Consider the following 56,651-nt stretch of genomic DNA (forward strand, 5'->3'; position numbering starts at 1 on the left):
ATCGACGTGTTCGATCGCGAGAAAGTGTTCATCGACCGCGTGATGACGCCGCTGCGCCGCGATTTTCCCGCGCTTAAAGTCGTGTTCGAGCACATCACGACGAAGGACGCCGCCGATTACGTGCGCGACGCGGACGGCGAGATCGGCGCGACGATCACCGCGCATCACCTGCTGTACAACCGCAACATCATGCTGGTCGGCGGCATGCGTCCGCATTACTACTGCCTGCCGGTGCTGAAGCGCGAGACGCATCGCGTGGCGCTCGTCGAAGCGGCGACGTCGGGCAATCCGCGCTTTTTCCTCGGCACGGACAGCGCGCCGCATCCGAAGGGCTTGAAGGAGCACGCGTGCGGTTGCGCGGGTTGCTACACGGCGCTGCACGCGCTCGAACTCTATGCGGAAACCTTCGACAAAGCCGGCGCGCTCGACAAGCTCGAAGGCTTCGCGAGCTTCCACGGCGCGGACTTCTACGGTCTGCCGCGCAGCAAGGAATCGGTGACGATCGAGCGCGGTACGTGGACGTTGCCCGCCGAATTCACCGCCGGCGATTCGACCGTCGTGCCGCTGCGTGGCGGCGAATCGATCGGCTGGCGTTTCGTGGACGCGCAGTAAGCACGCCGACGTGAGCGCGGGTTTCGCCGATATCGACTGGGCGCGGCCTTGGCTCGCGTCCATCGAAGCGCGCGGCAGGCGCTGGCAGACGGCGGCGCTCGCGGGTTACGACAACTATCTCGCGACATTGAACGACGACGCCACGGCCGCCGCGCAGGTCACGGGCCGCGGCAAGCCGCTTGCATTCATCGCGCAGGAAGCGCTGCCTTCGGGTGCGTCGTACGAAGGTCACATCGCGCAGACCGGCTGCGTGCCGACGCGCCACAATCTCCACGATTTCTTCAACGCCTCGATGTGGTTCGCGTATCCGCGCATCAAGGCGGCGCTCAACGCGCGGCAGGCCGAGCAGATCGATACGCTCGGCATCGGACCGACGCGCGGCGGCGTGCGCGACGCGCTCACGCTCTTCGATGAAAACGCGGTGTTCTTCGCCTGCGCCGATGCATCGCTTGGACGCGCGCTGCGCGGTTTCGGCTGGCGCACGCTCTTCGTCGGCGAGCGCGCGGCGTGGGGCACGCGCTGCGAGGCGCGCATTTTCGGGCACGCGTTGCTGGAAAAGCTCGTCGCGCCGTACAAGGCGTGTACGGGGCACGCGTGGATCGTCGATGTTCCCGCCGACTATTTTTCGCTCGACGATGCCGCGCGCCGCGCGTTCATCGACGGATGCGTGTCCGAACGGCTGAACGCCGCGCCGATCGACAGCCGCGCGTTCGCGCCGCTGCCGGTGCTGGGCGTGCCGGGCTGGTGGGACGCGAATGCATCGCCCGATTTCTACGACGACGTTTCCGTCTTTCGACCGGGCCGCCGATCGCGCGGATGCTAAAATGACGAGTTGCAAAGCGGGCCAGGCAATCGCGGCCTCCAAGGTGAAAGCCGAAGAGGGCGAGGAAAGTCCGGACTCCACAGGGCAGGGTGATGGCTAACGGCCATCCGTGGCGACACGCGGAACAGGGCAACAGAAAGCAAACCGCCGATGGCTCCGGGCGCAAGTCCGGAGATCAGGTAAGGGTGAAACGGTGCGGTAAGAGCGCACCGCGGACGTCGCGAGACGTTCCGGCACGGTAACCTCCACCCGGAGCAATTCCAAATAGGCAGGCGCGCATCTTCGCGATGCAGGACGGGGCCCCCGTTCGTCTGCGGGTAGGAAGCTTGAGCGCGTCAGTAATGACGCGTCTAGAGGAATGATTGCCACGCGCGTCGCTTTCGGGCGGCGCGTGCACAGAATCCGGCTTATCGGCCCGCTTTGTCGTCATTCAAAAGAGAAGAGCCGGCGTCTCGCGACGTCGGCTCTTTTCGTTTTTGCTTCCGATGAAACTTACGCTTCGACGATCTCGAACGAATGCGTCAGCTCCGCCGATTTCGCCAGCATGATCGACGCCGAGCAATATTTGTCGTGCGACAGGTTGATCGCGCGCTCGACGGTCGCCGGGTTCAGGTTCTTGCCCGTCACGGTGAAGTGAAAGTGGATCTTCGTGAAGACTTTCGGGTCTTCGCTCGCGCGGTCGGCCTTCAGCGTGACCGAGCAGCCCTGGATTTCCTGACGGCTCTTTTTCAGGATCATCACGACGTCGTAGGCGGTGCATCCGCCGGTGCCGAGCAGCACCATTTCCATCGGGCGCGGCGCGAGATTGCGGCCGCCGCCTTCCGGTGCGCCGTCCATGTTTACGAGATGGCCGCTTCCCGTTTCGGCGGCGAAGGCCATGCCGTCTTGTCCCATCCAGCTAACTTTGCATTCCATGCTCAGGCTCCAGCTGTTCAGCGCGTCGTTACAGAGGCTACATTGTAGCGGTTCGGAATTTTTCCACCGGTCGCTGCTTACGAGCATCTACCGGTTGACGAAGCGTAAATCGGCGCGGCGATTCTGATGCCGGCCGTGAGCGCGCCAGTCGAGGACGGGCTCTAAAGGCTCATCGCGACGGCGTCCAGGCAGCCGCGGCCCGTAAGCATCTGAAAATAAAGGGCTTTCGGGGGACATGTCCATTGTGCTCAGATTCCAGATTATGGAATCATCTTCCACGATGCAAATCTTCTTGCTTTGCAGCATGACCGTGCCTATACTCGTTTCTGTCTCCTCCACCTCCTCCTTTGGTGGATTAAGCCCGAGCCAAGCTGCTCGGGCTTTTTTTCGTCCTCGCGCCTGTCGAAGCATTCTTTTGACGCGGCGACCAAATTCCCTTTATAATTCAAAGTTCTCTTCGCCACACGCCCGCGGAGAGAGGCTTGTGAGAGCCTGCACGCGCCCGGTTTCGACCTGAGCGCACTCATATAAGCAGGGCCGAACAAGACACAGTTCAAGGGCAGATCAATTTTTTGGATCGATCATGAAGACGTTTTCCGCAAAAGCCGAAGAGGTGACGCGCGAATGGTACGTGATTGACGCGACGGATAAGGTTCTCGGCCGTGTCGCCAGCGAAGTGGCACGCCGTCTTCGCGGCAAGCACAAGCCTGAATTCACTCCGCACGTCGACACCGGTGATTTCATCATCGTCGTCAATGCCGGCAAGTTGAAGGTCACCGGCAACAAGACCACGGACAAGAAGTACTATCGTCACTCGGGCTACCCGGGCGGCATCTACGAAACGACGTTCGGCAAGATGCAAGAGCGTTTCCCGGGCCGCGCGCTCGAGAAGGCTGTCAAGGGCATGCTTCCGAAGGGTCCGCTCGGCTACGCGATGATCAAGAAGCTGAAGGTCTACGCCGAAGCAACGCATCCGCATACGGCTCAACAGCCTAAAGCGCTCGAGATCTAAGGGGAGCCCACATGATCGGTAACTGGAACTACGGTACGGGCCGCCGCAAGAGCGCCGTCGCTCGTGTCTTCATCAAGTCGGGCAAGGGCGAAATCATCGTCAATGGCAAGCCCATCGCCGACTACTTCTCGCGTGAAACGTCGCTGATGATCGTGCGCCAGCCGCTCGAACTCACGAACCACGCCACCACGTTCGACATCAAGGTCAACGTGAACGGCGGCGGTGAGACGGGTCAAGCCGGTGCGGTTCGCCACGGCATCACCCGCGCGCTGATGGACTACGACGCTACGCTCAAGTCGCAACTGTCGAACGCAGGCTTCGTCACGCGTGACGCGCGTGAAGTGGAACGTAAGAAGGTCGGTTTCCACAAGGCACGCCGCCGCAAGCAGTTCTCGAAGCGTTAAGCGCTTCTTGCCGGACGGGTTCCGGCGAAGCTGCAAAAGCCGCCCGCACGCCCTGTGCAGGCGGCTTTTTTCGTTTTGGCGCGTTTGGGCTGGACCATGTCGAATTTTCATATAGCCCATTGATTCCATGGACATTCGGCACGATATTGAGATCAGCCCTACAATAGCGGCTAGAAGCTTAATTGGAGAATTCGAATGAGCGCTGTCAGCGACACCCCCACGACCGAAATGCCGATGCCGTTCGTCTTCACCGACGCGGCCGCGGAAAAGGTCAAGTCATTGATCGATGAAGAAGGCAATCCGGATCTGAAGCTGCGCGTGTTCGTGCAAGGCGGCGGCTGCTCGGGTTTCCAGTACGGTTTCACGTTCGACGAAGAAGTGAACGAAGACGACACTGTCATGGACAAGGCTGGCGTGCAGTTGCTCGTCGATTCGATGAGCTATCAGTATCTCGTCGGCGCGGAGATCGACTATAAGGACGACATCAACGGCGCCCAGTTCGTCATCAAGAATCCGAACGCCACGACGACTTGCGGTTGCGGTTCGTCGTTCTCGGTCTAAGCGTGCATTTCTGAGGCTGAAGAAAACGGAGCCTCAGCGGCTCCGTTTTTTGTTAACGCGGATAAATCGCGCCGAGCACGCGCTCGCCCGCCGCGCCCGTCACCGCGGGCAGATTGCCCGGCTCGCGCGCGACACAGCGCATCGCGAGCCACGCGAAAGCAAGCGCTTCCACTTGTTGCGGCGGCACGCCGAGCGCCTCGGTCGTCATCACGGGAACGCCTGCGATTCTGCTGTCTTCAAGCGCCTGCTGGAGCATCTTCATCAACACAGGATTGCGTGCGCCGCCGCCGCACACGTACACGGCGCGCGTGTCCGGCGCGTGTCGCGCGATCTCGCGCGCGACGGTCGTCGCGGTGAGGGCCGTGAGCGTCGCCTGGACATCGGCGGGAGCGAGGTTCGCGAAGGCTGCGAGCTTCGCGTCCATCCACGCCGGATTGAACAGATCGCGCCCTGTGCTCTTCGGCGGCGCGAGGTCGAAAAACGGTTCGTCGAGCAGCGCGTCGAGAAGCGATTGATCGATTCGGCCTTTGGCTGCGAACTGCCCGCCGTCGTCATAGGCGCGCTGTGTGTGGCGCAAAGCCCATTCGTCGATCAGCGCGTTGGCCGGGCCGCAATCGAAGCCGCGCACGTCTCCGTTCGCCGCGAGAATCGTGATGTTGCTGATGCCGCCGAGGTTGCACACGACGCGCGTCTCGTTCTTTTCGCCGAACACGGTCGTGTGGAACGCCGGCACGAGCGGCGCGCCCTGGCCGCCCGCGGCGACATCGCGGCTGCGGAAATCGGCGACCACGTCGATGCTGGTCATCTCAGCGAGCAACGCGGGATTGTTGATCTGCCGTGTGTAGCCTTTGTCAGGCCGATGCCGCACCGTCTGGCCGTGCACGCCGATCGCGCGCACCTTCGTCGCCGAGCATCCGCTCATGCTCTGCAGTTCGTGGCAGCAGACGGCATAGCGTGTCGCGAGCGCATTCGCGGCGAGCGCTTCGCGTTCGAGTTCGTTGTCGCCGGGCGACTGCAGTTCGAACAGCGCATCGCGCAAGCCTTTGGAAAAGGAGACATGCGCCTCGCCGAGCACGACGGGCGGCTTGCCCGTCGCGAACTGGACCGCGACACCATCGACGCCGTCCATGCTGGTTCCGGACATCAAACCGAAGTACACGCCGTCCGCCTTGCCGGTTTCGATTGCTTCGGTTTTCTTTCCCACGCTGATCTCCTCGTCGATGCCGATGTTGCCAATCAGCGGCGATTATCCGCGTTACGGGGCGAATCGTTAAGACGCGATTCCACACTCCTGAGCGCCGAATGCCGCGCAAAACCGCGCGATCAGACACGAAAGGGCGCGAATGCCCGCGTCATCGCGTAAAATCGTGAGCCTGAACAAGCAATTGCGCGCGATTTCGTCATTTTCCGCGCCCCACTTCTCGACGCGGCATCTGCGCAGGCCACGCCACCGCATCGCCGGTCATCGAACCCTTTTGACTTCACAAGCCGCAAGCATGACCACTGATTCCAACGCGCCCAGCTTCCCGATCACCGAAGATGTCAAAAGCGCGCTCGCCATCGCCAAGCGCGGCTGCGACGAACTGCTGATCGAAGACGAATTCGCGCAGAAGCTCGCGCGAAGCGCCGCGACGGGCAAGCCGCTGCGTATCAAGCTCGGCCTCGATCCGACCGCGCCCGACATTCACATCGGCCATACGGTCGTGCTGAACAAGATGCGCCAGTTGCAGGATCTCGGCCACCAGGTCATTTTTCTGATCGGCGATTTCACGTCGCTGATCGGCGATCCGTCCGGCCGCAACGCGACGCGCCCGCCGCTCACGCGCGAGCAGATCGAGATGAACGCGAAGACGTACTTCGAGCAGGCGGCGCTCGTGCTGGATCGCGAAAAGACCGAAATCCGCTACAACAGCGAATGGTCGATGCCGCTCGGCGCCGACGGCATGATCAAGCTCGCATCGCGCTACACGGTCGCGCGCATTCTTGAGCGCGAGGACTTCACGAAGCGCTTCCAGGGCGGCGTGCCCATTTCGATCCACGAATTCCTCTATCCGCTGATGCAGGGCTACGATTCCGTCGCGCTCAACGCGGATCTCGAACTCGGCGGCACGGACCAGAAGTTCAATCTGCTCGTCGGCCGCGAGTTGCAGAAGCAGTACGGCCAAGAACAGCAGTGCATTCTGACGATGCCGCTGCTCGAAGGTCTCGACGGCGTCGAAAAGATGTCGAAGTCGAAGAACAACTACGTCGGCATCAGCGAGAAGCCGACCGAGATGTTCGGCAAGCTGATGAGCATTTCGGACGTGCTCATGTGGCGTTACTTCGAACTGCTGTCATTCCGCCCGATGAGCGAAATCGAAGGCTACAAGCGCGAAGCCTCAGGCGGCCGCAATCCGCGCGACTTCAAGGTGATGCTGGCGCAGGAAATCGTCGCGCGCTTTCACTCGCCGGCGGATGCCGAGCGGGCGCTCGAAGACTTCAATCATCGCGCAAAGGGCGGCGTGCCCGACGACATTCCGACTGTCACGCTCGCAGGCGCGCCGGTCGCGATCGGCCAGCTGCTCAAGCAGGCGGGACTCGTGCCGTCGACGAGCGAAGCGCTGCGCAACATCGAGCAGGGCGGCGTGAAGATCGACGGCGCGACGGTCTCCGACAAGGGGCTGAAGGTCGAAGCGGGCGAGTTCGTCGTGCAGGTGGGCAAGCGCCGCTTCGCGCGCGTCACGCTGACGGCGTAAGCCGATGATCGCGCTCATTCAGCGTGTGAAGCGCGCCGATGTGCGCGTGGGCGAGCGCGTGACCGGCGCGATCGACGCGGGCCTGCTCGCGCTGGTCTGTGCCGAGCGCGGCGACAACGAAGCCGCCGCCGACAAGCTGCTCGCGAAGATGCTCGGCTACCGCGTGTTCAGCGATGCAGCGGGCAAGATGAATCTCTCGGTGCAAGGCGTTGCCGGCGGCTTGCTGCTCGTCTCGCAGTTCACGCTTGCCGCCGACACGAACAGCGGCTTGCGCCCGAGCTTCACGCCCGCCGCGCCGCCCGACGAAGGCAAGCGGCTCTTCGATTATTTCGTGACGCAAGCGCGCGCGAAGCATCCCGTCGTCGAAACGGGCGAGTTCGGCGCGGAAATGCAGGTGTCGCTCGTGAACGACGGGCCAGTCACTTTCTGGCTTCAGGTACGACCATGACGACTCAGGTTCTCTTTATTCGACACGGCGAAACCGACTGGAACCGCATCAAGCGCATTCAAGGGCATATCGACATCCCGTTGTCCGAACATGGCTTTCTGCAGGCGGAACAGCTCGGCCGGCGTCTGGCGCACGACGGGCGCATCGACGCGGTCTATTCGAGCGATCTGCAACGCGCGCAGCAGACGGCGCGTCCTTTCGCGGATGCGCTCGGGCTCGACGTGCGGTTATCGGAGAACTTGCGCGAGCGTTTCTATGGCGCGTTCCAAGGCCACGACAGCGACGAGATCAACGACAAGTTTCCCGCCGAATATATCGAATGGCAGACGCGCGACCCCGGCTTCTCGCCACCCGGCGACGGTGAATCGCAGCGCGTGTTTTATCACCGCATCGTGCATGCGATGGAACCGATCGTCGCGGCGCACGCGGGCGGGCGCATCGCGGTCGTCGCGCATGGCGGCGTGCTCGATTGTGTGTACAGGTTCGCGATGAACCTGCCGTTGCAGGAGCCGCGCAACTGGCCGCTGCTCAATTGCAGCGTGAACGTGGTGGACTATGCCGATGGCGGCGCGAAGGTCGCGTCGTGGGGCGATATCGCGCATCTGTCGACGGACACGGACGACGACAATCTGCGCAAGCGGGCCTAGCCGTTGTTCGTATCCCAAAGATCCCGAATCGGCCCCGCATCCGGCGCAGCAAGACCGAAGTGCCGATACGTGAGCATCGTCGCGACCCGTCCGCGTGGCGTGCGCTGCAAAAAGCCCTGCTGAATCAGATACGGCTCCAGCACGTCCTCGATCGTGTCGCGCTCCTCGCCGATAGCCGCAGCGAGGTTATCCACGCCGACCGGCCCGCCATCGAACTTGTGCAGGATGGCTTCGAGCAGCTTGCGGTCCATCAGATCGAAGCCGACGGGATCGACGTCGAGCATTTTCAGCGCTTTGTCGGCGACGTCGGCGGTGATCATGCCGTTCGCCTTTACTTCGGCGTAATCGCGCACGCGGCGCAGCAGCCGGTTCGCGATACGCGGCGTGCCGCGCGAGCGCTTTGCGATTTCCAGCGCGCCTTCCGGCACGATCTCCGCCTTCAACAACGACGCGGATCGCGACACGATGCGCGCCAGTTCGCTCGCGTTATAGAACTCCAGCCGCGACACGATGCCGAAGCGGTCGCGCAGCGGGTTCGTCAGCATGCCCGCGCGCGTGGTCGCGCCGACTAGCGTGAACGGCTGCAGATCCAGTTTCACGCTGCGTGCGGCCGGCCCTTCGCCGATCATGATGTCGATCTGATAATCCTCGAGCGCCGGATACAGGATTTCCTCGACGACCGGCGAAAGCCGATGAATTTCGTCGATGAACAGCACGTCGTTCGCTTCGAGATTCGTGAGCAGCGCGGCGAGATCGCCCGCGCGCTCGAGCACCGGTCCCGACGTCTGCCGCAGATTCACGCCCATTTCCCGCGCGATGATGTGCGCGAGCGTCGTCTTGCCGAGACCCGGCGGCCCGAACAGCAGCACGTGATCGAGCGCTTCGGAACGGCGCTTCGCCGCCTCGATGAAGATTTCGAGCTGGCCGCGCGCCTTTTCCTGCCCGATGTATTCATCGAGCTTGTGCGGACGCAGTGCGCGCTCGAACGCTTCCTCGTTCGGCGAGACGGGCGAGGCCGAGATGACGCGTTCGGCGGCGAGTTTGTCGGTTTCGATCATCTTTCGATTGTACAGCGAGCTTTTGCGCGACGAAGCTGGCCGAATGGCCTAGGCTATCAGCCCTTCGAAAGCGCCTTCAACGCCAGCTTGATGCCCTCGGACACGCCCGTTCCGGCCGGCACGTTCTTGACCGCGGCGAGCGCTTCCTTCTCCGAATAGCCGAGCGCGAGCAGTGCGTTGAGAATGTCGGACGCGTGATCGGACTGCGAAACCGTGCCCGCGATCGCGCCGAGATCCGCGCCGAGCTTGCCTTTCAGTTCGAGCAGCAGGCGCTCCGCCGTCTTCTTGCCGATGCCCGGCACGCGCGTGAGGCGCGCGGCGTCCTGCGTCGTCACGGTTTGCGAGAGTTCGTGCACGCTCATGCCCGAAAGCACCGCGAGCGCCATGCGCGCGCCGATCCCGCTGATCTTCAGCAACTCGCGGAACGTCGAACGCTCCTGCGCGGTGAGAAAACCGTACAGCAGATGCGCGTCCTCGCGCACGATCAACTGCGTGAGCAGCACGACCTTCTCGCCGGCATTCGGCAGGTTGTAGAACGTGCTCATCGGCACGTCGATTTCGTAGCCGACGCCGTTGCAATCGACGAGCAAATGCGGCGGATTTTTTTCCAGCAGAACGCCGGCGATGCGACCGATCATGTTTGGTATTCGTAGAGGAAATTAGCCGATGAGACGACCGCGCCGCACGCGCAAGCCCTTCTTGGCCAGCCCCGGCGCGATGCCGCCCAGGGCCGCGAGGCCGGTGCCGCCGTGCGCGTGACAGATCGCCATGCCGAGCGCATCGGCGGCGTCGGTGCCGGGCACGCCGGAAAGCGACAGCAGACGCACGACCATCTGCTGCATCTGTTCCTTGGTCGCGCGTCCGTAGCCGACGACCGCCTGCTTCAGTTGCAGCGCCGTGTATTCGGCAACCGGCACGCCGCTCGCGACGAGCCCGCAGATGGCCGCGCCGCGCGCCTGCCCGAGGAGCAGCGTCGACTGCGGATTCACGTTGACGAAGACTTTTTCGATCGCCGCCTGATCCGGATTGTGCTGCGCGATGAGCGTCGAGATGCCGCTGAAAATGGTGTTGAGACGCGAAGGCAGATCCGCCTCGGCCGTCTTGATGACGCCGCTCGTCACGTAGTTGAGCGTGTGCCCCGTCTTCTCGATGATGCCGAAGCCCGTCACGCGCAGGCCGGGGTCGATGCCAAGGATTCTCATTCGTTCGCGTTTCGCGGCTCGTTGAAACTAAAAAGGCCTGTTTGCGCCGTTCGAAGCGCAAACAGGCCAATCTTAAATGAAGCGGCCGCGATCAATGGCGGAAATGACGCGTGCCCGTGAAAATCATCGTGATGTTGTGCTCGTCGGCGGCGGCGATCACTTCGTCATCGCGCATCGATCCGCCTGGCTGGATCACGCAGGTGGCGCCCGCGTTCACGACGACATCGAGGCCGTCGCGGAACGGGAAGAACGCATCCGATGCCACCGCCGAGCCGTTCAACGTCAGACCGGCGTTCTGCGCCTTGATGCCCGCGATGCGCGCCGAATCCACGCGGCTCATCTGGCCTGCGCCGACGCCCATCGTCATGCCGTTCGCGCAGAACACGATCGCGTTCGACTTCACGAACTTCGCGACGCGCCACGCGAACATCAGATCGTCCATTTCCTTCGGCGTCGGATGACGCTTCGTCACGACGCGCAATTCGTGCGGCTGCACGTTCTTCGCATCGAGCGATTGCACGAGCAGACCGCCGCCGACGCGCTTCAGATCGAACGCGTTGTGGCCGTCGCCGAGCGCGATCTGCAAGAGGCGCACGTTCTGCTTCGCCGCGAACACGGCGCGCGCCGCCTCGCTGAACGACGGCGCGATCAGCACTTCGACGAACTGCTTCGCGACAGCCTGCGCCGCCGCTTCGTCCACTTCACGATTGAACGCGATAATGCCGCCGAACGCCGAAGTCGGGTCCGTCTGGAACGCCTTCGAATACGCTTCGGCCGCATTCGCGCCGAGCGCCACGCCGCACGGATTCGCGTGCTTGATGATGACGCACGCCGGCGCGTCGAACGTCTTCACGCATTCCCACGCGGCGTCCGAATCGGCGATGTTGTTGTACGACAGTTCCTTGCCCTGCAACTGCTCGTAGTTCGCGAGCGCGCCGGCCGGCACGCTCAGATCGCGATAAAAGGCCGCGTTCTGATGCGGATTCTCGCCGTAACGCAAATCCTGCACTTTCTCGAACGCGAGATTGAACGTCGCCGGATACGTATTGCGGCTCGAATGCTGCAGCTCTTCGGTCAGGCTCGTCAGATAGTTCGTGATCGCGCCGTCGTACTGCGCGGTGTGCGCGAAGACTTTCGTAGCGAGACGGAAATTCGTCTTGTAGCCGACGTTGTTGCCGTTCGCGCGCATCTCGTCGAGGACGGCGAAGTAATCGGCCGGATCGACGACGACCGTCACGTCGCGATGATTCTTCGCCGCCGAGCGCAGCATCGTCGGACCGCCGATGTCGATGTTCTCGATCGCGTCTTCCAGCGAGCACTCTTCCTTCGAGACCGTCTGCACGAACGGATACAGATTCACCACCAGCAGATCGATGGTCGGAATGTCGTGCCTTTCCAGCGCGGCCATGTGCTCGGGCAGGTCGCGGCGCGCGAGAATGCCGCCGTGAACCTTCGGATGCAGCGTCTTCACGCGCCCGTCGAGCATTTCCGGAAAGCCGGTGTAATCGGCGACTTCGGTCACGGGCAGGCCCGCGTCGGCGAGCAGTTTCGCCGTGCCGCCGGTCGAGAGGAGCTTGACGCCAAGCGCCGACAGCGATTTGGCGAAATCGACGATGCCGGATTTGTCGGAAACGGAGAGGAGCGCTTGCTTGATCATGATGAACACTGAAACCGAAAAGGGAAACCAGGCCGGACCAAGGCGCGCGCCTCAGTCCGATGAATCAAATCAATCCGTGCTGCTGAAGCTTCTTGCGTAAGGTGTTGCGGTTGATGCCGAGATACTCGGCCGCGAGCGATTGGTTTCCGCCCGCCTGCTCGAGCACCACTTCGAGCATCGGTTTTTCCACGCACGAAATCACCATGTCGTACACGTCGTGCGGGTTGGAGCCGTCCAGGTCCTGAAAATAGTTGTCGAGGCTCTGGCGGACGCATTGTTCGATGTTATGTCTGCTCATGCGGCAATCAGTCGGTCTGTCGTGTTGTTGAGCCCGCCGCACGATTCTTCCCCGTCCGCGTCCTCGGCGTCACCGGCCTCGTCCACATAGACGAGACGGTCCGACAACGCCTTTTGCGCGTCAAAGAATTCGTTGACAGCGAGCAATTGTTCTTTGGTCGTGTCCAGCGTATTCATCCGGTGCCGGAAGGTGTTGGCGCCGGAAAGGCCGCGAGTGTACCAGCCGATATGCTTGCGCGCAGTCCGAACGCCCGTGAATTCCCCATAAAAGGCGTAGTGATCTTCGAGGTGCTCGTTCATCACCTGCTGGATCTCGTCGATGCGCGGCGGCGGCAGGCGCTCGCCGGTATTCAGAAAGTGTTCGATCTCGCGAAAGAGCCACGGACGGCCCTGCGCCGCGCGGCCGATCATGATGGCGTCGGCGTGCGTGGCGGCGAGCACGTCGCGCGCTTTCTCGGGCGTGGTGATGTCGCCGTTCGCGACCACCGGAATCTTCACCGACGCCTTCACTGCCGCGATGGTTTCGTACTCCGCGTCGCCCTTGTAGAGATCGGCGCGCGTGCGGCCGTGGACGGTGAGCATCGAAATGCCGGCTTCCTGCGCGATCCGCGCGATGGTCAGCGCGTTCTTGTTCTCGCGATTCCAGCCCGTGCGAATCTTGAGCGTGACCGGCACCGCGTCCGGCCCCACGCCGACCGCCTGGACGACGGCCTCCACGATGCGCGCGACCAGCGGCTCGTTCTGCAGCAGCGCGGAACCCGCGGCCACGTTGCAGACCTTCTTCGCCGGGCAGCCCATATTGATGTCGATGATCTGCGCGCCGTTCGCGACGTTGTGGCGCGCGGCCTCGGCGAGCATCTGCGGATCCGCGCCCGCGATCTGCACGGAAATCGGCTCGACCTCGCCCGCATGGTTGGCGCGGCGCATGGTCTTCTCGCTCTTCCACAACTGCGCGTTCGACGCGACCATCTCCGACACCGCGTAGCCCGCGCCCATGCGCTTGCAGAGCTGCCGGAACGGGCGGTCGGTGACGCCTGCCATCGGTGCGACGAACAGGTTATTGCGCAGGACGTGTGAACCGATTGTGGGCATGAAGGCTAAACGATCCGCGCTGTCGGTGCCGGCGAGAAGCCGCGTCAGGCGGATGCAACGTTGCTGAAGGGGAAACAGCTATTTTAACGCGAAGAGCGTGCTGAAATTAAGAGCAATCGCGTGCAAGTCATTAAATCTTCTATGAAAGAACGGCCGGCCATAGAGGATAAGTTCCCGGACTTCGCCTGGACGATTGCCCTTTTTTCGTGCTCGATCAGCGCCTTTGACCGAACATCATCTGACGGGCGAGGGCCGTTTTTACCGGCGGAAGGAATTCGAGAGCGGTCAGCGCGAGACCGCGCATCGCCGCAAACGGCGGGAAATCGACCGTGAAGATGCGCGCGAGCGTATCGGTGGCGCCGATCGTCAGGCGCCGGTCCAGCGCACGGCGCTGCGCGAAACGGGCGAGCGCGAGCGGCCGGGGACCGTCGGCGGACAGCGCGTCGGTGAGCGCGAGCGCGTCGCGCAGGCCGAGATTCAGGCCCTGTCCGGCAACCGGATGCAGCGTCTGCGCGGCATTGCCGATCGCGACGGTGCGCCGGTCGACGAGCACGTCGAGCGCGGTCAGCCCGAGCGGAAACGCCGCGCGTGACGCGATGCGCGTGAAACGGCCCATGCGCGTGCCGAACGCAGCGCCGAGTTCGGCGAGGAAAGTGTCGTCGTCGAGCTGCATGCGGCGCGCGGCTTCGTCGGGCGAGCAGCACCAGACGAGCGAATAATCCGCGTGACGCTGGCCGCCGCACGGCAAAAGCGCGATCGGCCCTTCCGGCGTGAAGCGCTCCCACGCGACATTCGCGCGCGGATCGGACACGCTTACCGTGCCCACGATGGCCGTTTGCCCGTAATCGCGCGCGCGGCGCTCATCGGATGACTCGCCTTTCTGATAAAGACCGCCTTCCGCGTTCACGAGCACTTTCACGCGGACGGAGCGCTCGCCTTGCGCCGATTGCAGCGGCAAGGTGACGCCGTCGTTGTCCTGCAGCGGCGCGAGCGCGGACGTGTCGGTGAGCCAGTCGACCTTCGTTGCGCGCACCGCATCGGCGAGCGCGCCGACGAGCGAACCGTAGCGCACCACGTAGCCCAGTTCGGGCAACTCGTGCTCGTCGTGCTCGATCAACGTGCGGCCGAAATGCCCGCGCTGCGAGACATGGATGCGGCGGATCGGCGTGGCATCGCCCGGAAAGCCGAGCGGCTGCAGCATCACGCGGCTTCCGTGCGAAAGCGCGAGCGCGCGCGGATCGTTGGCGGCGGCTGCGGGCGTGCGCGCATCGATCAGCGCGATGGACAGCCGTGACGTCGCGCTGCGCCGGGCAAGCCAGCCGGCGAGCGCGAGCCCGACCGGCCCCGCGCCGACGATGGCGATGTCGTAATCGAAATGCGGTTCGATGCCTTGAACGTCGCTCATGGTCAATTTGCGTTTGATTCGCGCATCAGCGCTTCGATTTCGTCGGCGGCGACGGGCACTTCGCGCGTGAGCAACTCGCAGCCGTTTTCGGTGACGATGGCGTCGTCCTCGATGCGAATGCCGATATTCCAATATTGTTCCGGCACGTCTTCGGCGGCGCGCACGTAGAGACCCGGCTCGATCGTGAGCGCCATGCCGGGCGCGAGCGCGCGCCATGGTCGTGCGCCTTGCTCGTCGAGCGGGCCGTCGGCTTCGCGGTATTCGCCCGCGTCGTGCACGTCCATGCCGATCCAGTGTCCCGTGCGATGCATATAGAAGCGCGCGTAGGCACGTTGCGCGAGGACGTCGTCGACGCTGCCGAACTTCGCCTTGTCGAGGATGCCGGTATCGAGCAAGCCTTGCGACAGCACTTTCAACGCAGCCTGATGCGGCGCGTCGAAGCTGACGCCGGCGCGTGTGGCATCGATGGCCGCGGCTTGCGCGGCGAGCACGATTTCGTACAGTTCGCGCTGCGCCGGAGTGAAACGGCCGCTAGCGGGGAACGTGCGCGTGATGTCGGATGCGTAGCCGTCCAGCTCGCACGCGGCGTCGATGAGAATCAGGTCGCCGTCGCGCGCGATCGCGTTGCCAGCCGGATAGTGCAGCACGCAGGCGTTCGCGCCCGCCGCGACGATCGATCCATACGCCGGCGACTGCGCGCCGTGGCGGCGGAACGTGTACAGCAATTCGGCTTCGATTTCGTACTCGCGCATGCCCGGGCGGCACGCGCGCATCGCGCGACGGTGCGCTTCGGCGGAGATCGATGCCGCGCGGCGCATGATCGAGATTTCGTGCGCGTCTTTCACGAGCCGCATCTCGTCGAGAACCGGCAGCAGGTTCTCCGCGCGGGCGGGAGCGCGCACGCCGGTGCGGCTTTGCGCGCGCACGGCGGCGAGCCAGGCGCGCACCCGGGCATCCAGTTCCGCCGATGTGCCGAGCGCGTAGTGAAGCGCGGGTTTGTCGGCGATCATGCGCGGCATCTCCTGGTCGATCGAATCGATGGCAAACGCGGCGTCGAAGCCGAAAGCGTCGCGCGCGGCGTCGGGGCCGAAGCGAAAGCCTTCCCAGGTTTCGCGCTCCGCGTTCTTCTCGCGACAAAAAAGGATCGACACGGGCTCGCCGTCCTGCGCGCTCGCGTTCAGCACGAGCGTCGCTTCGGGTTCGTTGAAGCCCGTCAGATAGTAGAAGTAGCTGTCGTGACGGAAAGGGTAGTCCGTGTCGCGGTTGCGCAGGACTTCCGGCGCGGTCGGCACGATGGCGACGCCGCCGCCGCGTGCACGCAACGCGGCGAGCACGCGCTCGCGACGCGCACGGAAAATGTCGACGGCGATGGGGCTGGCGAGTTCGGTCGATGAGTTCATGCGCCGATTGTAGCGCCGGCTTCACGATGCGCGCACTCGGCCATTCGACATAGGCCAAAACGACGGCGACGCGTGAATTTGCCTATGCCATTCGGCCTAGTGGCGCGGCGAGTGACCGCGCCGCATACTCATTCGCCAGCGGGACGATTGCGCACGCTGCCCGCGATCAGATCGAAGCGAAACAGGCGGCATTCGAGCGCGCCGTTGAAAAGCGGCGTTTTCGTCGATTCGCGCAGCCGCAGCAAGCCCGGCAACTTGCGGTCGGACGTGAGCACGTAGGCGCGCCATCCCGGAAAGCGCTGTTTGAGCGCGTTGCCGAAGGAGACGAAGAACTCGGTGTCGGCCGGATCGGGTTGCGCGCGGGCGAAGGCGTCCTCGTCTTCGCGGCGGGAGCGCGCCGTATCGCGAATTTCGCCGCGCGGGCCGCGTCCGCGCACTTCGATACGCTCGCCGTACGGCGGATTCGCGATCAGAATGCCGGGCGCGTCGGTCGGCGGGACCATATTGCGGGCATCGACTTGCTTGAGCGAAAGGTCGGTGATGCCCGCGCGGGTCAGGTTCGCGCGCGCTTTTTCGAGCATGTCGCCGGAAATGTCGCTGCCGAAGATGCTCAACTCGGCTTGCGACGCACGCGCGGCGCGGCGTTGTTCGAGCGCGGCCGTCTTGAGCTTCTGCCACATGCCGGGATGGAACGGCTTCAGCTTTTCGAAGCCGAAGCGCCGATCGTTGCCCGGCGCGATGTTGAGCGCCGTTTGTGCGGCTTCGGCGAGGAAGGTGCCGCTGCCGCACATCGGGTCGAAGAGCGGCGTGCCGGGCGTCCATCCGGTCAGGCGCAGAATGCCCGCGGCGAGATTCTCGCGCAGCGGCGCGGCGCCCTTGTCCAGGCGCCAGCCGCGTTTGAAGAGCGGCTCGCCGGAGGTATCGAGATAGAGCGTGCACTCGTTCAGCGTGAGGAACGCGAACACGCGGACGTCGGGCTGGGCGGTGTCGATGCTCGGCCGCGCGCCGGCCACGTCGCGCAGGCGATCGCAGACGGCGTCCTTCACGCGCAGCGTCGTGAATTCGAGGCTTTTCACCGGCGATTTGATTGCGGTGAGATCGACGCGCATCGTCTGGCTGGGCGTGAACCATTGCTCCCAGCGCTGGCGATGCGTGAGTTCGTAGATGTCTTGCTCGTTGCGATAGGGGCCTTGCGCGACTTTGAGAAGCACGCGGCTCGCGATGCGCGAATGCAGATTCGCCGCCATGCCCGCGACCCAGCCGCCCCGAAAGTGCACGCCGCCGGGCACTTGCGTGCCGACGATCAGCGATCCGCCGCCGGAAAGGGGCGCGTCGGCCACGTGCCTTTCCCCGATCTCCGCCAACTCGGCGGCAAGCGGTGCTTCGAGACCGCGCGGGCAGGGGACGAACCAGTCGAAGAGGGGGGAGGCCATGTGGTGCTTTTTCGGACGTGTAAAGGCGGTATTGTACGCGGGGTGTTACAGCTGGCATGCGGTGCGGTTTCGTTGCCGGAAAAAGAAAGCGCCAGCTTCCTCGAATGCGGAAGCTGGCGCGATCGGTTCGGGGGATTCGAACCGGCTTGGCGCCTAATCCACCGCCTTCATCATCTCCTCGACCACCTTCTTCGCGTCCCCGAACACCATCATCGTCTTGTCCATATAGAACAGTTCGTTGTCGAGGCCGGCGTAACCTGCCGCCATCGACCGTTTGTTCACGATGATCGTCCGAGCCTTGTACGCTTCGAGAATCGGCATCCCCGCGATCGGCGATTTCGGATCGGTCTTCGCGGCCGGGTTGACGACGTCGTTCGCGCCGAGCACGAGCACCACGTCCGTCTGACCGAACTCGCTATTGATGTCCTCCATCTCCTGAACCATCTCGTACGGCACTTCGGCTTCCGCCAGCAGCACGTTCATGTGCCCCGGCATCCGCCCCGCGACGGGGTGAATCGCGTACCGCACATCGATGCCTTTCTCGACGAGCTTGTCGGTCAGCTCCTTCAACGCGTGCTGCGCGCGCGCGACCGCGAGGCCGTAACCCGGCACGATCACCACGCTTTCCGCGTTGCCGAGCATGAACGCGGCGTCATCGGCGGAACCGGATTTGACGGGGCGCTGCTCCGTCGATCCGCCCGCCGCCGCACCGCCCGCCTCGCCGCCGAAGCCGCCGAGAATCACGTTGAAGAACGAGCGGTTCATTGCCTTGCACATGATGTACGACAGAATCGCACCCGACGAGCCGACGAGCGAACCCGCGATGATCAGCATCGGATTGTTCAGCGAGAAGCCGATGCCCGCCGCCGCCCAGCCCGAGTACGAGTTCAGCATCGACACGACCACGGGCATGTCCGCGCCGCCGATCGGAATGATGATGAGCACGCCCAGCGCGAACGCGATGATCGTCATGATGATGAACGGCAGCCACGATTCGGTGAGCATGAAGATCACGCCGAAGCCGATCATCGCGATGGCGAGCAGCAGGTTGATCAGATGCTGTCCCGAGTACGTGACCGGCGCGCCCTGAAAGAGCCGGAACTTGTACTTGCCCGAGAGCTTCCCGAACGCGATGACCGAGCCCGAGAACGTGATCGCGCCGACAAACGTGCCGATGAACAACTCGACCCGATTGCCATACGGAATCGGCTCGCCGAGCGGTGCGAGCCCGAACGCGGCGGGCTCCGCCACGACACCATAGGCGATGCAGACAGCCGCGAGACCGATCAGCGAGTGCATCGCCGCGACGAGCTCGGGCATCTTCGTCATCTCGACTTTTGCCGCGATGTACGCGCCCGCGCCGCCGCCGATGATCAGCGCGACGAACAGCAGCGACAGCCCGAGCGCGAGATTCGCTTCGAGAAACGCGGCCTGCTTCACGATCAGCGCGAGCGTGGTGAGAATGGCGATCGCCATGCCCGCCATGCCGAACGTATTGCCGATGCGCGCGGTCTTCGGATTCGACAAGCCCTTCAACGCCTGAATGAAGCACACCGAGGCGATGAGATACAGGAGAGTAACGACGTTAAGGCTCATTTACGCGCCCTCCTTGCTCGTGATCTTCTTGGGCTCTTTCTTCTTGAACATCTCGAGCATTCGCCGTGTGACGAGAAAGCCGCCGAACACGTTTACGGCCGCGAGCAGCACCGCGAGCGTGCCGAAGAACTTGCCCGCAGCGCCGACCGTCAGGCCGACAGCCAGCATCGCGCCGACGATGACGATCGCCGAAATCGCGTTGGTCACGGCCATGAGCGGCGTATGCAGCGCGGGCGTGACGTTCCACACGACGTGGTAGCCGACGTAAATGGCCAGCACGAAGATGATGAGGTTGATCACCGTGTGATTGATGACATCCATGTGCGTCTCCGTTCAGGCCGTGGCGCGGGCGAGTTGTCCGTCGCGGCACTGGAGCGTGGCCGCGACGATATCGTCCGCGAGATCGATGTTGAGCGTGCCTTCCTTCGTGATGATCAGCTTCAGGAAGTCGAGAAGATTGCGGGCGTAGAGCGCGGAGGCATCGGCGCCGACCATCGAAGCGAGATTCGTGTGGCCGACGATATGCACGCCGTGCTTCATCACCACCGTGTCGACTTCGGTGAGCGGACAGTTGCCGCCTTTCCTGCCCTCGAACTCGGGACCGCGTCCGGCGGCGAGATCGACGATCACGGAGCCCGGCTTCATGTGCTTCACCGTTTCGACAGAAATCAGCGTCGGCGCGGGGCGGCCGGGAATCAGCGCCGTCGAGATGACAATGTCCGCCGCCTTCGCACGTTCGTGCACCTGCGCCGATTGCCGCGCGAGCCAGCTCGGCGGCATCGGGCGCGCGTAACCGCCGACGCCTTCCGCCGCTTCGCGTTCCTCATCGGTTTCGAACGGCACGTCGACGAACTTCGCGCCGAGCGATTCGATCTGCTCCTTCACCGCCGGACGCACATCGGATGCTTCGACGACCGCGCCCAGACGCTTGGCCGTCGCGATTGCCTGCAAGCCCGCGACGCCTGCGCCGAGCACGAGCACGCGCGCCGCTTTCACGGTGCCGGCGGCGGTCATCAGCATCGGCATGAAGCGCTGGTAATACTGGCAGGCCATCAGCACGGCCTTGTATCCGGCGATGTTCGCCTGCGAAGACAGCACGTCGAGACTCTGCGCGCGCGTCGTGCGTGGCGCGGCTTCGAGCGCGAACGCAGTGACGCCCGCCGACGCGAGCCGCGCGGTGTTCTCTGTATTGAAAGGATCGAGCATGCCGATGAGCACGGCGCCCGGCTTGAGCATCGCCAGTTCGCTTTCGCTCGGCGATTGCACCTTGAGGACGATCTCGGCGGAAAAGGCCGTGGCGGCATCGACAAGGTCCGCGCCTGCTTGCGCGAACGCATCGTCGATATAGCTTGCCGGCAAGCCCGCGCCGCTCTGGACAGAAACACGATGTCCTTGCGTGACGAGCTTTTTGACCGTTTCGGGCGTGGCGGCGACGCGCGCCTCGTTCGCCCGCGTTTCAGCAGGCACTCCAATGTGCATCTTGTAATCCTCCTGTCTTTGTTGCCTTTTTCGCCCGGGCAAGGCTTAGGAAGGCTTAAGGCTGAGTTTTATTTCAAATGCTGGAACTGACGGCTATCTCAACTGTAACCGAAGATTGCACGCGCAAGAATCCGATCCGGCACCCGTTCCGTTTTGCCACAGTCAGCGCTTTCCCTTAGTCCGCGTGCGCGAGATCTGTGCGAGGACGGTAAAATATCTCACCATGAAATCAGACACTTGGGCCCCCCACGTTACGGTGGCTGCCATCATCGAAAAGGATGGTCGTTTCCTCGTCATCGAGGAGCACACGTCGGCAGGGCTGCGAATCAACCAACCGGCCGGTCATCTCGAAGCGGGCGAAACGCTCGTCGATGCCGTGGTCCGCGAGGCGCTCGAAGAAACGGCGCATCGCTTCGAGCCGGAGGCAATCGTCGGCGCGTATATGACGCACTTCGCGCGGCCGGGGCGCGACGTCACGTATTTGCGTTTCACGTTTTGCGGCAAGTCGCTCGGCGAAGAAGCAGGCCGCGCGCTCGACGAAGGCATCGTGCGCGCGATGTGGCTCAGCGCGGACGAATTGCGCGCATCGGTCGACCGGCATCGGACGCCGCTCGTGATGAAGTGTGTCGACGATTATTTATCCGGGCGGCGCGTCCCGCTCGATTTCATCCATACGCATTCGGTCGCGCCGGTGGTGCGGGCGTGATATCCCTATGAGCAAGAAACGAGTAGTGGTGGGCATGTCGGGCGGCGTGGATTCGTCCGTAACGGCATGGCTTCTGAAGGAACAGGGCTACGACGTCGTCGGCCTTTTCATGAAGAACTGGGAAGACGACGACGACGGCGAATACTGTTCGACCCGTCAGGACTGGATCGACGTCGTTTCCGTCGCGGATTTGATCGGCATCGACGTCGAAGCGGTCAACTTCGCCGCCGAATACAAGGACCGCGTGTTCGCCGAGTTTCTGCGCGAATATTCGGCCGGCCGCACGCCCAATCCGGACGTGCTTTGCAACGCCGAAATCAAGTTCAAGGCGTTCCTCGATCACGCGATGTCGCTCGGCGCGGAAACCATCGCGACGGGACATTACGCGCGCGTGCGCGAGCGCGATGGACTTTTCCAGTTGCTCAAGGCAACGGATTCGACGAAGGATCAGTCGTACTTTCTGCATCGATTGAATCAGGCGCAACTGTCGAAGACGCTCTTTCCGCTCGGCGAAATCCCGAAGACGAAAGTGCGCGAGATCGCCGCGCAAATCGGCCTGCCGAACGCCAAAAAGAAGGACTCGACCGGCATCTGCTTCATCGGCGAGCGGCCGTTCCGCGAATTCCTGAACCGCTATCTGCCGACAAAGCCCGGCCCCATGAAGACGGCCGAAGGCAAGATCGTCGGCGAGCATATCGGGCTTGCGTTCTACACATTCGGGCAGAGAAAGGGCATCGGCATCGGCGGCGCGAAAGACGGCAGCGGCGAACCGTGGTTCGTCGCGGGCAAGGACATGGCGTCGAACACGCTCTATGTCGTGCAGGGGCACGATCATCCGTGGCTGCTGTCGCCGACGCTCGTGGCCGGAAACACGAGCTGGGTCGCGGGTTTCGCGCCGGAAGAGGGCGCGGCGTGCGGCGCGAAGACGCGCTATCGGCAGCAGGATGCGGCGTGCCGCTTCGCCAACGCGGACGATGGCCGTTTCGCGCTTCATTTCGACGACGCACAGTGGGCCGTGACGCCGGGACAATCCGCCGTGCTGTATCAGGAAGACGTGTGTCTGGGTGGCGGAATCATCGAACACGCGGCGGCTGGGCACGAGTCGCCGCAAGTTGCGGCGCTCGCTGCGGCGCGTTGAGCATCTCCGGCGGCAAACGAGCGATCAGCTCCGACTTCGGTCGGGGCTTTTTCCTATCGATCCGATAAAAACTTTTTTGAAACAGTCGCTTGATCGTCTATCTAGTGGTAGATAATTAACGCACACCGAATGCAGGGACAATTGCAGAGATACGCGAAATGGACAAGAACACGGTACGCGACGCTTTACTGGATCACGCTCAGACGCTGTTGATGACGCGCGGGTACAACGGCTTCAGTTTTCGCGATTTGTCCGAACTGGTCGGCGTGAAAACGTCGAGCATTCACTATTATTTCCCGACCAAGGAAGATCTCGCGCTCGAAGCGGTCAATGCGTATAGCGCCGACGTGATGTCGACGATCTACGCGATCGACAGCTCCGCCCCGGCCGACAAGAAACTCGACCGCTATACGAAGCTATTTGGAAGGATCATCGGCGACGGCAATCAGATTTGTCTGTGCGGCATGCTTGCGTCGGATATCGAGTCGCTGCCGGAGAAAGTACGGCACGCGGTGCAATCGTTCTACAAGGCGAATGAAACCTGGCTGGCGAAAGTTCTGGCCGAAGGCGAAGCGCAAGACACGCTCGACGCTGGCGGAAAGCCTGAAGCGGCGGCACGCACCTTGTATGCAGCGTTTCAGGGGAGTTTGCTTGCATGCCGCCTGTTTCAGACGCGGTCGCGGCTTGAAGAGGTCGCAGACGCATTTCGGCGGTAGATAAGCCTGTGGATAACCTTGTGAAAAACCCCTGAACTGGGCGTTGATTATCTACCGTTGAGTAGATAGATTTTGGCGGAATAGAGCATTTCTCTGACCCGATTCGTCGTTCGAACCATGTCGCCGCACGCGGACCGATGGTTTCAGGAAGAAAAGGGGTTTGGGAGAGAATCGGTCGATCGCGCCCTTCGCCGGTGATCTATCTAGCAGTAGATAATCTTCGATCTCACTTTGCGCTTCCGAGTGCGCCGGAAGCTCCCGCCGCGCGCGGGAGCTTGGTCCAAGAAAGGAATCAGACCGGCGCGGTATCCACGAACGACTGACGCTGCGAAATACGCGCGTAATACTTGTCGAGATTCGGATGTGCGTCGCGCCAGTTCAGATCGGGCATACGGAAATCGAGATAGCCCAGTGCGCAGCCGCAGGCGATATCCGCAAGCGTGAAGCGATTCGCCGAGCACCATTGCTTCGAGCCGATGCCGCGCGCCATCGCGCGCAAGCCGTCTTCGATCTTGTGACGTTGCCGCGCGATCCATTTGTCGCTGCGATGTTCCTCTTCGCGCAACACGCCTTCGAGACGGATCAGCACGGCGGCGTCGAGCATGCCGTCGGCGAGCGCTTCCCAGCAGCGCACTTCGGTGCGCTCGCGCCGCTCCTGCGGCAGCAGCTTGCCGACCGGCGTGAGCGTGTCCACGAACTCGCAGATGACGCGCGAATCGAATACCGCTTCGCCGTCGTCGAGAATGAGGCACGGCACTTTGCCGAGCGGGTTGTAGTCGTGGATCTTCGAATCGGATGCCCAGACGTCTTCGAGCACCAGTTCGCAGTCGATCTTCTTTTCCGCCATGACGATCCGCACCTTGCGGACGAATGGGCTGGGGTGCGAACCGATCAGTTTCATCATCTAATTTTCACGTTGATTCGAAATGCGGGCGTCGACGATCTTAACCGGCGCGCGCGAACCATCGGCGAATTAGAGATAGCGGCGGCCGACAATGTCGCCTGCCGACAACATGAAGCGCGCCCGGCGCGCGCCGGGCGTCATGGATCACTGCGCGCTGGCAGTGGTTGCCGCGCCCATTGGCGGACACGGCAGCACCGGCGCCGCGGCGGGTTTGGAACTGGCGCCGCTCTTGCCCTTCGCGGATGCCGAAGGCGCGCTCGCCGTCGCGTGCGGCAAGGAACCGAGGCTGCGCACACCTGCGGAGATCGCGGCGGCGAGTTCGTCGACCGCCTTGCGATGGCCGTCGACGAGCGCGTCGTAACCGGAGCCGACGCGTTCCTGCGCGAGCGTCCGGCATGTCAGCACCGTATCGGATCCGGCGGCGCGCACGCTCCACACGGCGTCGATCACCGCTTGCGCGCCCGGCCACGATTCGAAGCGCTGCACGTTCACCTTCACGCGATATACCGGCACCGATTCCGGATGCGGCGTGCCGTAGACGTCGATCGCACCGAGCTGCTGCGTGAGATCGGCGGAGAGTGCGCGCCGCACTTCGTCGCCCGGCAGCGACGCCCAGCGTTCCTCTTCGAGCACGCGCACCTGCGCGGGACTCGTCTGCACCACCAACTGATTCTTCGCGACCTGCTGCGGCATGTCGACGGGCGCAAGCTCGAAATAGAACGAAGCCTGCGTCGACGGCACGGGCCGCGCGTCGCCGCCGCCGAGCGTGTAGAAACGGCTCGTCGGCGAGGCGCAGGCAGCGAGCATCGCCGCTGCGCTCAGAGTCAACATCAACGAGCCGAACTTCATGGTTTATCTCCCGATTTTCCGCGCAAGAGCGATTCCGGATGGCGCTCCAGATAATCCGCGAGCGAGTTGAGCGATTGCAGCGTGCGCGTGAGTTCCTGCAGCGCCTGATGCACGTCCGACTGAAGCGGCGAATCCGACTGCAACGTCGATTGCGCCTGACCGAACGTCTGCTTGGCCTGCGTGAGCGTGTCGCGCATTTCCGGCAGGACTTCCTTGTCCATCCTGTCGAAGAGCGCGTTGGCGTTCTTGAGCGAGCCGTTCAGATTCGTGCCGATCTCGTCGAACGGAATCTTGTCGATCTTGCGCGCGATGTCGGCGATCTGCAGCTGCAGCTCGTCGAGCGTGTTCGGCACGGTCGGCAGTTCGATCGGATCGTTGCCAACGCTGACCTTCGCGGGCGGCGCTTTCGGGAAGAAGTCGAGCGCGACATACAACTGGCTCGTCAGCAGGTTGCCGGTGCGCAACTGTCCGCGCAGCCCGCGCTTCACGAGCAGTTGCAGCATGTCCTGGCTCGCCACCGAACCTTGCTCCGGCAGCGCCTGACGCGCGCGCTTGCCGAGGCGATCCGGGTAGAGGTCGATCGTGACCGGCATCATGAACGAATGCGACTTCTGATCGTATTGCACGCCGATGCCCGTGACCTGCCCCAGCACGATGCCGCGGAAATCGACCGGCGCGCCGACCGACAGGCCGCGCAGCGACTGATTGAAGTTCATCACGACGTGCACGGCCTCGCCGTCCGGATCGCGCATCGCGTCGGACTGATCGCCGGCCAGACGGAAGGTCGCGTTGTTTTGCGCCTGCGGGCCGGATTGCTGGTTCGGCGGCGTCTGGAACGCGATGCCGCCGAGCACGACCGTTGCGAGCGATTGCGTGTTGAGCGTGAAGCCGCTCGAATCGAGCCGCAGATCGACGCCGCTCGCATGCCACCAGCGCGAGTTGGTGCCGACGTACTGATCGTAAGGCGCGGTGACGAATACCTGCAGCGTGACGCCGGTGCCGTCCTTGTCGAGCGAGAACGCGACGACCTGGCCGACCTGCACGCGCCGGTAATAGACGGGCGAGCCGATATCGAGCGAGCCGAGCGATTCGCCGTGCAGCGTGAACGTATGGCCTTTCTGATCGCCGGTGACGGCGGGTGGCGTTTCGAGCCCGACGAAATAAGTCTCATCGTCGGTCGACTTGCCCGCATCGACGCCGATATACGCGCCGGACAAAAGCGTCGACAGGCCGGTCACGCCGCTTGCCGCAACGCGCGGACGCACGATCCAGAAGCGCGTGTCCTTGACGGCGAAATCGGTGGCTTCCTTGGTGAGCTGCACGTCGACGAGCACGCGCGCGTGATCCTTCGACAGCGTGATCGTCTTCACCGTGCCGATATCCACGTCCTTGAACTTCACTTTCGTCTTGCCGGGCTCGAGGCCTTCCGCGGAAACGAAGCTGATCGTCACGGTCGGTCCGCGGCTCGACACCGTCTTCACGACGAGAATCACGCCGATCAGCGCCGCGACGAGCGGAATCACCCACACGAGCGAGGGCAGCCAGCGGCTGCGCGGCTCGATCACGGGTTCGGGGAGGTTCGGCGGGAGGCCGCCCTTGTCCCCGTTACCGCTGCCGGCGTTGCTGGCGGGCGGCGCGGGCTGCTTCGGGTCGTTCGGACCTTGGGCACTAGTCATGTTTCTTTCCTGACGGTTCGATGTTGTCCCACATGAGGCGCGGGTCGAATTGCATGGACGCGATCATCGTCAGCACGACCACCGACGCGAACGCGAGCGCGCCCGGACCCGGCGTGATGACGGCGAGCGACTTGAAGCGCACGAGCGCGATGGTGAGCGTGATGACGAAGACGTCGAGCATCGACCAGCGCCCGATGCCCTCGACGATGCGAAAGAGCGTCGTGCGCTGACGCGGCTGCCATGTGGAGCGCCGCTGCACGCTGATGGTAAGAAAGGCGAGCGTGACGAGCTTGAGCATCGGCACGAGAATGCTGGCGATGAAAATCACCGCCGCAAGCGGATAGTCGCCGTCGTTCCAGAAGAGCGCGACACCGCTCATGATGGTGTCGTCCTCGGAACCGAGAATCGACGACGTATGCATGATCGGAAAGAGGTTCGCCGGAATGTAGAGAATCGCCGCGCTGATGAGCAGTGCCCACGTACGCGCGATGCTGTCCGGATGACGCCGGTGCACGACGGCGTCGCAGCGCGTGCAGCGCTGTTTCTCGACGGTGTGCGCGAGCGGCTGCACGAGTCCGCACGCATGACACGACACGACATTCGCGTGCGACGCCGTGATGAACTGCGTTTCGCGCGCCGCTTCGCCGGTTTTCGGATCGATGGAATCGCTCACGATTTTTGCCTCGCCGTGGTTGTGACGCGCTTCGAACCGCGCGGACCGAGCCTTGCCGCGATGTCCCACAACGCGCGCGGATCGAAGCTCACGACGACGGCGAACATAAGCGTCAGCGCGCCGAACGCGAAGAGCGCCGCTTCGGGAATCACGCGCGCGATGCTCACCATCTTCACGAGCGTGACGAGCACGCCGAGCATGAAGACTTCGATCATGCCCCACGGACGCACGAGCTGAATGCCCCGCAGGATTGCGTTGAAGCCAGGCGGCACGTAACCGGAACGCAGCGGAAGCAGCACGTAGAGCAGGGCAACGAGTTCGCACAACGGAAACAGGATGGTCGAGCAGAAGACGAGCACCGCCATGATTTCCATCTGCTCGTTCCACAACGCGAGGATCGCGCCGATGAGCGTCGTCTCCGACGTGAGGCCGTTCGCCTCCAGCTCGACGATGGGAAAGCCTTGCGCGATCAGGAACGTGAAGAGCGCGGCGAGCGTCATCGCCGAGATCTTGTCGAGGTTCGACGAGATGCTTCGATAGAGCAGCGATCCGCAGCGAGGGCATTTCGCCGAGGTGCGTCGAGGCAATGCACGTTTATGGAAGAGCGCGTCGCATTCGTGACACGCGATCAGGTCATCGGATTCGTTCGCGTTCATTCGCGTTCATGGTCGAGGCCCGAGGCTTGTCGAGCGTATTGGTCGGGCGCCGCGAGACCGGCTCCGACCGGGCATAGCAAACGGCGGGCCAGCGAGATTGGTAGCAGCATGGTATCAAATGGCGCGGGGCGGGCGAATTTGGACAGAACGCTTCTTTACAAGCGGAATTAAACTGCCTGGCCGCCCGTTAATACATCGATGCCGGAATCGGTCGCGGTTCGCGCCTTCATCGACCGTTGCACGCATGGAATAGTTCGTTGCATGGGCGGCACACGAGGCTCGCCGAGCCGGCTCGAAAGCCCGCAAAGCCGCGTCGGGACTGGGTTTGCCGGTTCGGCGCGGGCCTTTTTGCGCGCGCTGGCAATTCGTTATCGTTGAGGTAGCATGGCGGCCTTGAACACTTGTCGTCAGGCGGCGGCAGGCCGTGCGACATCGAACACTTGGGTGAGAGCAATATGGAAAGCACCGCTGGCATCACGGCGAGCGCGCCGGCGCAACGATACAGCGCCACGGCGATCGGTCTGCACTGGCTGATCGCGTTGTTGATCGTGGGCGGCTTCTGGCTCGGCTGGATCATGACGGACATTCCGGGCTTCACGCCGACGAAGCTCAAATACTTCTCGTGGCACAAGTGGATCGGCGTAACGGTGTTCGCGCTCGCGCTGCTGCGCGTCGTCTGGCGCGCCACGCACCAGGCGCCGTCGATGCCCGATGGCATGCCGCGCTGGCAACAGGGCGCGGCGCATCTCACGCATATTCTGCTTTACGCGCTGATGCTCGTCATTCCCGTGTCGGGTTATCTGTACAGCTCGGCGGCCGGCATTCAGGTCGTGTATCTCGGCGTGCTGCCGCTGCCGACGATCATCGGACCGGACAAGGCGCTGAAGGCGACGCTGCGCATCGTGCACATCGCGTTGAACTACACGTTGCTGTTCTTCGTCGTGATGCACGTTCTGGCTGCGCTGAAGCATCATTTCGTCGATCGCGACGGCCTGCTCGGCCGCATGCTGCCGTTTCTCAGATGAACGCGTGTCATTGTTTCCCCGCCGTTGGCAAGGCGTTTCCCGGCGGCTGATTGTGATCGCGTACTTATGATTTCCAATACCGGTTTGTTCGTTCGAACCGTTTGAATAGGGCACACATGAAAGTGAAACTCAACCGTTGGATGGCAGCCGCTGCTTCGTTCGCGATGATCGCGGGCGCGCATGCGCAGGTAGACATGAGCAAGAGCACGGTGACAGCCACGTCGAAGCAGATGAACGTGCCCACCGACGGCAAGTTCAACAAGTTCAGCGCGCAGATTGCGTTCGATCCGGCGAAGCCGACGGCGGGCTCGGCGAACATCACGATCGACACCGGCAGCTACGACCTCGGCGACGACGATTACAACAAGCAGGTGCGCGGCGCGGAATGGTTCGACGCGGGCAAGTATCCGAGCGCGACGTTCGTCTCCAGCGCGATCGCCCCGGCGGGCGGCAACAAGTACAACGTGACCGGCAAGATCACGATCAAGGGCAAGTCGCAGACGGTCACGGTGCCGGTGACGGTCACGCAGCAGGGCGCGACGGAAACCTTCGACGGCGCGCTGCCGATCAAGCGCACCCAGTTCGATGTCGGAACGGGCGAATGGAAAGATACGTCGATCGTCGCGGACGACGTCGTCATCAAGTTTCACATCGTTGCCGCGAAGAAGTGAGCGGCGTTTTTGTCACACACGACGCATAGTCAGCGTATCTGGTTAGTCAGGAGAAGAACTTGAAAAAGCTTTCGATCATTGCCGCGAGCGCGCTCGCATTGGGACTGTCGTTCGGCGCCTCGGTGAGCGCATTCGCCGCCGACACGTACAAGCTCGACCCGAACCACACTTATCCGAGCTTCGAGGCGGACCACTTCGGTGGCGTGTCGACGTGGCGCGGCAAGTTCAACAAGAGCAGCGGTGAAGTCACGCTCGACCGCGCGGCGAAGACCGGCACGGTGAACGTGACGATCGACATCGCTTCGGTCAACACCGGCAATGCGAAGCTGGACGAGCATCTGCAAAAGGCCGAGTTCTTCGACGTCGCGAAGTATCCGACAGCCGAGTACAAGGGCACGTCGATCAAATTCGACGGCGACAAGCCTTCCGAAGTGATCGGCACGTTGACGATGCACGGCGTGACGAAGCCGATGAACCTGAAGATCGAGAGCTTCAAGTGCTTCATGAACCCGATGATGAAGAAGGAAGTGTGCGGCGTCGAAGCGACGGCGACCTTCGATCGCGGCGACTTCGGGATGGATTACGGCAAGTCGTACGGTTTCAGCCTGACGACGGTGCTGCATATTCAGGCTGAGGGCGTGAAGCAGTAACTCGCGCTCCATTGCTGCTTCGAGAAGGCTTCGCGTGTCATGCGCGAAGCCTTTTTTGTGGATCGAGTTTTGGGTTTGGCAATTTTTGCAGGCAATCGCCGCCTGCCAATTGAAGGATGGTAGTTTGGCGTGCGCCAGGACCGGCCGCTCCTTGCCAGCCGAAAGCGCTCCAAAATTTGCTCTGCATTCCAAAACGAACATGATCCATGAATTGCGTCCCGACCTCCGCGATGTAACCGTTTGCGCTGTCGATTCACTCAATCCCCGGCTTGCCGCGCGGGCGCTGGAAATATCGAGCGCGCACTGCGACTTCGGCGATGTCGTGTTGTTCACGCATGAAGAGATCGCGACCAAAGCGCGCATTGTGCGTACGCCGCATATTGCTTCGCGCGAACAGTACAGCGATTTCGTGCTGGAACAAGTCATTCAGCACATCCGCACGCCTTGGGTGGTGCTGATTCAGTGGGACGGCTACGTCGTCGATTCGTCCGCGTGGCGCGCGGAATTTCTCGACTACGACTACATCGGTGCGCGCTGGCCTTGGAGACGGTAAGCGCGGAACATATCAGGGATACGTTGACTGACTGCGGCTTTTCCGCCGCGGTGTCGCAACTGTGCATTTCATTTTGCGAAGATCGATTGCGCGAGGCGGCGCGATGGGCGGAGGCTCCTGAGCGCTTCATCGCCTGAATGAAAACGGGCCTGTCCGCGAAGACAGGCCCGGTCGTTCTTATCGGCTCGACGTATTTCACGCATCGCTTCGATACTCGGGGAAAGACGTTTCCTCACGAACCCAATGTGCGGACGACAGCGACATCGCATGAGAAAAGTAGATGGTTGTTCTCTCTGTCGACTGCAGGCAGCGGAAACGCGGCATGGTATGGCGCGCTAGAACTTCGTCCGAAAAGACGTGGTTGAACTCGGGATTGCTCAGGTCGGCGGACAGCGCCGTCGCGAACGGCATGGTGAACGCCATCGAAGCGCTCATTCCGCCCGTGGCGTGAATGTCCTTGAATAAAGCATGCGGTAGGTACTCGTATTTCTCCGAACGGGAAATAAGGATGCCGCAATGTTTTGAGATCCTGAAGTCGTAGCCGCTATCGAGTTCGGCGACGCAGGTTTCGATGTGATTGGTGAGATAGATGTCGTCGTGATCCATCCAGAAAAAATCAGTGCAGTCCTCCTGGATGAGATGATTCAACGGAATCCGATACCAGTCGTTTTGGGGAATGCTCTGGGGCGTGTACATCCATACTACGGGTGCGCCGAGATCCATGACGCACCATGCGTAGTTGTCTCCGGCTCCGTTCTGATGCACGCAAATGATATCCGGGCGTCGCGTTTGGGCGAGCAGTTGCAGGACACAACTCCGTAGCAATTCCGGGCGATTGTAAGTCGGGATGAAAATCCCGATTTTGTTTTTCTGTGAGGACGACATAACGTACGGTTAACGGACTGATTTGCTCGGCAGCGCATTGCGTGCGGATTCGAGCCTAGTCGAAGTCGAGGTTGTCTTTTGTTCTTGCGTCGAAATTTGATGAAATTCGGGAGCCGGAAAAGCAAACGGGCCAGTCACGATGACCGGCCCGTTTTGGTTTCAGCTTTCAGTGCGCCGCAACGCTCAAACCTGCGCACCCGCATTCGGATCGTTCGGATCGTACTTGTCTTTCTTGTCCTTCACGAGATCCTCGCGCTTCACGCCGAACCACATCGCGAGCGCCGCCGCGACGAACACCGACGAGTAAATGCCGAACAGAATACCGACGGTCAGCGCCAGCGCGAAGTAATGCAGCGTCGGGCCGCCGAAGAAGAACATCGACAGCACCATCATTTCCGTACAGCCGTGGGTGATGATGGTTCGCGACATCGTGCTCGTGATCGCGTGGTCGATCACTTCCTTCACGCTCATCTTGCGTTGCTTGCGGAACGTTTCGCGGATCCGGTCGAAGATAACCACCGACTCGTTCACCGAATAGCCGAGCACCGCGAGAATCGCCGCCAGAACGGACAGCGAGAACTCCCACTGGAAATAGGCGAAGAAGCCGAGAATGATGACCACGTCGTGCAGGTTCGCGATGATGCCCGCGACCGCGTACTTCCACTCGAAGCGGAACGACAGGTAAATCACGATGCCGATAACCACGCACGCGAGCGCGAGCAGGCCGTTCGTCACGAGTTCCTTGCCGACCTGCGGACCGACGAACTCGACGCGCTGCAGCTTCACGGCAGCGTTGTCGGCCTTGAGCGCGGTCATCACCTGATCGCTTTGCTGCGCGGACGTCAAACCCTGCTTGAGCGGCAGACGGATCAACACGTCCTGCGACGTGCCGAAGTTCTGCACCTGCGCGTCGGGATAGCCGAGCTTCGACATCGACGCGCGCACCGGTTCGAGTTGCGCGGCTTGCGGATACTGCACCTCGACGACCGTGCCGCCGGTGAATTCCACCGACAGATGCAGCCCGCGATGCACGAGGAAAAATACGGCCACGAGGAACGTCACGAGCGAAATCACGTTGAAAATCAACGCGCGCTCCATGAACGGCAAATCGCGGCGAATGCGGAAGAATTCCATTGTCTATTGCTCCGGACTCAGCGGATTCAGCGGGACTCGCCCGGTTTCTGTTGATCGATGCCGGGGCCCGAACGACGGCGCACCGTCGGCTTGCCCGTGCGCGCCGGCGCTTGTTCGGTCTGGCGCGGCGCGGCCACTGCGGTCTTCGTCTTGCCCTTGGCCGTTTTCACGATTTCGTCGACGGGCGATTCATCGCCGCGTTGCGCCGCGAGATAAGCCGCCGCGGCCGCTTCGGCATTCGTGCCTTCCGGACGCCACACCTGACCGATCGCGAGCGACTTCAGCTTCTTCTTGCCGCCGTACCACAGGTTCACGAGGCCGCGCGAGAAGAACACCGCCGAGAACATCGACGTCAGAATGCCGATACAGTGCACCACCGCGAAGCCGCGCACCGGACCCGAACCGAACGCGAGCAGCGCGAGGCCGGCGATCAGTGTCGTGACGTTCGAGTCGAGAATCGTCGCCCACGCGTGCTTGAAGCCTTCCTGAATCGCGGTCTGCGGCGGCGCGCCGTTACGCAGTTCCTCGCGGATACGTTCGTTGATCAGCACGTTCGCGTCGATCGCCATACCGAGCGCGAGCGCGATAGCCGCGATACCCGGCAAGGTCAGCGTCGCCTGAAGCAACGACAGCACGGCGACGAGCAGCAGCAGGTTCACCGACAGCGCCAGCATGGAGAACACGCCGAAGAGCAGGTAGTACGCGATCATGAAGACGGCGATCGCGGCGAAACCGTACGTGACCGAATCGAAGCCCTTCTTGATGTTGTCCGCGCCGAGGCTCGGGCCGACCGTGCGTTCCTCGATGATGTCCATCGGCGCGGCGAGCGAACCCGCGCGCAGGAGCAGCGCGAGATCGGTTGCGGCTTGCGGCGTCGGCTGGCCGGTGATCGAGAAGCGGTCGCCGAGTTCGGACTGAATGGTCGCGACCGTCAGCACTTCGCCCTTGCCCTTTTCGAACAGCACCATCGCCATCGGCTTGCCGATGTTGTCGCGCGACACGGACGACACCGCGCGTCCGCCCGCAGAATCCAGACGGATATTGACCGAAGGTCGTTGATGGTCGTCGAAGCCCGCGGACGCGTCGATGATGCGGTCGCCGGTGAAGATCACCTGCTTGCGCAGCAGCACGATGCGATCGCCCTGCTTGAACGCTTCGTCGCCGGGCGGCACCGCGTCGTTCGGGCCGATATAGGTGTTGACCGGATCCGCGAGACGCGCTTCGAGCGTCGCCGTGCGGCCGATGATGTCCTTCGCCTTCGCCGTGTCCTGCACGCCCGGCAGCTCGACCACGATGCGGTCGGAGCCTTGCTGCTGGATCACCGGCTCCGCGACGCCGAGTTCGTTCACGCGGTTATGCAGCGTGGTGATGTTCTGCTTGAGCGCGCTGTCCTCGACGACTTTCTGCGCGGCGGGCGAGAACGTGCCGACGACCTGAAAGCCATCACCGCCCTGGCGCGTCGTCCATTGCAGTTCGGACACGCCCGTCTGGAGCAGCGTGCGCGCGTTGTCCGCGCCCGCCTGATCCGAGAAACTCACGACGACCGATTGCCCGACCCGGTTCACGCCGCCATCGCGGATATTGCGGTCGCGCAGATAGGTGCGCGCATCGGCGGCGTCGGAGTCGAGCTTCTTGTTGAGCGCGCCGGCCATGTCGACCTGCAGCAGGAAGTGCACGCCGCCGCGCAGATCGAGACCGAGGTACATCGGCAGTGCGTGCAGGGCCGTCAGCCAGCGCGGCGAGGCGCTCTGCAGATTCAGCGCGACGATGTACTGCGGATCGCTCGGATCGGTGTTCAGCGCCTTCGAAAGCAGATCCTTCACATGCAGCTGCGTGTCCGTGTCTTTCAGACGCACGCGGATGTTCGCGTTCAGCTGCGAATTGTCGAAGGTGACTTCGTCGGCCTTGATGTTGCTCGCGGCGAGCGCGGCTTCGACGTTCGAAAGCGTGGTCGAGTCGAGCTTGACCGTCGCCTTGCCGCTCGACACCTGAACTGCGGGCGCTTCGCCGAAGAAGTTGGGGAGCGTGTACACGAGGCCGATGACGAGCGCCACCAGCATCACGACATACTTCCAGAGGGGATAACGATTCATGGGAATGGCCGACCGGAAAGTTGGCTTCGGAGGAGAGGGCGTCCGGCGATATGCGCGACGAGCCGGTCTGAAGACCCGGATGGCTCGGTGAGCGAGGCCGCGCCGGACGCGGTGGAACGAGTGGCCTTACAGCGACTTGATCGTGCCCTTCGGGAGAATGGTCGTCACTGCCGCCTTCTGGATGGTGATTTCCGTGCCTTCGGCGATTTCCACGCCGACGTAGGCGTCCGTCACCTTCGTGATCTTGCCGACGATGCCGCCATTCGTCACCACTTCGTCGCCCTTGGCCATGGCGGCGAGCATGTTGCGATGCTCCTTCTGACGCTTCATCTGCGGACGGATCATGATGAAGTACAGCACCGCGAACATCAGGATCAGCGGCAGGAAGCTCATCAGGCTCGATTCCGCGCCACCGGTTGCGCCTTGTGCAAAGGCATTGGAAATGAACGACACGTTGGTCTCTCCGTTGTTACATCGAAATAATTGACTGGAAGTCAGCCCGGCATTCTACCACCCGCACCTGCCCGAAAATGCCCGAATGCGCTTTGCCATCAAGCCGTTACGGACGATTCGCGGGCCTTATCGCAAGCAGTAGAAAGCAGATTGTAAAGCTTGGCGCAACGAAGCCGCGCGTTTTCAATCCACGCCGCGCGCGCGATTCTCCGCGAACGTCTTGCGAAACGCCTCGAACGTATGATTTTCGATCGATTCGCGCACTTCGCCAATGAGTTGCAGGTAATAGTGCAGGTTGTGAATCGTGTTCAATTGCGCGCCGAGAATCTCGCCGACGCGATGCAGATGATGCAGATAGCCGCGCGTGAAGTTCCGGCACGTGTAGCAGCCGCAGGATTCGTCGAGCGGCTTCATCGAGTTCTTGTGCGTCGCGTTCTTGATCTTCAGATCGCCGAAACGCGTGAAGAGCCAGCCGTTGCGCGCGTTGCGCGTGGGCATCACGCAGTCGAACATGTCGACGCCCGCCGCGACGCCCGCGACGAGATCCTCCGGCGTGCCGACGCCCATCAGGTAATGCGGCTTGTCGGCGGGCAGCTTCGGGCCGATGTGATTCAGCACGCGCATCATGTCTTCCTTCGGCTCGCCGACCGACAGCCCGCCGATCGCGAGGCCGTGGAAACCGATGTCCGAGAGGCCTGCGAGCGATTCGTCGCGCAGGTCTTCGAACATGCCGCCCTGCACGATGCCGAAGAGCGCGTTCGGATTGCCTAGCCGGTTGAACTCGTCGATGGAGCGCTTCGCCCAGCGCATCGACATGCGCATGGAATCGGCGGCGTCCTTGTGCGAGGTGGGAATGCCGTTGGTCGAGTAGGGCGTGCATTCGTCGAACTGCATGACGATGTCGGAGTTCAGCACCTTCTGAATCTGCATCGATACTTCCGGCGACAGGAAGAGTTTGTCGCCATTGATCGGCGACGCGAACGTGACGCCATCTTCGGTGATCTTGCGCAGATCGCCGAGCGAAAATACCTGGAAGCCGCCGGAGTCAGTCAAGATCGGCCGGTTCCATCCCATGAACTTGTGCAGGCCGCCGTGCGCGCCGATCACTTCGAGACCGGGACGCAGCCACAAATGGAATGTGTTGCCGAGGATGATCTGCGCGCGGATCTCTTCGAGTTCGCGCGGCTGGATTGCCTTGACGGTGCCGTAAGTGCCGACCGGCATGAAGATCGGCGTTTCGACGACGCCGTGATTGAGCGTCAGACGGCCACGGCGCGCCTGGCCATCGGTCGTCAGCAGTTCGAACTTGAGCCCGTTGTCGGGCGGAGTGTGGGTTGCGGTCATTTGAGTTCCTGCCACTGGAAAACAGTCCAGCGCATCGGTTGAGAAAACTAGTCGCGGCGAGTCAGAAGCATTGCGTCGCCGTAGCTGAAGAAACGGTACTTTTGCTCGATTGCGTGACGATATGCATCGCGAATCGTATCCATGCCGGCGAACGCGGAGACGAGCATCAGCAGCGTCGACTTCGGCAGATGGAAATTCGTCACGAGCCGGTCGACGACGCGAAACGCGTAGCCCGGCGTGATGAAGATATCGGTTTCGGCCTGCGTCGCCGAGAGCGGGCGGTTCGCTTGCGCGGCGTCGCGCGCGGCGGCTTCGAGCGCGCGCATCGACGTCGTGCCGACCGCGATCACCTTGTTGCCGCGCGCCTTCACCGCCGCGATGCGATCGACGAGCGATTGCGGCAGGTCGTACCACTCGCTATGCATCTTGTGCTCCGCGATGTTCTCGACGCGCACCGGCTGGAACGTGCCCGCGCCGACGTGCAGCGTCAGCGTCGCGCGCTCGACGCCGCGTTTTTCGAGTTCGGCGAACAGCGCGTCGTCGAAGTGCAGGCCGGCGGTCGGCGCGGCGACCGCGCCCGGATTTGCCGCATAAACGGTCTGATAGCGCGTTTCGTCGTAGGCGTCGGCGTCGTGCTCGATGTACGGCGGCAGCGGCAAGCGCCCGTATTGCTCGATGAGCGTCAGGCATTCGGCAGGGAAGTGCAGCGTGTAGAACGGCTCGACGCGTTCGCCGACGGTCACGTCGAACGCATCCGCGAGGCGGATCGTCGTGCCTTCGGCCGGGCTCTTGCTCGCGCGGATCTGCGCGAGCGCCGTGGTCGCGCCGGTCAGCCGCTCGACCAGCACCTCGACGCGCCCGCCGCTGGCCTTCTGGCCGGGAAAGCGCGCCTTCAGGACTTTGGTATCGTTGAACACCAGCAGATCGCCGGGTGCGAGCAGGTTCGGCAGCTCGGAGAATCGGCGGTCGACGAGCGCGCCATCGGACACCTCGAGCAGACGGCTCGCGCTGCGCTCGGCGAGCGCGTTCTGCGCGATCAGCTCGGGCGGCAGATTAAAATCGAAATCGGAAAGCGTGAACATGGCTTGAACGTAGCGCGAACGGGCGCGAACGAAGTGCAATCGCGCCGAACAAACCTCATATTGTACTTGCGAAGAGAGTCAATGCCCTTGTCCGACCGCCGCGCCGCCGCCACGACCGATCCGCTGACCCTGGAGGAAAGGGACGCGCCGCGTGCCGCCGCGCCGGCGAAAAAGAAGGCGAAAGCGGACGAAAAGCCGAAAACCGTCGTCAAGACGGCGGACAAGCTCGCCAAGCTCGGCCTGAAATCCGACATCGATCTCGTCCTTCATCTGCCGATGCGCTATGAGGACGAAACGCAGATCACGCCCATCGGCGAGCTGATTCCGGGCGACATCGCGCAGACCGAAGGCGTCGTTTTCGACAACGAGATCGCGTATCGGCCGCGCCGTCAGTTGCTCGTGAAAATCCACGACGATTCCGGCGACGAACTCACGCTGCGCTTTCTCAACTTCTACGGCTCGCAGGTCAAGCAAATGGCGATCGGCGTGCGTCTGCGCGTACGCGGCGATGTGCGCGGCGGCTTTTTCGGGCTGGAGATGGTGCATCCGGCGGTACGCCCCGTCGATGACGACACGCCGCTGCCGCAAGCGCTGACGCCGGTTTATCCGTCGACGGCGGGAATTTCGCAGGCGTATTTGCGCAAGGCGATCGACAACGCGATCACGCGGGTCGATCTGCCCGAACTGCTGCCGGCGCCGATCGCGAAGGCGCATTTGCAGCCGCTCAACGTGCCCGGTCTGCTCGACGCCGTGAAGACGCTCCATCATCCGCGCGCCGATTCCGACGAAACCGCGCTGATCGACGGCACGCATCCGGCGTGGACGCGCATCAAGTTCGAGGAACTGCTGGCGCAGCAGTTGTCGCTCAAGCGCGCGCATGAAGAGCGCCGCACGCGCGCCGCGCCCGCGATGCCGCGCCGTGCGCCGGACGACGACGCGTCGCTCGTCGTGCGTCTGTTGCGCGCGCTGCCGTTCGCGCTGACTGGCGCGCAGCAGCGCGTGGTCGCGGAAATCGCGGGCGAACTGACGCTCGCGCATCCGATGCAGCGTCTGCTTCAGGGCGATGTCGGCAGCGGCAAGACGATCGTCGCGGCACTCGCGGCGGCGCAGGCCATCGACGCGGGTTATCAGGCCGCGCTCATGGCGCCGACCGAAATTCTCGCGGAGCAGCACGCGCGCAAGCTGCGCGGCTGGCTAGAGCCGCTCGGGGTCACGGTCGCGTGGCTCGCGGGCAGTCTCAAGGCGAAGGACAAGCGTTCCGCGCTCGAAGCAGCGGCGCTCGGCACGGCGAAACTCGTCATCGGCACGCACGCGATCATTCAGGACGCGGTCGAATTCGCGCGCCTCGGGCTCGTGATCGTCGACGAGCAGCATCGCTTCGGCGTCGCGCAGCGGCTCGCGTTGCGCGCGAAGGCGCTGAACGCGGCTGACGGAAAAGCCGATTTCCAGCCGCATCAACTGATGATGTCCGCGACGCCGATCCCGCGCACGCTCGCCATGACGTACTACGCCGATCTCGATGTCTCGACCATCGACGAACTGCCGCCCGGCCGCACGCCGATTCTCACCAAAGTAGTGTCCGACGGACGGCGCGACGAGATCATCGGCCGCGTGCGCGAGGCGGCGCTGACCGGAAGGCAAGTGTATTGGGTCTGTCCGCTGATCGAAGAAAGCGAGACACTTCAGCTTCAGACGGCCGTCGAGACTTACGAGACGCTCGTCGCCGCGCTGCCGGAACTGCGCGTCGGGCTGGTCCATGGCCGGCTCGCACCCGCCGAAAAAGCCGCCGTGATGGACGCGTTCTCGCGCAACGAAGTGCAATTGCTCGTCGCGACGACGGTGATCGAAGTCGGCGTGGACGTGCCGAACGCATCGCTGATGGTGATCGAGCATGCCGAGCGCTTCGGCCTCGCGCAGTTGCATCAGTTGCGCGGACGCGTGGGGCGGGGCAGCGCGGCGTCCATCTGCGTGCTGATGTACTCGAATCCGTTGTCGCAGACGGCGCGTGCGCGGCTGCAAACGATGCGCGAAACGACCGATGGCTTCGAGATCGCCCGGCGCGACCTGGAAATTCGCGGTCCCGGCGAGTTTCTCGGCGCGCGGCAATCGGGCGAAGCGATGCTGCGATTCGCGAGTCTTGAAAACGACGGCTGGCTGATCGAACCGGCGCGCGCCGCCGCCGATCAGATGCTTGCGCAGTTTCCCGACGCCGTCACGCGCCATCTGGCGCGCTGGCTCGGCGCGCGGGAGCACTATTTGAAGGCTTGACTGAACTCGCGCGGGCCATGTCGGTCCCTATTTAACCTGCGCGGACCGGCGAATCGGCAAAAGTTGTCGAACGGCAGCCGGCGGGTGTATAACTCAAACCTATCGAATCAATGTATTTCATTGGCCTCCAATGACCCTCACCGAATTGAAGTACATCGTCGCGGTCGCGCGTGAACGGCATTTCGGCCGCGCGGCCGAGGCGTGCTTCGTCAGCCAGCCGACCTTGTCGGTGGCAATCAAGAAGCTCGAAGACGAACTGAACGTGCAGATCTTCGAGCGCGGCACGAGCGAAGTCAGCGTAACGCCGATCGGCGAGCAGATCGTGACGCAGGCGCAGCGCGTGCTCGAACAGACGCTCGCCATCAAGGAAATCGCCAAGCAGGGCAAGGATCCGCTCGTCGGACCGCTGCGTCTGGGCGTGATCTATACGATCGGACCGTACCTTCTGCCGACGCTCGTCAAGCAGATGATCAAGTCGGTTCCGCAGATGCCGCTCATGCTCCAGGAGAACTACACGCTCAAACTGATCGAGCTCCTGAAGCAAGGCGAAATCGATGTCGCGATCATGGCGCTGCCGTTCCCTGAAACCGGCCTGATGGTGCGCGCGCTCTACGACGAGCCGTTCGTCGTCGCGATGCCGTCGGGGCACGCGTGGGAGAACCGTGCGAAGATCGATCCGGACGATCTCAAGCAGGAAACCATGCTGCTGCTCGGCAGCGGCCATTGCTTCCGCGATCACGTCCTCGGCGTGTGCCCGGAACTGATGCGCTTCTCGCAGAACGCGGACGGCATCCAGAAGACGTTCGAAGGCTCGTCGCTGGAAACGATCCGCCATATGGTCGCGAGCGGCGTCGGCATTACCGTGTTGCCGCGCATGTCGGTGAGCGAGGTGAAGCCGCACGCGGCGGGCATCGATTCTGGTCTGCTCAGCTACGTACCGTTCGACGAACCCGTGCCGGACCGGCGCGTCGTGCTCGCGTGGCGCAAGAGCTTCACGCGCATGCCCGCGATCGACGCCATCTGCGACGCAATCGCCAATTGCGATCTGCCGGGCGTGAAAAAGCTCGATATGCCGGTCGCCGTGAACTGACTCGGCTGTCCCCACGAAACGCCGCGCTCTGGCAACGGAGCGCGGCGTTTTCTTTTTTGCGGTAGCGCGCGCAAGCGAAACCGGCACTTCGCTTGATCTATCGCATATATAAATTTAATCGAATTATAAAAACCGATAGCTTGCGTTACGATCCTTCTCAGATGACGACACAGAGAGGATTTCATGACCGCCGCGACCTTCTTCGACCGCTGGAGTGACCTTCGCCAGATGGCGGTCTCGATCCTCGCCGATTTCGCGAGCGCCGCATGACGCGCGGCCGATCCGCATTCATCTCACGCCAAACCTCAAAAACAGGAGCATCACGATGACGACTCAACGACTCACGACCGCAGCAGGCGCACCCGTCGGCGACAACCAGAACTCGCAGACCGCAGGTCCGCGCGGCCCGGTCACGCTGCAAGACTTCTGGCTCGTCGAAAAGCTCGCGCACTTCGACCGCGAAGTGATTCCCGAGCGCCGCGTGCACGCGAAGGGCTCGGGCGCTTTCGGCATGTTCCGCGTCACCCACGATATCTCGCGCTACACGAAGGCGAAGCTGTTCGCCGACATCGGCAAGGAAACGCCGATCTTCATGCGCTTTTCCACAGTCGCGGGCGAGCGCGGCGCCGCGGACGCCGAACGCGACGTGCGCGGCTTCTCGATCAAGTTCTACACGGAAGAGGGCAACTGGGACGTCGTCGGCAACAACACGCCGGTGTTTTTCATCCGCGATCCGCTGAAGTTTCCCGACTTCATCCACACGCAAAAGCGCGATCCGTACACGAATATGCGCAGCAATGTCGCGGCGTGGGACTTCTGGTCGCGTCATCCGGAATCGCTGCATCAGGTGACGATTCTCATGAGCGACCGCGGCATCCCGAAGAACTACCGTCAAATGCACGGCTTCGGATCGCACACGTTCTCGTTCATCAATGCCGACGGTGAGCGCTTCTATGTGAAGTTCCATTTCAAGTCGCAGCAGCCGCTCGAGAACTATACCGACGCCGAAGCCGCCGCCGTGATCGCCGCCGATCGCGAGAGCGCGCAGCGCGATCTCGTCGACAACATCGACAAAGGCAATTTCCCGCGCTGGAATTTCCGCATTCAGGTGATGACGGAAGACGAGGCTGCGAAGTCGAAGGTGAATCCGTTCGACATCACGAAAGTGTGGTCGCACAAGGACTATCCGCTGATCGACGTCGGCGTGATCGAGCTGAATCGCAATGCGCAGAACTACTTCGCGGACGTCGAGCAGGCCGCCTTCACGCCGGCGAACGTGGTGCCGGGCATTGGCTTTTCGCCGGACCGGCTGTTGCAGGGGCGTCTTTTCTCCTATGGCGACACGCAGCGCTATCGGCTCGGCGTCAACCATCATCAGATTCCGGTGAATGCGCCGCGTACGCCGGTCGCGAACACGTTTCATCGCGATGGCGCGATGCGGACCGACGGCAACCTCGGCGGCCGCGTGAACTACGAGCCGAACCGTTACGGCGAATTCGCGCAGGACGTGAACGCAAACGAGCCGCCGCAAGCGGGCGGGATGGTGCATCGCTACGACCATCGCGAGGACGACGATTACTACAGCCAGCCGGCAGCGCTTTTCAGACTCTTCGACGAAGCCCAGCGCGAACGCTTCTTCGGCAACATCGCGCGGCACATTCATGGCGTGCCGAACGAGATCGTCGCGCGGCAGATCGGGCATTTCCGCCGTATCGATCCGGCGTATGCGCAAGGCGTGATCGATGCGCTCGCGAAGCTCGGGCAGACGATCGAAGAGCAGGACACCGCAGCCGTCTGACGGCGGCGCTTTCGGAAACACGGGAGAACACATCATGTCTCAGGCGTTGCATCACATCGCACAGGCCGTCGAGCAGATCGACGCAACGAGCGTTCGGGCATCGCGCGGCGTGCGCGTCGCGATCGCGTTCGGGATCGTCGCGGCGGGATACGGGCTGATCGTCGCGGGCGGTGTCGCGGGCGCGTGATAGCGTCGCCGTGCAATGAATCGTTCCCCGTTTATACGATAAACTGTCGAACGCTCGAAACGCCGCGCGGCAAGCTCTTGCGCGCGGCGTTCGCACCTTTCGAATCAACTCTCTCTCGGAGTCATCATGGCGAAGAAAGGCATTGCACCCGCCGTCAATATCGGCATCAGCGACAAAGACCGCAAGAAGATCGCCGACGGGCTGTCCCGCCTGCTGGCCGACACGTACACGCTGTATCTGAAGACCCACAACTTTCACTGGAACGTCACGGGTCCGATGTTCAACACGCTGCATCTGATGTTCGAGACCCAGTACAACGAACTGGCGCTCGCCGTCGATTCGATCGCCGAACGCATTCGCGCACTGGGCGTGCACGCGCCGGGCAGCTACAAGGACTTCGCGAAGCTGTCGTCGATTCCGGAAGCGGACGGCGTGCCGGCCGCCGAAGACATGATCCGCCAACTCGTGGAAGGCCAGGAAGCCGTCGTCCGCACCGCGCGCGAGATCTTCCCGGCGACGGAAGCCGCGAACGACGAGCCGACCGCCGACCTGCTCACGCAACGCATGCAGACGCACGAGAAGACCGCGTGGATGCTGCGCGCGATGCTGGCCTGAAGCGCTCGGCCTCGACATGACGAAACCCCGCTTTCACGCGGGGTTTTTGCTTTTCGGGCTGATCTAAAATAGCTCGTTGTGAATTTCGCTCCCAGGGTCCGCCATGTTCGCCCGTTTTCCGCTCTACATGCGCCTCGTGCGCCTCGACAAGCCTATCGGCAGCCTGCTGCTCTTGTGGCCGACGCTCAATGCGTTGTGGATCGCGTCGAGCGGCCATCCGTCGCCGATGCTGCTCGTCATTTTCATCGTCGGCACGATATTGATGCGCTCGGCGGGCTGCGCGATCAACGACTACGCGGATCGCGATTTCGACCGCTACGTGAAGCGCACGGCGGAGCGGCCGATCACATCGGGCAAGATCAAGGCGTGGGAAGCCGTGGCGCTCGCGGCGGCGCTCTCGCTCGTCGCGTTCCTGCTGATCCTGCCGCTCAACACGCTCACGAAGGAACTGTCGGTGTTCGCGCTGTTCGTGGCGGGTTCGTATCCGTTCACCAAGCGTTTCTTCGCGATCCCGCAGGCGTATCTGGGCATCGCGTTCGGCTTCGGCATTCCGATGGCCTTCGCCGCCGTGCAGAACCAGGTGCCGATGCTCGCGTGGATCATGCTCGCGGCGAACGTGTTTTGGTCGGTCGCGTACGACACCGAATACGCGATGGTCGATCGCGACGACGACATCAAGATCGGCATTCGCACGTCCGCGCTCACCTTCGGGCGATACGACGTGCTTGCCGTCATGCTCTGCTACGCGATAACGCTCGCGATTTACGTGGGCATCGGCGTCGCGCTGGGCTTCCGCTGGCCCTACTGGCTCGGCTGGCTCGCAGCGGCGGGCTGCGCGGTTTATCACTACGGGCTGATCCGCAATCGTGAGCGCATGGCGTGCTTCGCCGCGTTCAGGCATAACAACTGGCTCGGCGGGATGTTGTTTGCGGGGATTGCATTGCAGTATGCACTGTCGAACTGATCCCGTTCGCGTGGATCGGGTGCCGCAACGTGTGCAACGCACGTTGCGACATCGCGCCGCCCGCTGTTTTATTCCGGCCTGCGAAATGGTCTGAGAACGACAAATTTGTTCACATTGAAGTCTCGCGGTCTTATCTTTTGATAAGTTCGCCAAGTTAGGCAACTAGCTAATCCTTTGGGCGCGTCTGAAAGACGCGTTATACACCGCCCGGCAATTCGATTGCGAACGCGCCGGCCTTCCTTCGACAAGCCAACCGAACGCCGCGGGGTATTTCCGCGCGGCTGCATTCGTTCGTTTGCTTTACTTCCAATGTGTCAGTCATGGGTTTTCTCGCTCGCTTCGATCTAGCCGGACTCGCATCCCGAAACGGAGTCACGCATCTCATCGAGACCGGCTATGGACGAGGCGACTCGTGCCGTGCCGCCTTGGGCGCGGGTTTCGCGAAAGCGCTGTCCTGCGAAATCTTCGAACCGCTCTTCGCCGAAGCGGAACAAAGCGAGCGGCTCAATGTGGTGAACGCGGACAGTCTCACCTTCCTGCGCTCCGATTCGGTGACCGGCGTGCTCGCCGAACAGCGCTGCCTCGTGTTTCTCGACGCACACTATCCGGGCGCGGACCATGGCGGCAAGAGTTACATGAGTCAGGAACACTCTCCGACCGAGCGCCTGCCGTTGCTCGCGGAACTTGAACTCATGCGCGGGCGGGCCAGTGACGCGCTTATCGTGCTGGACGATGTACGCATCTACCGGCGCGAGTTTCAGACAAGCTGCGGGACGCTTCCGGATTGGGCCGAAAACGGCTTCGATCAGGAAGCGGCGTTTCTCGAATTGCTTGCGTCGTTCGACTCCTCGCACACGCTGCACTGGCATTCCGAGGATACGGGCTACGCGGTCCTGTGGCCGCGCGCTTGGGGCGAATACGCGCTGAAAAAATGGGTGCTGCCCGGCGACCAGACGCAGCCGTTCGCGCTCACCCTAGGCGTTCCCGGCACGACCTGCATCTCGCTCAACCGCCGCTTGCTCGACGCTCGTTTCAGCAATCGCTGGCTCGTGGGCAATGGGCTCGATATCGGCGGCGGCAATGACAGCATCGCGCTGTATCGATCGTTGTTTCCGCGTATCGACAGGGTGACGGTCTACGAGTGGGAGCAGGGCGACGCGCAATATCTCGAGAACGTTCAGGACGACAGCTTCGATTTCGTCTATTCCGGGCACTGCCTCGAACACATGATCGACCCGCGTGTCGCGATGCGCCACTGGTTGCGCGTGCTCAAGCCGGGCGGCCATCTCGTCATCACCGTGCCGGACGAGGATCTCTACGAGCAGGGCATGTGGCCGTCCACGTTCAACGGCGACCACAAGCACACGTTCACCCTATACAAGCGGGAAAGCTGGTCGCCCGTTTCGATCAACGTTGTGGATTTGCTGCGCAGTTTCGAGCGCGAAGTCAGCATCAAGAAGGTCGAGCTTCTGGATCACAGTTTCCTGCACGGCATGGAGCGCTACGATCAGACGCGCACCGCATTCTCGGAATGCGGCATAGAATTCGTCGTGCAGAAACTTTGAGAGCGCGGCGCCCTCAAGCCCCGCCCAACTCATCCCCCATCTCTCTCGCCCGCGCTTCTGCCGCGAGCGCGCCGCGCACGATCGCATCCTTCACGCCTTGCGCCTCGAACGATGCGAGCGCCGCCGCCGTCGTGCCGCCCTTCGACGTCACGCGCTCGCGCAGCGCGCTCGCCGGCTCGCCCGATTGCGCGGCCAGTTGCGCCGCGCCGGTGAAGGTCGCGACCGCGAGCGCGCGCCCTTGCTCCTCATCCATACCGAGCTGGCGCGCGGCTTCCTGCATCGCTTCGATGAAATAGAACACGTAGGCCGGGCCGCTGCCGGAGATCGCGGTGACGGCGTCGAGCTTCGCTTCGTCGTCGAACCAGACGGCCGTGCCGACGGCTTCCAGCACTTGCGACGCGAGCGCCTTCGCCGCATCGGCGACGCCAGGCAGCGCGGCGAGCCCCGTCACGCCCATGCCAATCAGCGCGGGCGTGTTCGGCATCGTGCGCACGATCTGCGCGTAGCCGTTCAGCCAGCGCGAAAGATCCGTCGCGCGAATGCCGGCCGCGATGCTGATGATCGTCTGCTTCGACAGATGCGGCGCGAGCGCTTCGGCCACGCTCTTGAGCACTTGCGGCTTCACCGCGAGCACGATCGCGTCGTAGCCGGCGAGCGCTTCGTCGACAGCCGCGCCCGTCGCGATGCCGAACTGCTTCGCCGTGCGCGCGCGCGCTTCGTCGTTGATGTCGATGGCATAGATGTCAGCGGGCGCAGTGCCGCGCTTGATGAGACCGCCGATGAGCGCCGCGGCCATGTTGCCGCCGCCGATGAATGCAATTTTCATGGTTGATGGTGAAGTCAGTTGGTGTAATTGCGCGCGCCGAAAATCGCGGTGCCGATGCGGACCATCGTCGCGCCTTCGAGCACGGCCGCTTCGAGATCGGCGGACATGCCCATCGAGAGCGTGTCGAGATCGAGGCCGTCGGCGCGCAGCGCGTTCATCAGTTCGCGCAGGCGCGCGTGCGGTTCGCGTTGCGCGTCGAGTGTTTCGGCGGGTTCGGGAATCGCCATCAGGCCGCGCAGACGCAAGCCCGGCAGGGCGGCGACCGCATGCGCGAGCGCGGCGGCCTCATCCGGTTCGACGCCGCTCTTCGATGCCTCGCCGCTCACGTTCACCTGCACGCATACGTTGAGCGCGGGCGCGCTTGGCGGACGTTGTGCGGAAAGACGTTCGGCGATCTTCAGGCGATCGATGGAATGCACCCAGTCGAACTGCTCGGCGACGACCTTCGTCTTGTTCGATTGCAGCGGCCCGATGAAATGCCATTCGATCTCGCCGCGCAGATCCGCGAGCTCGGCGATCTTCGCGATGCCTTCCTGCACGTAGTTCTCGCCGAACGCGCGCTGGCCGGCTTCGAAGGCGGCGCGCACGTCGTCGGCGGGAAAGGTCTTGGACACGGCGAGCAGCTTGACGGAATCCGCATCGCGCGACGCTTCGTGCGCCGCCTTCGCGATGCGTTGCCGGACTTCTTCGAGATGTTGGGCGATGGACATGCTTGAGGCTCGGGACGGTCGAGCCGCTCATTATACGAAGCGGCCTCAACCGTACAGCAGATGTTCCAGCAGTTGAATCCAGTGCGTGACGGGCGTCGACGTTCCGCTTTGCAGATGCGCGATGCAGCCGACATTCGCCGACACGATCATCTGCGGTTCCAGCTTTTCCAGCCGGTCGAGCTTCTGATTGCGCAGCGTGTACGAGAGCTTCGGCTGCAAGACCGAATACGTGCCCGCCGATCCGCAGCACAGATGGCTGTCCGCAGGCAGGCGCACTTCTAGGCCGAGCGCGGTCAGCAGATGCTCGACGCGTCCGCGAATCTGCTGCCCGTGCTGCAGCGTGCACGGCGGATGAAATGCGACCGTATGCACGCCGCGCCGCCGCGCGAGCGCGACGAGCTCTTCTTCGTACATCGGCAGGATTTCGGCGAGATCGCGCGTGAGATCGACGATCTTTTGCGCCTTCGCCGAGTACGCCGGATCGTTGCGCAGCAGATGCGCGTATTCCTTGACGGTCGCGCCGCAGCCCGACGCGTTCATCACGATCGCCTCGACGCCGTTTTCGACATACGGCCACCATGCGTCGATGTTGTTGCGCACGTCGTCGAGCGCGTCGTCGTTGTAGCCGAGATGCAGGCGGATCGCGCCGCAGCAGCCCGCGCCCGGCGCCGTGACGATCTCGATGCCGAGCGCGTCGAACACGCGCGCCGTCGCGGTGTTGACGTTGGGCATCATCGCCGGCTGGACGCATCCGGCGAGCATCAGCATCTTGCGTTCGTGCTTGTTGGTCGGCGCGGCGAGCGGGCGCTCGGGCAGCGGAATCTTCGCGCGCAGCTTGCGCGGAAGAATGCCGCGGAACTGCTGACCGAGCTTCATCGCGGGCGTGAAGAGCGTGCTGTTCGGCAGGAAGCTTGCGAGCAGACGCCGTTGCAGACGCTGACGCATCGGCCGCTCGACCTTTTCTTCGACGACCTTGCGCCCGATCTCGACGAGCTTGCCGTATTGCACGCCGGACGGACACGTGCTTTCGCAATTGCGGCAGGTGAGGCAGCGGTCCAGATGCAGTTGCGTGCTGCGCGTGACGGGCGCGCCTTCGAACATCTGCTTCATCAGATAGATGCGCCCGCGCGGCCCGTCGAGCTCGTCGCCGAGCAACTGATACGTCGGGCAGGTCGCCGTGCAGAAGCCGCAGTGCACGCACTTGCGCAGAATGGCGTCGGCTTCGTCGCCATCGGCCGTGCCGCGGATGAAATCGGCGAGATTGGTTTGCATCGATGCGCCTAGAAGTCTGGATACAAACGCGCGCGATTGAAGATGCGCGCCGGATCGAACGCAACTTTCAATCCACGGTGAATTTTCATGAGCGGCGCGGGCAGCGGCGTGAAAACGCCTGCATTGCGATCGTAGGCGGAGCCGGCGCGGAAGATCGTCGCGTGGCCGCCCGCCTGTTTCGCGCTGATGCGCACGGTTTGCGGATCGGTGTCGGTGATCCACCAGCGTTGCGCGCCGCCCCATTCCATCAGTTGCGCGCCCGGCAGATGCAGCGGCTCGGCGATCGACGGCAAAGCGAGCCGCCACAGCGCCGAACGCGGTTCGATGACAGCGAAGAACGGATCGGTCTGTTCGCGCATGCCGATCCAGAATCGGTCGGCTTCGACCGCATCGACGACCTCGCCGCCGAGCGTGTTGCGCGCGGTTTTCACGGCTGCTTCGGCGCCCGCGAGACGCAGCGCGAGCGTGCCGTCGCGCCACGCGCTGCCGCAGATCGGCAGCGGATGCCCGCCCCATTCGTTGAGCTTGCGCACGCCGTCTGTCGCGTGCATGTCGAATTTCAGCGTGGCTTCGGCGACGGGGCGCGGCAGCACCTTGATCGACAGTTCGAGAATCAGGCCAAGCGTGCCGAGCGATCCGGCGAGCAGGCGCGACACGTCATAGCCCGCGACATTCTTCACGACTTGCCCGCCGAAGTGCAGCACTTGTCCGTGGCCGTTCATGACGACCGCGCCGAGCACGAAGTCGCGCGGCGCGCCGGTCCATGCGCGTCGCGGGCCCGCAAGCCCCGCGGCGATGCAGCCGCCGAGCGTCGCGTTGCGCCCGAAATGCGGCGGCTCGAACGGCAGCATCTGATTATGCTCACGCAGCGCCGCTTCGATTTCGGCGAGCGGCGTGCCGCTTCGAGCGGTGATGACGAGCTCCGCCGGATCGTACGCGATGATGCCGCGATACGCCCGCGTGTCGAGGATCTCTCCCTGGAGCGTCTGACCGTACCAGTCCTTCGTGCCGCCGCCGCGGATACGCAGCAGCGTGCCGGTTTCTGTGGCGCGGGCGATCCTCTCCGACCAGCCGGCGACGACGTCGTCCTGTTCCATGGGTGTTCCGCTCTCGAATTCTGGTTTTCTATGGCAGTCCGGTCGATTGTACCGGCCGCTTAACGGCGCCACACGCGGGGAAACGTGGATAGCGGAACGCGTTCTCCCGGCTAGAAGCGCGGCAACTCGGGGTGCGGCAACAGGCCGCCGCGCACGTGCATCTTGCCGTATTCGGCGCAGCGCGCGCGCGTCGGAATGCCCTTGTCGGGGTTGAGCAGACCCGGCGGATCGAACGCGCGCTTCACGGCGAAGAACGCGTCGCGCTCTTCGGGCGAGAATTGCACGCACATCGAATTGATCTTCTCGATGCCGACGCCATGCTCGCCCGTCACCGTGCCGCCGAGTTCGACGCACGCCTCCAGGATGTCGCAGCCGAACGCTTCCGCGCGATGCCACTCGTCAAGATCGTTGCCGTTGAAGAGAATCAGCGGATGCATGTTGCCGTCGCCCGCATGGAACACATTGATGCAACGCAGCGCGTACTTCTTCTCCATCTCTTCGATGCGCGCGAGCAGCGGCCCGATCGCGCGGCGCGGCACGGTGCCGTCCATGCAGTAATAGTCCGGCGAGATGCGGCCCGCCGCCGGAAAGGCGTTCTTGCGGCCCGACCAGAACTTGAGGCGCTCGGCTTCTGAACGCGAGATCTGGATGCGCGATGCGCCGTGTTCGCGCAGCACCGCCGTCATGCGGACGATTTCCTCGGCGACTTCATCGTGCGTGCCGTCGGATTCGCATAGCAGGATCGCGGCGGCGTCGAGATCGTAGCCCGCGTTGACGAATTCCTCGACGGCGCGCGTCGCGGGCTTGTCCATCATTTCGAGTCCGGCCGGGATGATGCCCGCCGCGATGATCGCGGCAACCGCGTTGCCGCCTTTCACGACATCGTCGAAGCTCGCCATGATGACTTGCGCGGTCTGCGGCTTCGGAATCAGCTTGACGGTGATCTCCGTGACGATCGCGAACATGCCTTCACTGCCGATCATCACCGCGAGCAGATCGAGGCCGGGCGCATCGGGGCCGAGCGAGCCGAATTCGATGACATCGCCGTCCATCGTCACCGCGCGCACGCGCAGGACGTTGTGAACCGTGAGCCCGTATTTCAGGCAGTGCACGCCGCCCGAGTTTTCGGAGACGTTGCCGCCGATCGTGCACGCAATCTGCGACGACGGATCGGGCGCGTAGTAAAGGCCGAACGGCGCGGCGGCTTCCGAAATGGCGAGATTGCGGACGCCCGGTTGCACGGTCGCCGTGCGCGCGTACGGATCGACCTCGATGATCTTCCGGAAGCGCGCGAGCGACAGCACGATGCCGTGGCGGATCGGCATCGCGCCGCCGGAGAGGCCAGTGCCCGCGCCGCGCGGAACGATCGGCACGGCGAGACGCGCGCAGATCTGCACGACGCGCTGCACCTGCGCTTCAGTTTCAGGCAGCGCGACGGCGAGCGGCAAACGCCGATACGCGGCGAGGCCGTCGCATTCGTACGCGGCCGTGTCTTCCTCGCGAAAGAGCAGACAGTGCGTCGGCAGCACGGCCATCAGCGCCTGCACGACTTCACGCTGACGCGCGGCGAGCTGATCTTCGGTCAGCGCGGGCGCGTCTTCGTGCGGCAGATTCGGCGACATCTGCTCGGCTTTGAGCTCGTCGGGTGCGTTCACGTCTCCTCCTTGTTCGATGACCGCGCGGTCGGCGCCGCGTCTTCATGCGTGCATCTTGCGCGACTTCGTCAGCCTTCGAAAGCGAAGATTTTCCCCGGATTCATCAGATTCTTCGGATCGAGCGCCTGCTTGATGGCACGCATCGTGTCGACGGCGTCCTCGCCGTGTTCGTCGATCAGAAAGCCCATCTTGTGCAGCCCGACGCCGTGTTCGCCGGTGCAGGTGCCGCCCATCCTCAGCGCGCGTCCGACGATGAGCCGATTGATGCGCTCGGCTTCTTCGAGCTCTTCGGGCTTGGCCGGATCGAGCAGCATCGCGACGTGGAAATTGCCGTCGCCCACATGCCCGACGATCGGACTCGGCAAGTACGAGCCTTGCAGGTCCTTCTCCGTTTCCTCGACGCATTCGGCGAGGCGCGAGATCGGCACGCAGACGTCGGTCGTGACGGCGCGGCAGCCGGGCTTCAGTTGCAGCATCGCGAAGTAGGCGGAATGGCGCGCGTTCCAGAGACGGCTGCGATCTTCGGGGCGCGTCGCCCACTCGAAGTCCTCGCCTTTGTTTTCCGCGACGATGTCCTGCACCGTCTGCGCCTGTTCCGCGACGCCGGATTCGGTGCCGTGGAATTCGAAGAACAGCATCGGCGATTCGCGCAGCGTCAGATTCGAATGCTTGTTGATGGCGCGCACGGCGAGCTTGTCGACGAATTCGACGCGCGCGATCGGCACGCCCATCTGAATGGTTTCGATGACGGCGCGCACGGCGTCGCCCATCGACGGAAACGCGCACACGGCCGCCGAAATCGCTTCGGGTTGCGGATAGAGGCGCACGGTGATTTCGGTGATGACGCCGAGCGTGCCTTCCGAGCCGACGAAAAGACGCGTGAGGTCATAGCCCGCCGACGATTTGCGCGCGCGCGTGCCGGTTTTGATGACGCGGCCATCGGCGAGGACGACGGTTAGCGCGAGGACGTTTTCGCGCATCGAGCCGTAGCGCACGGCGTTGGTGCCGGAGGCGCGCGTCGCGGACATGCCGCCGATGCTCGCGTCCGCGCCCGGATCGATCGGAAAGAAGAGGCCGGTGTCTTTGAGCGCTTCGTTCAGTTGCTTGCGCGAGATGCCGGGCTGCACGGTGACGGTGAGGTCTTCGGCGTTGATCGAGACGACCTGGTTCATCTCCGACAAATCGATGGAGACGCCGCCTTGCACCGCGAGGAGATGGCCTTCGAGCGACGAGCCGTTGCCGTAGGGGATGATCGGGACGTCGTGTTCGGCGCAGAGCTTGACGATGGCTTGCACTTCGTCGGTGCTGCGCGCGAAGACGACGGCATCGGGAAGTTGCGGATCGAACGGCGATTCGTCGCGGCCGTGGTGTTCGCGCACCGCTTGCGCAGTGGAGACGCGGTCGGCGAATTGCTGCTTCAGGGCATCGAGAAGCGCGGCGGGGAAGGGGCGTTTCTGAAGCGCCTGATGTTCGGTCGGGTGATTCACGTGCGTGTCTCCGGGCGGTGCGGCTTTGGTTTCTGTTCTGGGCGTGGCTTTGTATCTCATTTTACGCCGTCGGGGAGCCGGTCGGCGCCGCGGGCTTCGCGCGGAGGCGCGTGCCTATAATGGGTCGGGGTTTTTGTCCGCTTTTCAGGAGTCGATGATGGGTCACCGCTTGAGCAAGATCGCCACGCGTACCGGCGATGATGGAACGACGGGTCTTGGCGATGGAAGCCGCGTTTCCAAGGACGATGCGAGGATTGCTGCAATCGGGGATGTGGATGAGTTGAATTCGTGTATCGGCGTTTTGCTTTGTGAGCCGATGCCTTCAGATGTGCGCGATGCTTTAACTCGGATCCAGAACGATTTGTTCGATCTCGGCGGCGAGTTGTCGATTCCGGGGCATTCGATGATTCAGGAATCGCATCTCGCTCAACTAGACGCGTGGCTGGAGGAGTACAACGCGACATTGCCGCCGCTCAAGGAATTTATTTTGCCGGGTGGGTCAAGGGCGGCGGCGCTGGCGCATGTTGCGCGCACTGTCTGCCGTCGGGCAGAGAGGGCTATTGTCGCGTTGCGGCGCATTGAAACTGCTGGGGTTAATGAGGCGCCGCGGAGGTATGTGAATCGGTTGTCGGATTTGATGTTCGTACTGGCGAGGATCTTAAACCGTGCTGACGGTGGCGAGGATGCGTTGTGGCGGCGCTAGGTCTTGAGCATGTACGTACCTCGTTACCAGTTCATCTATCGATTCATGAAGCGGAGCGGGCGAATCAACTGCATGCTGATTTGCGTTTCACCTATGCGGAAATACTTGGCATGTTAGCTTCGCGGGGCAGTGAGCGTTTTTTCAGATTGGCTGGGTCTTGCTCAGTCAAGAAAAATTCTTCGTCCTTGTATCGTTGAAGGCAAATATTAATGTTGCACTCTGCCAAGATTGCCGAAAATCAACTCTCCGGACAGTTGAGTCGCGCATAAAAATCAAACTGTACGAAGATCATGCGATTTATTTAACTAACTTTAAGGCGCGATTGAGGCATCAGATCCCGTTTTGAAAAAGGATCTTTAGGCGAGGTGCGAATTATCTTTTTCCGCACCTCCGCAAGAGTAGAGTTACTAGTTTCCTCCACCCCTCACAACCCGCCGCTGCTTGACCGCTTCCGCCAGTCCTTCAAGCACGCCGACACTCTCATCCCACCCGATACAGGCATCGGTAATACTCTGCCCGTACGTCAACTCGCACCCTTCCTTCAAATCCTGCCGCCCGGCAACGAGATGCGATTCCACCATCACGCCGACAATCCGCTCATCTCCAGCCGCAAGCTGCTTACCAATATCCTCACAAACCGGAATTTGATTCTCATGCTTCTTCGAGCTATTAGCATGACTCGCATCGATCATCAGACGCGCCGCCAACCCCGCCTTCCCGATATCCGAGCAAGCCGCATCCACACTCGCAGCATCATAATTAGGCGCTTTCCCTCCGCGCAAAATGATATGGCAATCCTCATTCCCCGCGGTAGAAACGATCGCCGAATGCCCGCCCTTGGTCACTGAAAGAAAATGATGCGGCTGCGAAGCCGCCTTAATCGCGTCGACGGCGATCTTTACATTTCCGTCAGTGCCATTCTTGAACCCAACAGGACACGACAGCCCCGAAGCCAATTCCCGATGAACCTGCGATTCCGTCGTCCTAGCCCCAATCGCCCCCCACGAAATCAAATCGGCGATGTACTGTGGGCTAATCATGTCGAGGTATTCGGTCCCAGCCGGCAGCCCAAGCTCATTGACATGCATGAGCAATTCCCGCGCAGCCCTCAATCCATCATTAATCTTGAAGCTGTTATCCATATACGGATCGTTGATGAGCCCCTTCCATCCAACGGTGGTACGCGGCTTTTCGAAGTACACGCGCATCACGATCTCAAGCTCACCCGCAAAGCGACGACGCTGCTCGATCAGCCTCCCCGCGTATTCCATAGCGGCCTTGGGATCATGAATCGAGCAAGGCCCGATGATGACGATCAGCCGGTCATCCATCCCATGAAGAATGCGGTGCATCGACTGCCGTGCGTTATAGATCAGCTCCGAAACCGGCTCGGCGCAAGGGAATTCGCGGATCAGATGCGCGGGCGGGGTCAGCTCTTTCAGTTCACGGATACGAACGTCATCGGTATTGTGCGGGGGCATGTCGGTTCTCCAGCGGCAGCGTGCGAATCAAACTATGAGACGAAAAAAAACCGCCAGACTCGCTGGCGGTTTTTTCGGGAATTCGGTCTTTCAACCTGTGTACGACTCACCCTCTCGATCCGCCAGCGGTCTGAGATGCCAAAAAAAATAAAAATAAAACTTGGCGGACATGATGGATCGAAGGCGTGTCAAAAAAGTTGTGACTGCTTTTATAACCTCAAACGCACGGCGTTGACAACCCCGCAGCTACGAGAACGCGGACAATCCGCATCGGATCATGCGGCGACACCGCAAAGACACGCATCCGATGCGGAAATCCCGCATGAACCATCAGACCGTGCCGCCGACCGTCATCTTCTCGATACGCAACGTCGGCTGACCGACGCCCACCGGCACGCTCTGTCCTTCCTTGCCGCAGACGCCGACGCCGCTATCCAGCGACATGTCGTTGCCGATCATCGTCACGTACTTGAGCGACTCAGGCCCGCTGCCGATCAGCGTTGCGCCCTTCACCGGATACGTGATCTTGCCGTTCTCGATCATGTACGCCTCGGACGCCGAGAACACGAACTTGCCGTTGGTGATATCGACCTGACCGCCGCCGAAGTTCACCGCATACAGGCCGTTCTTCACCGACGCCAGAATCTCCTGCGGATCCTTGTCGCCGTTGAGCATGTACGTGTTGGTCATGCGCGGCATCGGCAGCGCGGCGTACGATTCGCGGCGCGCGTTGCCCGTCACCGGCATCTTCATCAGGCGCGCGTTCAGCGAATCCTGAATGTAGCCCTTGAGAATGCCGTCTTCGATCAGCGTCGTGCACTGCGTCGGATTGCCTTCGTCGTCGATATTGAGCGAGCCGCGCCGATTCGGCAGCGTGCCGTCATCGACGACGGTGACGCCCTTCGCCGCGACCTGCTCGCCGATGCGTCCCGCGAACGCCGACGAGCCC

Annotated in this window: 56 protein-coding genes and 1 other RNA gene (2 of these 57 running past the window's edge); 24 read left to right on the plus strand and 33 right to left on the minus strand. The window is 62.7% G+C overall.

Annotated features, from left to right (window positions below):
* From pyrC to rnpB, 3 genes are all read left to right on the plus strand, one after another.
* Positions 1-612: the 3' portion of a dihydroorotase gene (pyrC, locus tag NCS00_RS02170; RefSeq protein ID WP_034470601.1), read on the plus strand. It extends 453 nt beyond the left edge of the window; 612 of the gene's 1,065 nt are visible here — the last part of the coding sequence; its start codon lies beyond the left edge, outside the window; its stop codon occupies positions 610-612.
* Between the two features lie 10 nt (positions 613-622).
* Positions 623-1,435 carry a DUF3025 domain-containing protein gene (locus NCS00_RS02175; protein WP_033536582.1) on the plus strand — a complete coding sequence of 271 codons (813 nt, stop codon included), beginning with the start codon at positions 623-625 and terminating at the stop codon, positions 1,433-1,435.
* A 13-nt stretch (positions 1,436-1,448) separates the two neighbouring features.
* Positions 1,449-1,861: RNase P RNA component class A (rnpB, locus tag NCS00_RS02180), an RNA gene on the plus strand.
* Between the two features lie 66 nt (positions 1,862-1,927).
* Here rnpB and NCS00_RS02185 read toward each other — a convergent pair.
* Complete coding sequence (locus tag NCS00_RS02185; protein ID WP_014190403.1) at positions 1,928-2,350, minus strand: OsmC family protein; 423 nt, start codon at positions 2,348-2,350, stop codon at positions 1,928-1,930.
* 583 nt (positions 2,351-2,933) lie between these two features.
* Between NCS00_RS02185 and rplM the strand changes: the two genes are divergently transcribed.
* The 3 genes from rplM to erpA all read left to right on the plus strand — a co-directional run bounded on the left by rplM (position 2,934) and on the right by erpA (position 4,327).
* Positions 2,934-3,362, plus strand: a complete 429-nt coding sequence (gene rplM, locus NCS00_RS02190; RefSeq protein WP_008351572.1) for a 50S ribosomal protein L13 — start codon at positions 2,934-2,936, stop codon at positions 3,360-3,362.
* An 11-nt stretch (positions 3,363-3,373) separates the two neighbouring features.
* Positions 3,374-3,766: a 30S ribosomal protein S9 gene (gene rpsI / locus NCS00_RS02195; protein WP_008351569.1), complete on the plus strand. Its 393-nt coding sequence runs from the start codon at positions 3,374-3,376 to the stop codon at positions 3,764-3,766.
* 195 nt (positions 3,767-3,961) lie between these two features.
* Positions 3,962-4,327, plus strand: a complete 366-nt coding sequence (gene erpA / locus NCS00_RS02200; RefSeq protein ID WP_008351567.1) for an iron-sulfur cluster insertion protein ErpA — start codon at positions 3,962-3,964, stop codon at positions 4,325-4,327.
* A gap of 52 nt (positions 4,328-4,379) precedes the next feature.
* On the opposite strand, the gene NCS00_RS02205 is transcribed toward erpA, so the two are convergent.
* Positions 4,380-5,510, minus strand: a complete 1,131-nt coding sequence (locus NCS00_RS02205) for an anhydro-N-acetylmuramic acid kinase (protein WP_034470794.1) — start codon at positions 5,508-5,510, stop codon at positions 4,380-4,382.
* A gap of 313 nt (positions 5,511-5,823) precedes the next feature.
* Here NCS00_RS02205 and tyrS point away from each other — a divergent pair, with 313 nt between their 5' ends.
* The 3 genes from tyrS to NCS00_RS02220 are packed head-to-tail and all read left to right on the plus strand — an operon-like array spanning position 5,824 to position 8,157.
* Positions 5,824-7,062, plus strand: a complete 1,239-nt coding sequence (gene tyrS, locus NCS00_RS02210; protein ID WP_034470608.1) for a tyrosine--tRNA ligase — start codon at positions 5,824-5,826, stop codon at positions 7,060-7,062.
* Positions 7,063-7,066: 4 nt separating this feature from the next.
* Positions 7,067-7,510, plus strand: a complete 444-nt coding sequence (dtd, locus tag NCS00_RS02215; protein ID WP_175979793.1) for a D-aminoacyl-tRNA deacylase — start codon at positions 7,067-7,069, stop codon at positions 7,508-7,510.
* Positions 7,507-8,157, plus strand: coding sequence for a histidine phosphatase family protein (locus NCS00_RS02220; RefSeq protein WP_034470613.1), 651 nt, complete (start codon positions 7,507-7,509; stop codon positions 8,155-8,157). The genes dtd and NCS00_RS02220 overlap by 4 nt, the downstream gene beginning before the upstream one ends.
* Here the strand turns inward: NCS00_RS02220 and ruvB are convergent.
* The 12 genes from ruvB to NCS00_RS02280 all read right to left on the minus strand — a co-directional run bounded on the left by ruvB (position 8,154) and on the right by NCS00_RS02280 (position 20,776).
* Entirely contained in the window at positions 8,154-9,215 is a 1,062-nt protein-coding gene (gene ruvB / locus NCS00_RS02225; RefSeq protein ID WP_008351556.1) for a Holliday junction branch migration DNA helicase RuvB, read from the minus strand. The genes NCS00_RS02220 and ruvB overlap by 4 nt on opposite strands.
* Before the next feature lie 56 nt (positions 9,216-9,271).
* Positions 9,272-9,853 (minus strand): Holliday junction branch migration protein RuvA, encoded by a 582-nt coding sequence (ruvA, locus tag NCS00_RS02230; protein WP_008351554.1) that lies wholly within the window; start codon positions 9,851-9,853, stop codon positions 9,272-9,274.
* Positions 9,854-9,874: 21 nt separating this feature from the next.
* A complete protein-coding gene (gene ruvC / locus NCS00_RS02235) occupies positions 9,875-10,417 on the minus strand; it encodes a crossover junction endodeoxyribonuclease RuvC (RefSeq protein ID WP_008351552.1) in 543 nt (180 codons plus the stop codon).
* Positions 10,418-10,508: 91 nt separating this feature from the next.
* Positions 10,509-12,074 carry a bifunctional phosphoribosylaminoimidazolecarboxamide formyltransferase/IMP cyclohydrolase gene (gene purH / locus NCS00_RS02240; RefSeq protein ID WP_034470614.1) on the minus strand — a complete coding sequence of 522 codons (1,566 nt, stop codon included), beginning with the start codon at positions 12,072-12,074 and terminating at the stop codon, positions 10,509-10,511.
* Between the two features lie 64 nt (positions 12,075-12,138).
* Positions 12,139-12,372: a Fis family transcriptional regulator gene (locus NCS00_RS02245; RefSeq protein ID WP_008351548.1), complete on the minus strand. Its 234-nt coding sequence runs from the start codon at positions 12,370-12,372 to the stop codon at positions 12,139-12,141.
* A complete protein-coding gene (gene dusB / locus NCS00_RS02250) occupies positions 12,369-13,463 on the minus strand; it encodes a tRNA dihydrouridine synthase DusB (protein ID WP_034470615.1) in 1,095 nt (364 codons plus the stop codon). The genes NCS00_RS02245 and dusB overlap by 4 nt, the downstream gene beginning before the upstream one ends.
* 214 nt (positions 13,464-13,677) lie before the next feature.
* The gene (locus tag NCS00_RS02255) at positions 13,678-14,868 is read right to left on the minus strand and encodes a UbiH/UbiF/VisC/COQ6 family ubiquinone biosynthesis hydroxylase (RefSeq protein ID WP_008351543.1); all 1,191 of its coding nucleotides are present in this window, start codon (positions 14,866-14,868) and stop codon (positions 13,678-13,680) included.
* A 2-nt stretch (positions 14,869-14,870) separates the two neighbouring features.
* Positions 14,871-16,268, minus strand: coding sequence for an aminopeptidase P N-terminal domain-containing protein (locus NCS00_RS02260; RefSeq protein ID WP_034470617.1), 1,398 nt, complete (start codon positions 16,266-16,268; stop codon positions 14,871-14,873).
* Between the two features lie 128 nt (positions 16,269-16,396).
* Positions 16,397-17,701 carry a THUMP domain-containing class I SAM-dependent RNA methyltransferase gene (locus tag NCS00_RS02265; RefSeq protein ID WP_033536536.1) on the minus strand — a complete coding sequence of 435 codons (1,305 nt, stop codon included), beginning with the start codon at positions 17,699-17,701 and terminating at the stop codon, positions 16,397-16,399.
* Between the two features lie 153 nt (positions 17,702-17,854).
* The gene (locus tag NCS00_RS02270) at positions 17,855-19,297 is read right to left on the minus strand and encodes an NAD(P)(+) transhydrogenase (Re/Si-specific) subunit beta (protein WP_008351540.1); all 1,443 of its coding nucleotides are present in this window, start codon (positions 19,295-19,297) and stop codon (positions 17,855-17,857) included.
* Entirely contained in the window at positions 19,298-19,618 is a 321-nt protein-coding gene (locus NCS00_RS02275; protein ID WP_008351539.1) for an NAD(P) transhydrogenase subunit alpha part 2, read from the minus strand. It abuts the gene before it with no gap.
* 12 nt (positions 19,619-19,630) lie between these two features.
* Entirely contained in the window at positions 19,631-20,776 is a 1,146-nt protein-coding gene (locus NCS00_RS02280) for a Re/Si-specific NAD(P)(+) transhydrogenase subunit alpha (RefSeq protein WP_034470619.1), read from the minus strand.
* Positions 20,777-20,999: 223 nt separating this feature from the next.
* On the opposite strand from NCS00_RS02280, the gene NCS00_RS02285 reads away from it, so the two are divergent.
* The 3 genes from NCS00_RS02285 (at position 21,000) to NCS00_RS02295 (ending at position 23,336) form a co-directional block, all read left to right on the plus strand.
* The gene (locus NCS00_RS02285; protein WP_175979798.1) at positions 21,000-21,482 is read left to right on the plus strand and encodes an NUDIX hydrolase; all 483 of its coding nucleotides are present in this window, start codon (positions 21,000-21,002) and stop codon (positions 21,480-21,482) included.
* 7 nt (positions 21,483-21,489) lie between these two features.
* The gene (gene mnmA / locus NCS00_RS02290) at positions 21,490-22,620 is read left to right on the plus strand and encodes a tRNA 2-thiouridine(34) synthase MnmA (protein ID WP_008351536.1); all 1,131 of its coding nucleotides are present in this window, start codon (positions 21,490-21,492) and stop codon (positions 22,618-22,620) included.
* A 158-nt stretch (positions 22,621-22,778) separates the two neighbouring features.
* Positions 22,779-23,336 carry a TetR/AcrR family transcriptional regulator gene (locus NCS00_RS02295; protein WP_034470623.1) on the plus strand — a complete coding sequence of 186 codons (558 nt, stop codon included), beginning with the start codon at positions 22,779-22,781 and terminating at the stop codon, positions 23,334-23,336.
* Between the two features lie 292 nt (positions 23,337-23,628).
* Here NCS00_RS02295 and NCS00_RS02300 read toward each other — a convergent pair whose 3' ends face one another.
* From NCS00_RS02300 to NCS00_RS02320, 5 genes are all read right to left on the minus strand, one after another.
* Entirely contained in the window at positions 23,629-24,240 is a 612-nt protein-coding gene (locus tag NCS00_RS02300) for a glutathione S-transferase C-terminal domain-containing protein (RefSeq protein WP_174447708.1), read from the minus strand.
* A gap of 144 nt (positions 24,241-24,384) precedes the next feature.
* Positions 24,385-25,089: a PqiC family protein gene (locus tag NCS00_RS02305; RefSeq protein WP_008351532.1), complete on the minus strand. Its 705-nt coding sequence runs from the start codon at positions 25,087-25,089 to the stop codon at positions 24,385-24,387.
* Positions 25,086-26,765 (minus strand): PqiB family protein, encoded by a 1,680-nt coding sequence (locus NCS00_RS02310; protein WP_008351531.1) that lies wholly within the window; start codon positions 26,763-26,765, stop codon positions 25,086-25,088. The genes NCS00_RS02305 and NCS00_RS02310 overlap by 4 nt, the downstream gene beginning before the upstream one ends.
* Complete coding sequence (locus NCS00_RS02315; RefSeq protein WP_008351528.1) at positions 26,758-27,438, minus strand: paraquat-inducible protein A; 681 nt, start codon at positions 27,436-27,438, stop codon at positions 26,758-26,760. Before NCS00_RS02315 ends, NCS00_RS02310 begins: the two co-directional genes overlap by 8 nt.
* Positions 27,435-28,094 (minus strand): paraquat-inducible protein A, encoded by a 660-nt coding sequence (locus NCS00_RS02320; protein ID WP_034470626.1) that lies wholly within the window; start codon positions 28,092-28,094, stop codon positions 27,435-27,437. The genes NCS00_RS02315 and NCS00_RS02320 overlap by 4 nt, the downstream gene beginning before the upstream one ends.
* A gap of 455 nt (positions 28,095-28,549) precedes the next feature.
* On the opposite strand from NCS00_RS02320, the gene NCS00_RS02325 reads away from it, so the two are divergent.
* From NCS00_RS02325 to NCS00_RS02340, 4 genes are all read left to right on the plus strand, one after another.
* Positions 28,550-29,119 (plus strand): cytochrome b, encoded by a 570-nt coding sequence (locus tag NCS00_RS02325; RefSeq protein WP_008351524.1) that lies wholly within the window; start codon positions 28,550-28,552, stop codon positions 29,117-29,119.
* 116 nt (positions 29,120-29,235) lie between these two features.
* On the plus strand, positions 29,236-29,790 hold the full coding sequence (locus tag NCS00_RS02330; protein ID WP_008351522.1) for a YceI family protein: 555 nt from the start codon (positions 29,236-29,238) through the stop codon (positions 29,788-29,790).
* Between the two features lie 59 nt (positions 29,791-29,849).
* Positions 29,850-30,440, plus strand: coding sequence for a YceI family protein (locus NCS00_RS02335; RefSeq protein WP_008351520.1), 591 nt, complete (start codon positions 29,850-29,852; stop codon positions 30,438-30,440).
* A gap of 55 nt (positions 30,441-30,495) precedes the next feature.
* On the plus strand, positions 30,496-30,993 hold the full coding sequence (locus NCS00_RS02340) for a DUF5672 family protein (RefSeq protein WP_152563175.1): 498 nt from the start codon (positions 30,496-30,498) through the stop codon (positions 30,991-30,993).
* Positions 30,994-31,188: 195 nt separating this feature from the next.
* Here the strand turns inward: NCS00_RS02340 and NCS00_RS02345 are convergent, their stop codons facing one another.
* The 6 genes from NCS00_RS02345 to queA all read right to left on the minus strand — a co-directional run bounded on the left by NCS00_RS02345 (position 31,189) and on the right by queA (position 37,984).
* Entirely contained in the window at positions 31,189-31,716 is a 528-nt protein-coding gene (locus NCS00_RS02345) for a hypothetical protein (protein ID WP_250438990.1), read from the minus strand.
* A 345-nt stretch (positions 31,717-32,061) separates the two neighbouring features.
* The gene (secF, locus tag NCS00_RS02350) at positions 32,062-33,012 is read right to left on the minus strand and encodes a protein translocase subunit SecF (RefSeq protein ID WP_008351514.1); all 951 of its coding nucleotides are present in this window, start codon (positions 33,010-33,012) and stop codon (positions 32,062-32,064) included.
* A gap of 26 nt (positions 33,013-33,038) precedes the next feature.
* Complete coding sequence (secD, locus tag NCS00_RS02355; RefSeq protein WP_008351512.1) at positions 33,039-35,105, minus strand: protein translocase subunit SecD; 2,067 nt, start codon at positions 35,103-35,105, stop codon at positions 33,039-33,041.
* 126 nt (positions 35,106-35,231) lie between these two features.
* Entirely contained in the window at positions 35,232-35,558 is a 327-nt protein-coding gene (gene yajC, locus NCS00_RS02360) for a preprotein translocase subunit YajC (RefSeq protein ID WP_008351510.1), read from the minus strand.
* A 183-nt stretch (positions 35,559-35,741) separates the two neighbouring features.
* The gene (gene tgt / locus NCS00_RS02365; protein ID WP_034470631.1) at positions 35,742-36,902 is read right to left on the minus strand and encodes a tRNA guanosine(34) transglycosylase Tgt; all 1,161 of its coding nucleotides are present in this window, start codon (positions 36,900-36,902) and stop codon (positions 35,742-35,744) included.
* Positions 36,903-36,949: 47 nt separating this feature from the next.
* A complete protein-coding gene (gene queA / locus NCS00_RS02370) occupies positions 36,950-37,984 on the minus strand; it encodes a tRNA preQ1(34) S-adenosylmethionine ribosyltransferase-isomerase QueA (RefSeq protein WP_034470633.1) in 1,035 nt (344 codons plus the stop codon).
* 81 nt (positions 37,985-38,065) lie between these two features.
* Between queA and recG the strand changes: the two genes are divergently transcribed.
* The 7 genes from recG to NCS00_RS02405 all read left to right on the plus strand — a co-directional run bounded on the left by recG (position 38,066) and on the right by NCS00_RS02405 (position 46,471).
* Positions 38,066-40,252: an ATP-dependent DNA helicase RecG gene (gene recG / locus NCS00_RS02375; RefSeq protein ID WP_034470637.1), complete on the plus strand. Its 2,187-nt coding sequence runs from the start codon at positions 38,066-38,068 to the stop codon at positions 40,250-40,252.
* Between the two features lie 130 nt (positions 40,253-40,382).
* Positions 40,383-41,342 (plus strand): hydrogen peroxide-inducible genes activator, encoded by a 960-nt coding sequence (locus NCS00_RS02380; protein WP_008351503.1) that lies wholly within the window; start codon positions 40,383-40,385, stop codon positions 41,340-41,342.
* A gap of 325 nt (positions 41,343-41,667) precedes the next feature.
* Positions 41,668-43,140: a catalase gene (locus NCS00_RS02385; protein WP_034470640.1), complete on the plus strand. Its 1,473-nt coding sequence runs from the start codon at positions 41,668-41,670 to the stop codon at positions 43,138-43,140.
* Between the two features lie 34 nt (positions 43,141-43,174).
* Positions 43,175-43,327 (plus strand): hypothetical protein, encoded by a 153-nt coding sequence (locus tag NCS00_RS02390; RefSeq protein WP_160172877.1) that lies wholly within the window; start codon positions 43,175-43,177, stop codon positions 43,325-43,327.
* A gap of 126 nt (positions 43,328-43,453) precedes the next feature.
* Positions 43,454-43,942: a Dps family protein gene (locus tag NCS00_RS02395; protein WP_008351500.1), complete on the plus strand. Its 489-nt coding sequence runs from the start codon at positions 43,454-43,456 to the stop codon at positions 43,940-43,942.
* A gap of 103 nt (positions 43,943-44,045) precedes the next feature.
* Entirely contained in the window at positions 44,046-44,906 is an 861-nt protein-coding gene (gene ubiA, locus NCS00_RS02400; protein ID WP_008351498.1) for a 4-hydroxybenzoate octaprenyltransferase, read from the plus strand.
* Positions 44,907-45,226: 320 nt separating this feature from the next.
* Positions 45,227-46,471 carry a methyltransferase domain-containing protein gene (locus NCS00_RS02405; RefSeq protein ID WP_174447709.1) on the plus strand — a complete coding sequence of 415 codons (1,245 nt, stop codon included), beginning with the start codon at positions 45,227-45,229 and terminating at the stop codon, positions 46,469-46,471.
* Between the two features lie 13 nt (positions 46,472-46,484).
* Here the strand turns inward: NCS00_RS02405 and proC are convergent, their stop codons facing one another.
* The 6 genes from proC to NCS00_RS02435 all read right to left on the minus strand — a co-directional run bounded on the left by proC (position 46,485) and on the right by NCS00_RS02435 (position 53,518).
* Positions 46,485-47,297, minus strand: a complete 813-nt coding sequence (gene proC, locus NCS00_RS02410; protein WP_008351495.1) for a pyrroline-5-carboxylate reductase — start codon at positions 47,295-47,297, stop codon at positions 46,485-46,487.
* A gap of 14 nt (positions 47,298-47,311) precedes the next feature.
* Positions 47,312-48,007: a YggS family pyridoxal phosphate-dependent enzyme gene (locus NCS00_RS02415; protein WP_034470643.1), complete on the minus strand. Its 696-nt coding sequence runs from the start codon at positions 48,005-48,007 to the stop codon at positions 47,312-47,314.
* 45 nt (positions 48,008-48,052) lie between these two features.
* Positions 48,053-49,279 (minus strand): glycolate oxidase subunit GlcF, encoded by a 1,227-nt coding sequence (gene glcF, locus NCS00_RS02420; protein ID WP_008351491.1) that lies wholly within the window; start codon positions 49,277-49,279, stop codon positions 48,053-48,055.
* 8 nt (positions 49,280-49,287) lie between these two features.
* A complete protein-coding gene (gene glcE, locus NCS00_RS02425) occupies positions 49,288-50,376 on the minus strand; it encodes a glycolate oxidase subunit GlcE (RefSeq protein WP_008351489.1) in 1,089 nt (362 codons plus the stop codon).
* A gap of 110 nt (positions 50,377-50,486) precedes the next feature.
* Positions 50,487-51,998, minus strand: coding sequence for an FAD-linked oxidase C-terminal domain-containing protein (locus NCS00_RS02430; RefSeq protein ID WP_033536577.1), 1,512 nt, complete (start codon positions 51,996-51,998; stop codon positions 50,487-50,489).
* A gap of 101 nt (positions 51,999-52,099) precedes the next feature.
* On the minus strand, positions 52,100-53,518 hold the full coding sequence (locus NCS00_RS02435) for an FAD-binding oxidoreductase (protein ID WP_034470645.1): 1,419 nt from the start codon (positions 53,516-53,518) through the stop codon (positions 52,100-52,102).
* Between the two features lie 157 nt (positions 53,519-53,675).
* On the opposite strand from NCS00_RS02435, the gene NCS00_RS02440 reads away from it, so the two are divergent.
* Positions 53,676-54,221: a cob(I)yrinic acid a,c-diamide adenosyltransferase gene (locus tag NCS00_RS02440; RefSeq protein WP_034470800.1), complete on the plus strand. Its 546-nt coding sequence runs from the start codon at positions 53,676-53,678 to the stop codon at positions 54,219-54,221.
* 407 nt (positions 54,222-54,628) lie between these two features.
* Here the strand turns inward: NCS00_RS02440 and aroG are convergent, their stop codons facing one another.
* Positions 54,629-55,702: a 3-deoxy-7-phosphoheptulonate synthase AroG gene (aroG, locus tag NCS00_RS02445; protein WP_034470648.1), complete on the minus strand. Its 1,074-nt coding sequence runs from the start codon at positions 55,700-55,702 to the stop codon at positions 54,629-54,631.
* A 330-nt stretch (positions 55,703-56,032) separates the two neighbouring features.
* Positions 56,033-56,651: the 3' portion of a metalloprotease TldD gene (gene tldD, locus NCS00_RS02450; RefSeq protein ID WP_008351481.1), read on the minus strand. The gene runs 848 nt beyond the window's last position; the window shows 619 of its 1,467 coding nt (coding positions 849-1,467); its start codon lies off the right edge, out of view; the stop codon is at positions 56,033-56,035.

Origin of the sequence: Caballeronia sp. AZ1_KS37 (assembly GCF_023631165.1) — a bacterium.
In the GTDB taxonomy this organism is placed as follows: domain Bacteria; phylum Pseudomonadota; class Gammaproteobacteria; order Burkholderiales; family Burkholderiaceae; genus Caballeronia; species Caballeronia zhejiangensis.

Coding starts and splice junctions, on each gene's coding strand:
- erpA (WP_008351567.1), top strand. CDS start 3,962: ATGAGCGCTGTCAGCGACACCCCCACGACCGAAATGCCGATGCCGTTC.
- NCS00_RS02260 (WP_034470617.1), bottom strand. CDS start 16,268: ATGAACTCATCGACCGAACTCGCCAGCCCCATCGCCGTCGACATTTTC.
- glcF (WP_008351491.1), bottom strand. CDS start 49,279: ATGCAAACCAATCTCGCCGATTTCATCCGCGGCACGGCCGATGGCGAC.
- glcE (WP_008351489.1), bottom strand. CDS start 50,376: ATGGAACAGGACGACGTCGTCGCCGGCTGGTCGGAGAGGATCGCCCGC.
- tgt (WP_034470631.1), bottom strand. CDS start 36,902: ATGACCGCAACCCACACTCCGCCCGACAACGGGCTCAAGTTCGAACTG.
- NCS00_RS02245 (WP_008351548.1), bottom strand. CDS start 12,372: ATGAGCAGACATAACATCGAACAATGCGTCCGCCAGAGCCTCGACAAC.
- NCS00_RS02345 (WP_250438990.1), bottom strand. CDS start 31,716: ATGGATCTCGGCGCACCCGTAGTATGGATGTACACGCCCCAGAGCATT.
- NCS00_RS02380 (WP_008351503.1), top strand. CDS start 40,383: ATGACCCTCACCGAATTGAAGTACATCGTCGCGGTCGCGCGTGAACGG.
- NCS00_RS02395 (WP_008351500.1), top strand. CDS start 43,454: ATGGCGAAGAAAGGCATTGCACCCGCCGTCAATATCGGCATCAGCGAC.
- NCS00_RS02275 (WP_008351539.1), bottom strand. CDS start 19,618: ATGGATGTCATCAATCACACGGTGATCAACCTCATCATCTTCGTGCTG.
- NCS00_RS02325 (WP_008351524.1), top strand. CDS start 28,550: ATGGAAAGCACCGCTGGCATCACGGCGAGCGCGCCGGCGCAACGATAC.
- NCS00_RS02390 (WP_160172877.1), top strand. CDS start 43,175: ATGTCTCAGGCGTTGCATCACATCGCACAGGCCGTCGAGCAGATCGAC.
- ubiA (WP_008351498.1), top strand. CDS start 44,046: ATGTTCGCCCGTTTTCCGCTCTACATGCGCCTCGTGCGCCTCGACAAG.
- NCS00_RS02305 (WP_008351532.1), bottom strand. CDS start 25,089: ATGAAGTTCGGCTCGTTGATGTTGACTCTGAGCGCAGCGGCGATGCTC.
- recG (WP_034470637.1), top strand. CDS start 38,066: ATGCCCTTGTCCGACCGCCGCGCCGCCGCCACGACCGATCCGCTGACC.
- NCS00_RS02405 (WP_174447709.1), top strand. CDS start 45,227: ATGGGTTTTCTCGCTCGCTTCGATCTAGCCGGACTCGCATCCCGAAAC.
- NCS00_RS02415 (WP_034470643.1), bottom strand. CDS start 48,007: ATGTCCATCGCCCAACATCTCGAAGAAGTCCGGCAACGCATCGCGAAG.
- NCS00_RS02285 (WP_175979798.1), top strand. CDS start 21,000: ATGAAATCAGACACTTGGGCCCCCCACGTTACGGTGGCTGCCATCATC.
- ruvA (WP_008351554.1), bottom strand. CDS start 9,853: ATGATCGGTCGCATCGCCGGCGTTCTGCTGGAAAAAAATCCGCCGCAT.
- NCS00_RS02220 (WP_034470613.1), top strand. CDS start 7,507: ATGACGACTCAGGTTCTCTTTATTCGACACGGCGAAACCGACTGGAAC.
- NCS00_RS02295 (WP_034470623.1), top strand. CDS start 22,779: ATGGACAAGAACACGGTACGCGACGCTTTACTGGATCACGCTCAGACG.
- purH (WP_034470614.1), bottom strand. CDS start 12,074: ATGATCAAGCAAGCGCTCCTCTCCGTTTCCGACAAATCCGGCATCGTC.
- secD (WP_008351512.1), bottom strand. CDS start 35,105: ATGAATCGTTATCCCCTCTGGAAGTATGTCGTGATGCTGGTGGCGCTC.
- dtd (WP_175979793.1), top strand. CDS start 7,067: ATGATCGCGCTCATTCAGCGTGTGAAGCGCGCCGATGTGCGCGTGGGC.
- proC (WP_008351495.1), bottom strand. CDS start 47,297: ATGAAAATTGCATTCATCGGCGGCGGCAACATGGCCGCGGCGCTCATC.
- rplM (WP_008351572.1), top strand. CDS start 2,934: ATGAAGACGTTTTCCGCAAAAGCCGAAGAGGTGACGCGCGAATGGTAC.
- NCS00_RS02330 (WP_008351522.1), top strand. CDS start 29,236: ATGAAAGTGAAACTCAACCGTTGGATGGCAGCCGCTGCTTCGTTCGCG.
- NCS00_RS02310 (WP_008351531.1), bottom strand. CDS start 26,765: ATGACTAGTGCCCAAGGTCCGAACGACCCGAAGCAGCCCGCGCCGCCC.
- rpsI (WP_008351569.1), top strand. CDS start 3,374: ATGATCGGTAACTGGAACTACGGTACGGGCCGCCGCAAGAGCGCCGTC.
- mnmA (WP_008351536.1), top strand. CDS start 21,490: ATGAGCAAGAAACGAGTAGTGGTGGGCATGTCGGGCGGCGTGGATTCG.
- queA (WP_034470633.1), bottom strand. CDS start 37,984: ATGTTCACGCTTTCCGATTTCGATTTTAATCTGCCGCCCGAGCTGATC.
- aroG (WP_034470648.1), bottom strand. CDS start 55,702: ATGCCCCCGCACAATACCGATGACGTTCGTATCCGTGAACTGAAAGAG.
- dusB (WP_034470615.1), bottom strand. CDS start 13,463: ATGCCCACAATCGGTTCACACGTCCTGCGCAATAACCTGTTCGTCGCA.
- NCS00_RS02385 (WP_034470640.1), top strand. CDS start 41,668: ATGACGACTCAACGACTCACGACCGCAGCAGGCGCACCCGTCGGCGAC.
- ruvC (WP_008351552.1), bottom strand. CDS start 10,417: ATGAGAATCCTTGGCATCGACCCCGGCCTGCGCGTGACGGGCTTCGGC.
- secF (WP_008351514.1), bottom strand. CDS start 33,012: ATGGAATTCTTCCGCATTCGCCGCGATTTGCCGTTCATGGAGCGCGCG.
- NCS00_RS02430 (WP_033536577.1), bottom strand. CDS start 51,998: ATGTCGCCGAATCTGCCGCACGAAGACGCGCCCGCGCTGACCGAAGAT.
- NCS00_RS02255 (WP_008351543.1), bottom strand. CDS start 14,868: ATGAGCGACGTTCAAGGCATCGAACCGCATTTCGATTACGACATCGCC.
- NCS00_RS02320 (WP_034470626.1), bottom strand. CDS start 28,094: ATGAACGCGAACGAATCCGATGACCTGATCGCGTGTCACGAATGCGAC.
- NCS00_RS02280 (WP_034470619.1), bottom strand. CDS start 20,776: ATGCACATTGGAGTGCCTGCTGAAACGCGGGCGAACGAGGCGCGCGTC.
- ruvB (WP_008351556.1), bottom strand. CDS start 9,215: ATGATCGAAACCGACAAACTCGCCGCCGAACGCGTCATCTCGGCCTCG.
- NCS00_RS02300 (WP_174447708.1), bottom strand. CDS start 24,240: ATGATGAAACTGATCGGTTCGCACCCCAGCCCATTCGTCCGCAAGGTG.
- NCS00_RS02185 (WP_014190403.1), bottom strand. CDS start 2,350: ATGGAATGCAAAGTTAGCTGGATGGGACAAGACGGCATGGCCTTCGCC.
- NCS00_RS02440 (WP_034470800.1), top strand. CDS start 53,676: ATGGGTCACCGCTTGAGCAAGATCGCCACGCGTACCGGCGATGATGGA.
- tyrS (WP_034470608.1), top strand. CDS start 5,824: ATGACCACTGATTCCAACGCGCCCAGCTTCCCGATCACCGAAGATGTC.
- NCS00_RS02270 (WP_008351540.1), bottom strand. CDS start 19,297: ATGAGCCTTAACGTCGTTACTCTCCTGTATCTCATCGCCTCGGTGTGC.
- NCS00_RS02265 (WP_033536536.1), bottom strand. CDS start 17,701: ATGGCCTCCCCCCTCTTCGACTGGTTCGTCCCCTGCCCGCGCGGTCTC.